The organism is Nocardia sp. CA-135398, assembly GCF_050955845.1.
GTDB lineage: Bacteria > Actinomycetota > Actinomycetes > Mycobacteriales > Mycobacteriaceae > Nocardia.
This window is the reverse complement of sequence record NZ_CP192084.1, coordinates 1-57,671: the sequence shown is the minus strand read 5'-3', so window position 1 is coordinate 57,671 and position 57,671 is coordinate 1. Positions and strand designations below refer to the sequence as shown.

Annotated in this window: 50 protein-coding genes and 3 tRNA genes (1 of these 53 running past the window's edge); 24 read left to right on the top strand and 29 right to left on the bottom strand. The window is 66.0% G+C overall.

Annotated features, from left to right (window positions below; genetic code table 11):
- Positions 1-50, bottom strand: the beginning of a protein-coding gene (gene aroQ / locus ACQP1T_RS00265) for a gamma subclass chorismate mutase AroQ (protein WP_433757925.1). It extends 505 nt beyond the left edge of the window; the window shows 50 of its 555 coding nt (coding positions 1-50); the start codon lies at positions 48-50; its stop codon lies off the left edge, out of view.
- A 248-nt stretch (positions 51-298) separates the two neighbouring features.
- Between aroQ and ACQP1T_RS00260 the strand changes: the two genes are divergently transcribed.
- Positions 299-2,074, top strand: a complete 1,776-nt coding sequence (locus tag ACQP1T_RS00260) for a DUF4407 domain-containing protein (RefSeq protein WP_433757924.1) — start codon at positions 299-301, stop codon at positions 2,072-2,074.
- A gap of 3 nt (positions 2,075-2,077) precedes the next feature.
- Here ACQP1T_RS00260 and ACQP1T_RS00255 read toward each other — a convergent pair whose 3' ends face one another.
- Together ACQP1T_RS00255 and ACQP1T_RS00250 are read right to left on the bottom strand one after the other, a co-directional pair.
- Positions 2,078-2,464 carry a hypothetical protein gene (locus ACQP1T_RS00255; protein WP_433757923.1) on the bottom strand — a complete coding sequence of 129 codons (387 nt, stop codon included), beginning with the start codon at positions 2,462-2,464 and terminating at the stop codon, positions 2,078-2,080.
- Between the two features lie 76 nt (positions 2,465-2,540).
- Positions 2,541-4,070, bottom strand: coding sequence for an MFS transporter (locus ACQP1T_RS00250; protein WP_433762548.1), 1,530 nt, complete (start codon positions 4,068-4,070; stop codon positions 2,541-2,543).
- A gap of 88 nt (positions 4,071-4,158) precedes the next feature.
- Here ACQP1T_RS00250 and ACQP1T_RS00245 point away from each other — a divergent pair, with 88 nt between their 5' ends.
- The 5 genes from ACQP1T_RS00245 to ACQP1T_RS00225 all read left to right on the top strand — a co-directional run bounded on the left by ACQP1T_RS00245 (position 4,159) and on the right by ACQP1T_RS00225 (position 8,953).
- Positions 4,159-4,704, top strand: a complete 546-nt coding sequence (locus ACQP1T_RS00245) for a TetR/AcrR family transcriptional regulator (protein ID WP_433757922.1) — start codon at positions 4,159-4,161, stop codon at positions 4,702-4,704.
- 105 nt (positions 4,705-4,809) lie between these two features.
- On the top strand, positions 4,810-5,631 hold the full coding sequence (locus ACQP1T_RS00240) for a hypothetical protein (RefSeq protein ID WP_433757921.1): 822 nt from the start codon (positions 4,810-4,812) through the stop codon (positions 5,629-5,631).
- A complete protein-coding gene (locus tag ACQP1T_RS00235; RefSeq protein ID WP_433757920.1) occupies positions 5,628-6,674 on the top strand; it encodes a DUF4129 domain-containing protein in 1,047 nt (348 codons plus the stop codon). The genes ACQP1T_RS00240 and ACQP1T_RS00235 overlap by 4 nt, the downstream gene beginning before the upstream one ends.
- Positions 6,671-7,654, top strand: a complete 984-nt coding sequence (locus tag ACQP1T_RS00230; RefSeq protein WP_433757919.1) for an AAA family ATPase — start codon at positions 6,671-6,673, stop codon at positions 7,652-7,654. The genes ACQP1T_RS00235 and ACQP1T_RS00230 overlap by 4 nt, the downstream gene beginning before the upstream one ends.
- A gap of 3 nt (positions 7,655-7,657) precedes the next feature.
- On the top strand, positions 7,658-8,953 hold the full coding sequence (locus ACQP1T_RS00225; protein WP_433757918.1) for a DUF58 domain-containing protein: 1,296 nt from the start codon (positions 7,658-7,660) through the stop codon (positions 8,951-8,953).
- 49 nt (positions 8,954-9,002) lie between these two features.
- Here the strand turns inward: ACQP1T_RS00225 and ACQP1T_RS00220 are convergent, their stop codons facing one another.
- Positions 9,003-9,809, bottom strand: coding sequence for an RDD family protein (locus ACQP1T_RS00220; protein WP_433757917.1), 807 nt, complete (start codon positions 9,807-9,809; stop codon positions 9,003-9,005).
- A 41-nt stretch (positions 9,810-9,850) separates the two neighbouring features.
- Here ACQP1T_RS00220 and ACQP1T_RS00215 point away from each other — a divergent pair, with 41 nt between their 5' ends.
- Positions 9,851-10,897 (top strand): stage II sporulation protein M, encoded by a 1,047-nt coding sequence (locus ACQP1T_RS00215; RefSeq protein ID WP_433757916.1) that lies wholly within the window; start codon positions 9,851-9,853, stop codon positions 10,895-10,897.
- A gap of 724 nt (positions 10,898-11,621) precedes the next feature.
- Here ACQP1T_RS00215 and ACQP1T_RS00210 read toward each other — a convergent pair.
- Positions 11,622-13,787, bottom strand: coding sequence for an MMPL family transporter (locus ACQP1T_RS00210; RefSeq protein ID WP_433757915.1), 2,166 nt, complete (start codon positions 13,785-13,787; stop codon positions 11,622-11,624).
- An 89-nt stretch (positions 13,788-13,876) separates the two neighbouring features.
- On the opposite strand from ACQP1T_RS00210, the gene ACQP1T_RS00205 reads away from it, so the two are divergent.
- On the top strand, positions 13,877-14,509 hold the full coding sequence (locus ACQP1T_RS00205) for a TetR/AcrR family transcriptional regulator (protein ID WP_433757914.1): 633 nt from the start codon (positions 13,877-13,879) through the stop codon (positions 14,507-14,509).
- On the opposite strand, the gene ACQP1T_RS00200 is transcribed toward ACQP1T_RS00205, so the two are convergent.
- Complete coding sequence (locus tag ACQP1T_RS00200) at positions 14,502-15,917, bottom strand: hypothetical protein (RefSeq protein ID WP_433757913.1); 1,416 nt, start codon at positions 15,915-15,917, stop codon at positions 14,502-14,504. The genes ACQP1T_RS00205 and ACQP1T_RS00200 overlap by 8 nt on opposite strands.
- 179 nt (positions 15,918-16,096) lie before the next feature.
- Here ACQP1T_RS00200 and ACQP1T_RS00195 point away from each other — a divergent pair, with 179 nt between their 5' ends.
- Positions 16,097-16,735, top strand: coding sequence for a class I SAM-dependent methyltransferase (locus tag ACQP1T_RS00195; protein ID WP_433757912.1), 639 nt, complete (start codon positions 16,097-16,099; stop codon positions 16,733-16,735).
- Here the strand turns inward: ACQP1T_RS00195 and ACQP1T_RS00190 are convergent, their stop codons facing one another.
- Both ACQP1T_RS00190 and ACQP1T_RS00185 read right to left on the bottom strand, forming a co-directional pair.
- Positions 16,736-17,503, bottom strand: a complete 768-nt coding sequence (locus ACQP1T_RS00190) for an SDR family NAD(P)-dependent oxidoreductase (protein ID WP_433757911.1) — start codon at positions 17,501-17,503, stop codon at positions 16,736-16,738.
- A gap of 56 nt (positions 17,504-17,559) precedes the next feature.
- Positions 17,560-17,928 carry a MerR family transcriptional regulator gene (locus ACQP1T_RS00185; RefSeq protein ID WP_433757910.1) on the bottom strand — a complete coding sequence of 123 codons (369 nt, stop codon included), beginning with the start codon at positions 17,926-17,928 and terminating at the stop codon, positions 17,560-17,562.
- 57 nt (positions 17,929-17,985) lie between these two features.
- Here ACQP1T_RS00185 and ACQP1T_RS00180 point away from each other — a divergent pair, with 57 nt between their 5' ends.
- The gene (locus tag ACQP1T_RS00180; protein ID WP_433757909.1) at positions 17,986-18,822 is read left to right on the top strand and encodes a polysaccharide deacetylase family protein; all 837 of its coding nucleotides are present in this window, start codon (positions 17,986-17,988) and stop codon (positions 18,820-18,822) included.
- 42 nt (positions 18,823-18,864) lie between these two features.
- Positions 18,865-19,335 carry a hypothetical protein gene (locus ACQP1T_RS00175; protein WP_433757908.1) on the top strand — a complete coding sequence of 157 codons (471 nt, stop codon included), beginning with the start codon at positions 18,865-18,867 and terminating at the stop codon, positions 19,333-19,335.
- Between the two features lie 290 nt (positions 19,336-19,625).
- Here ACQP1T_RS00175 and ACQP1T_RS00170 read toward each other — a convergent pair whose 3' ends face one another.
- The 3 genes from ACQP1T_RS00170 to ACQP1T_RS00160 all read right to left on the bottom strand — a co-directional run bounded on the left by ACQP1T_RS00170 (position 19,626) and on the right by ACQP1T_RS00160 (position 21,902).
- The gene (locus ACQP1T_RS00170) at positions 19,626-20,525 is read right to left on the bottom strand and encodes a DMT family transporter (protein ID WP_433757907.1); all 900 of its coding nucleotides are present in this window, start codon (positions 20,523-20,525) and stop codon (positions 19,626-19,628) included.
- A gap of 524 nt (positions 20,526-21,049) precedes the next feature.
- Positions 21,050-21,595, bottom strand: a complete 546-nt coding sequence (locus ACQP1T_RS00165) for a DUF2231 domain-containing protein (RefSeq protein ID WP_433757906.1) — start codon at positions 21,593-21,595, stop codon at positions 21,050-21,052.
- 224 nt (positions 21,596-21,819) lie between these two features.
- Positions 21,820-21,902, bottom strand: a tRNA-Leu gene (locus ACQP1T_RS00160).
- Between the two features lie 224 nt (positions 21,903-22,126).
- Between ACQP1T_RS00160 and ACQP1T_RS00155 the strand changes: the two genes are divergently transcribed.
- The 7 genes from ACQP1T_RS00155 (at position 22,127) to pknB (ending at position 32,066) form a co-directional block, all read left to right on the top strand.
- Positions 22,127-23,533 (top strand): DUF3662 and FHA domain-containing protein, encoded by a 1,407-nt coding sequence (locus tag ACQP1T_RS00155; protein ID WP_433757905.1) that lies wholly within the window; start codon positions 22,127-22,129, stop codon positions 23,531-23,533.
- A gap of 202 nt (positions 23,534-23,735) precedes the next feature.
- The gene (locus ACQP1T_RS00150; RefSeq protein ID WP_014980860.1) at positions 23,736-24,203 is read left to right on the top strand and encodes an FHA domain-containing protein FhaB/FipA; all 468 of its coding nucleotides are present in this window, start codon (positions 23,736-23,738) and stop codon (positions 24,201-24,203) included.
- Complete coding sequence (locus ACQP1T_RS00145; protein ID WP_433757904.1) at positions 24,200-25,684, top strand: protein phosphatase 2C domain-containing protein; 1,485 nt, start codon at positions 24,200-24,202, stop codon at positions 25,682-25,684. Before ACQP1T_RS00150 ends, ACQP1T_RS00145 begins: the two co-directional genes overlap by 4 nt.
- On the top strand, positions 25,684-27,159 hold the full coding sequence (locus ACQP1T_RS00140; protein WP_433757903.1) for an FtsW/RodA/SpoVE family cell cycle protein: 1,476 nt from the start codon (positions 25,684-25,686) through the stop codon (positions 27,157-27,159). Before ACQP1T_RS00145 ends, ACQP1T_RS00140 begins: the two co-directional genes overlap by 1 nt.
- Positions 27,156-28,622, top strand: a complete 1,467-nt coding sequence (locus ACQP1T_RS00135) for a peptidoglycan D,D-transpeptidase FtsI family protein (RefSeq protein ID WP_433757902.1) — start codon at positions 27,156-27,158, stop codon at positions 28,620-28,622. Before ACQP1T_RS00140 ends, ACQP1T_RS00135 begins: the two co-directional genes overlap by 4 nt.
- 37 nt (positions 28,623-28,659) lie before the next feature.
- Entirely contained in the window at positions 28,660-30,165 is a 1,506-nt protein-coding gene (locus ACQP1T_RS00130; RefSeq protein ID WP_433757901.1) for a protein kinase domain-containing protein, read from the top strand.
- A complete protein-coding gene (pknB, locus tag ACQP1T_RS00125) occupies positions 30,162-32,066 on the top strand; it encodes a Stk1 family PASTA domain-containing Ser/Thr kinase (protein ID WP_433757900.1) in 1,905 nt (634 codons plus the stop codon). The genes ACQP1T_RS00130 and pknB overlap by 4 nt, the downstream gene beginning before the upstream one ends.
- Before the next feature lie 102 nt (positions 32,067-32,168).
- Here pknB and ACQP1T_RS00120 read toward each other — a convergent pair whose 3' ends face one another.
- Genes ACQP1T_RS00120 through ACQP1T_RS00110 form a run of 3 tightly spaced genes read right to left on the bottom strand, consistent with a single transcriptional unit; the run spans position 32,169 to position 33,984 of the window.
- Entirely contained in the window at positions 32,169-32,627 is a 459-nt protein-coding gene (locus ACQP1T_RS00120; RefSeq protein ID WP_433757899.1) for a deaminase, read from the bottom strand.
- Between the two features lie 26 nt (positions 32,628-32,653).
- Positions 32,654-33,343, bottom strand: coding sequence for a RibD family protein (locus tag ACQP1T_RS00115; protein WP_433757898.1), 690 nt, complete (start codon positions 33,341-33,343; stop codon positions 32,654-32,656).
- On the bottom strand, positions 33,340-33,984 hold the full coding sequence (locus tag ACQP1T_RS00110; RefSeq protein ID WP_433757897.1) for an aminodeoxychorismate/anthranilate synthase component II: 645 nt from the start codon (positions 33,982-33,984) through the stop codon (positions 33,340-33,342). Before ACQP1T_RS00110 ends, ACQP1T_RS00115 begins: the two co-directional genes overlap by 4 nt.
- A 205-nt stretch (positions 33,985-34,189) precedes the next feature.
- On the opposite strand from ACQP1T_RS00110, the gene crgA reads away from it, so the two are divergent.
- Together crgA and ACQP1T_RS00100 are read left to right on the top strand one after the other, a co-directional pair.
- Positions 34,190-34,453 carry a cell division protein CrgA gene (gene crgA / locus ACQP1T_RS00105; RefSeq protein WP_040697865.1) on the top strand — a complete coding sequence of 88 codons (264 nt, stop codon included), beginning with the start codon at positions 34,190-34,192 and terminating at the stop codon, positions 34,451-34,453.
- 155 nt (positions 34,454-34,608) lie between these two features.
- A complete protein-coding gene (locus ACQP1T_RS00100; protein WP_433757896.1) occupies positions 34,609-35,010 on the top strand; it encodes a PH domain-containing protein in 402 nt (133 codons plus the stop codon).
- A 44-nt stretch (positions 35,011-35,054) separates the two neighbouring features.
- Here the strand turns inward: ACQP1T_RS00100 and ACQP1T_RS00095 are convergent, their stop codons facing one another.
- Positions 35,055-35,924 (bottom strand): rhomboid family intramembrane serine protease, encoded by an 870-nt coding sequence (locus ACQP1T_RS00095; protein ID WP_433757895.1) that lies wholly within the window; start codon positions 35,922-35,924, stop codon positions 35,055-35,057.
- 4 nt (positions 35,925-35,928) lie between these two features.
- Entirely contained in the window at positions 35,929-36,456 is a 528-nt protein-coding gene (locus ACQP1T_RS00090) for a peptidylprolyl isomerase (protein ID WP_433757894.1), read from the bottom strand.
- A 153-nt stretch (positions 36,457-36,609) separates the two neighbouring features.
- On the opposite strand from ACQP1T_RS00090, the gene ACQP1T_RS00085 reads away from it, so the two are divergent.
- Positions 36,610-36,822, top strand: a complete 213-nt coding sequence (locus ACQP1T_RS00085) for a hypothetical protein (protein WP_063044151.1) — start codon at positions 36,610-36,612, stop codon at positions 36,820-36,822.
- A 21-nt stretch (positions 36,823-36,843) separates the two neighbouring features.
- Here the strand turns inward: ACQP1T_RS00085 and ACQP1T_RS00080 are convergent, their stop codons facing one another.
- The 3 genes from ACQP1T_RS00080 to ACQP1T_RS00070 form a co-directional block, all read right to left on the bottom strand.
- Positions 36,844-37,662 carry an ABC transporter permease gene (locus tag ACQP1T_RS00080; RefSeq protein WP_433762546.1) on the bottom strand — a complete coding sequence of 273 codons (819 nt, stop codon included), beginning with the start codon at positions 37,660-37,662 and terminating at the stop codon, positions 36,844-36,846.
- A gap of 32 nt (positions 37,663-37,694) precedes the next feature.
- Complete coding sequence (locus ACQP1T_RS00075; protein WP_433757893.1) at positions 37,695-38,699, bottom strand: ATP-binding cassette domain-containing protein; 1,005 nt, start codon at positions 38,697-38,699, stop codon at positions 37,695-37,697.
- Between the two features lie 715 nt (positions 38,700-39,414).
- Positions 39,415-40,353: an acyl-CoA dehydrogenase family protein gene (locus tag ACQP1T_RS00070; protein ID WP_433757892.1), complete on the bottom strand. Its 939-nt coding sequence runs from the start codon at positions 40,351-40,353 to the stop codon at positions 39,415-39,417.
- 155 nt (positions 40,354-40,508) lie between these two features.
- On the opposite strand from ACQP1T_RS00070, the gene ACQP1T_RS00065 reads away from it, so the two are divergent.
- The 3 genes from ACQP1T_RS00065 (at position 40,509) to ACQP1T_RS00055 (ending at position 44,075) form a co-directional block, all read left to right on the top strand.
- Complete coding sequence (locus tag ACQP1T_RS00065) at positions 40,509-41,219, top strand: YoaK family protein (protein ID WP_433757891.1); 711 nt, start codon at positions 40,509-40,511, stop codon at positions 41,217-41,219.
- 39 nt (positions 41,220-41,258) lie between these two features.
- A complete protein-coding gene (locus ACQP1T_RS00060; protein ID WP_433757890.1) occupies positions 41,259-42,503 on the top strand; it encodes a hypothetical protein in 1,245 nt (414 codons plus the stop codon).
- A 282-nt stretch (positions 42,504-42,785) separates the two neighbouring features.
- A complete protein-coding gene (locus ACQP1T_RS00055; RefSeq protein WP_433757889.1) occupies positions 42,786-44,075 on the top strand; it encodes a cytochrome P450 family protein in 1,290 nt (429 codons plus the stop codon).
- Positions 44,076-44,960: 885 nt separating this feature from the next.
- On the opposite strand, the gene ACQP1T_RS00050 is transcribed toward ACQP1T_RS00055, so the two are convergent.
- The 10 genes from ACQP1T_RS00050 to dnaA form a co-directional block, all read right to left on the bottom strand.
- Positions 44,961-45,033: transfer RNA gene (locus ACQP1T_RS00050), tRNA-Ala, on the bottom strand.
- Between the two features lie 24 nt (positions 45,034-45,057).
- Complete coding sequence (locus tag ACQP1T_RS00045; RefSeq protein WP_218007666.1) at positions 45,058-45,165, bottom strand: DLW-39 family protein; 108 nt, start codon at positions 45,163-45,165, stop codon at positions 45,058-45,060.
- Positions 45,166-45,194: 29 nt separating this feature from the next.
- Positions 45,195-45,268 (bottom strand) — tRNA-Ile (locus ACQP1T_RS00040).
- 134 nt (positions 45,269-45,402) lie between these two features.
- Positions 45,403-46,341, bottom strand: a complete 939-nt coding sequence (locus ACQP1T_RS00035) for a DUF3566 domain-containing protein (RefSeq protein ID WP_433762545.1) — start codon at positions 46,339-46,341, stop codon at positions 45,403-45,405.
- Between the two features lie 198 nt (positions 46,342-46,539).
- On the bottom strand, positions 46,540-49,062 hold the full coding sequence (gene gyrA / locus ACQP1T_RS00030; RefSeq protein WP_433757888.1) for a DNA gyrase subunit A: 2,523 nt from the start codon (positions 49,060-49,062) through the stop codon (positions 46,540-46,542).
- A gap of 47 nt (positions 49,063-49,109) precedes the next feature.
- Positions 49,110-51,158 carry a DNA topoisomerase (ATP-hydrolyzing) subunit B gene (gene gyrB, locus ACQP1T_RS00025; protein ID WP_433757887.1) on the bottom strand — a complete coding sequence of 683 codons (2,049 nt, stop codon included), beginning with the start codon at positions 51,156-51,158 and terminating at the stop codon, positions 49,110-49,112.
- A gap of 410 nt (positions 51,159-51,568) precedes the next feature.
- The gene (locus ACQP1T_RS00020) at positions 51,569-52,129 is read right to left on the bottom strand and encodes a DUF721 family protein (RefSeq protein ID WP_433757886.1); all 561 of its coding nucleotides are present in this window, start codon (positions 52,127-52,129) and stop codon (positions 51,569-51,571) included.
- 232 nt (positions 52,130-52,361) lie between these two features.
- A complete protein-coding gene (gene recF, locus ACQP1T_RS00015; RefSeq protein ID WP_433757885.1) occupies positions 52,362-53,549 on the bottom strand; it encodes a DNA replication/repair protein RecF in 1,188 nt (395 codons plus the stop codon).
- A gap of 136 nt (positions 53,550-53,685) precedes the next feature.
- Positions 53,686-54,861, bottom strand: coding sequence for a DNA polymerase III subunit beta (dnaN, locus tag ACQP1T_RS00010; protein ID WP_433757884.1), 1,176 nt, complete (start codon positions 54,859-54,861; stop codon positions 53,686-53,688).
- An 839-nt stretch (positions 54,862-55,700) separates the two neighbouring features.
- The gene (gene dnaA / locus ACQP1T_RS00005; RefSeq protein WP_433757883.1) at positions 55,701-57,671 is read right to left on the bottom strand and encodes a chromosomal replication initiator protein DnaA; all 1,971 of its coding nucleotides are present in this window, start codon (positions 57,669-57,671) and stop codon (positions 55,701-55,703) included.

Below are 57,671 nucleotides of genomic sequence, written 5' to 3'. Positions count from 1 at the left end.
AGTGTTTGCGCATGGCTATCGGGGGCGGCCATCAACAGGGTCGCCGCCATACACACCAAAACCCGTGCCGAGCCTCGGAAAAACACTCGCAACACCCCGCTCCCGTCCGGTCATCCATGCCAGATTAAGGGTGAGCGGGGGCACAAGTCCGGCAGCGCTACCGAATTCTGTGAGGCTGACCACATCCCCGGCTCCGTGCTCGGTGTGTCGCGCTCGCGCCTGTCACGCTGTGACAACGAATCTGTGACAGTTTCGCGGCCAGCGACTTTGACTTGGGATGTAGAGGATGTGGGATCCCATGACAATCACCGGCTTGTTCACCTGGCTCGGCGGAGGTCTCGGGCGCGAGCAGGGTGGGACCGAACTCTACTACCCGCATGAGCGCGCGGATTATGCCGTCAGCGGCGCCGTTGTACTGCTTTTCGCGGCGGTGGCCGGGATCGTCGGCACGGTCGCACTTGCCACGGCCGATGCCATGCCGCTGTTGGCGATCGTGTTCGTCGCGGTGGTCGTCGCACTGCTGGCCGGTGCGGTGGCCAGGGGCTTGGTGGCCGCACGACCCGCCGGTGGTTCGGATCGCCGCGGCCTCGCCGGACGCATCGCGGTCGCGGTGGTGGCCGGAGTACTGGTCGCGGAACTCGCCTCGACGGTGCTCTTCGGCGGCACCATCGATCGGCTGCTCGATGAAAAGGCCCAGCGTGCGGTCGATTCCGCACCCGCGGTGGTCACCGCGCGCAGCGAGCTCGAGCGCGCGAAGGCCGATCGCGGCGCACTGGATCAGTCGATCACCAAGGCGCAGGCCGATATCGACCACGCGCTGGTGATCGCGCGCTGCGAATACAACCCGACACCGGAATGCCCGCAGACCAGAATCACCGGCGTACCCGGTCGCGGCCCCGAATCGCAGACCGCCAACGCGATGCTCGACGACGCGCGCAAGCAGTTGGCCGCGGCGCAGGATCGGGTGGCCGGAGCGGATCAGCGGATCACCGATGACCAGAAGGCCCTCGACACAGCCGGTTCCGCCGCCTTCGCCGCGGCCGATCGCGGCCTCGGCGCGCGCTGGCTCGCCATGAACGACTACACCACCACAGCGGCGGGCGCATTCCTGCTGCGAGTGCTGACCATCGGCACCTTCGTCCTGCTCGCGCTGCTGCCGCTGATCCTGCGGTGGTGGCGCGGCGAGACCTCGCTGGATCGGCGACTGGCCTTCCACACCGTGCAGGACCGCGCCGAACGCAGCGCCGATGCCGCCATCGCGGTCAAACGCGCCGAGGTGCGGGTCGAGGCCGAAAATCTGCGCGCCGAACAACAATTGACCGCCGCCCGACTGGCCGTCGAGGCCGATACCGCCATCGATCGGGAGCGTCAGCGCACCCGGATCATCGCCGCCATCGGCGGGTTGGAAATCGGCGTCACGGAACCGGGAGGACGTGGCGAACTTCCGGCCGGAACGGCTGGCGATCGAGAGGACAGCTCCGTGTCTCATGAGGTGACCCCCAATCTTCCGGCCACCGTGAGTGCGGGCGCGCTCGCATCGACCGGCGGTGCTGGCGCGCTGGTGCCGCATACCGCCTCGGCCGCACCCGTCGCACCGAAGAGCGGTGGCCTGGAACTTCCGCTGATCGGCACCGTGCCCTTCTCCGATACCGCGGCCCGCTTCATCCGCCCGCTGGTGCCCACGTTCGTCGCCAATGCGATCGACACCGCCACCCACCCCCTGCGCACCGCGCGTCAGGCCTTCGAAGAGGTCGAGGAGATCACCTTCACCCTTCGCCGCACCCGCAAGGTGACCGTCGACTCCCAGGACTCGCACGCCCAGGCCATCGGCCAGCACGCCCAGCCCGGCTACCAATTGCCCGGTACCCCGGATTCCTGGCACGCCCAGCGCGTCGCGGCCACCGTCGTCGACGCCGACTACACCCAGGACCCCCGCTACTCAGCCCTTCCCCCGGCCGCCACACCCCAGAGCTACGGTCTCCCCCGAGCCGAGCGGCACGACGAACTCTCCGCCCACCACCGCAACGAACTCCCCGGCCACCGCGGCCCACGCGAACTGCCACCCGCCAACTGACGATCACCGGCGCCGATCGTGGTCGACGAGGTCGAAGGGTGCGGCGGCCTGCTCAACTAGTTCGAGGGCGGCGCCGCGCTCGCCGTCTTCGGCACACCGGCCCCGCTCGGCGACGCGGCGGGCACCGCCCTGGCCTGTGCCCGCGCCATCCGAAACCGCTCGACCGCCAAGGCCTCCGATTTCACCGCAGCTATCGGCGTCGTCGCGGGCCGTGTCGTCGCGGGCAATGTCGGTGCGCACCGACGCTACGAATTCACCGTCATCGGCGATGCGGTCAACGAAACCGCCCGCCTCTGCGAACTGGCCGAAACCGATCCGAACCGTCTGCTCACCTCGGCATCCGCCGTCGCCGCCGCCGATCCATCCGCGCTGTGTCTTGCCTGACCCCATAGTCGCAGGCGCGTGCCGGCGACCACGCCGTTCGCCGCGACCTCGGTGAATCGGGAATACCGTCGGCTGCAATGAATTATGCGCGTGCCATCCGCAACCGGAAGGCCACTACAGCGGCAATCAGCAGCACAACCGCCGTGCCGATCGCGGCCATGTGAACCCCCGACACGAAGGCCTCGTGCACCGAGATCAGGAACCCATCCGCCACCGGTTCCGGCAGCTGACGAGCGAATTCGGTTGCACCACCGAGGGATTCCGACGCCGCCTCGCTCTGCGCACTCGGCACCTGGGACAGATCGAGCCCACCCCGGAATACCGCCATGGTCACGCTGCCGAGGACCGCGACGCCGAGTGCGATACCGGTCTCGTAGGCGGTCTCCGAAACCGCCGCTGCCGCGCCGGCCCGCTCCGCAGGAGCCGAACTCACCACCAGATCCGACGAAACCGTCAGCGCCACACCGACTCCCGCCCCGATGAAGAGGAATCCGAGAATGAACGGCACCGTACTGGTCGCCGCGTCCGGAGTCAGCCACAGGAACAGCGCCGCACCGACCGCGGCGAGCACCAGGGCACCACCGAGCACCAGTCCGGGACGCAGCACCCGAACCAACCACGCCGCCGCTAGCGAGGCGAATACGCTGGCCGCGAGACCGGGCAGCAGCAGCAACCCGGCCCGCATCGGCGAATGCCCCAGCACCAATTGCAGATACTGCGAACCGGAGAACAGCACGCCCGCCAGCGCGAAGACCGCGAGCAGATTGGTGAGCACCGCGGTGCGGAACCTGGGCAATGCGAACAGCTTCAGATCGAGCATCGGATCCGCGAGACCGCGCTGTCTGCGCACGAACAGCACACCCGCGATCACGCCGATCGCACCGATCACCAAGAGCCGCAAGCTGATACCGTGCGCCGCGGACTCCTTGACCGCATACACCACCGGCACCAGGGCCAGCATGGACAGCACCGCACTCGCCAGATCGAAGCGACCGGGCTCCGGATCACGGGATTCCGGAACGAGCACCGGCCCCGCCGCGAGCAGCACCAGCATCACCGGCAGATTCACCAGGAATACCGAACCCCACCAGTAATGCTCGAGCAGCCAGCCACCGAGCAGCGGACCGGCCGCCGCACCGCCACCGGCCATCGCGGCCCAGACCGAAATGGCAACGGTGCGCTGTCGCGGATCCAGGAACATCGACCGGATCAGACCCAGCGTCGCGGGCATCAGGGTCGCACCGGCGAGACCCTGCAGCACGCGCGCGGCGATCAGCATCTCCGGGTTGACCGACCAGGCGGCGAGCACCGAGGCGAGACCGAATCCGACAGAACCGATCAGCAGCAACCTGCGCCGTCCGATCCGGTCACCCAGATTGCCCATCACGACGAGGAGTCCGGCCAGTACGAACGAGTACACGTCGATGATCCAGAGCAGCTGCGGCGTGCTCGGCGCCAGCTCCGCGCTGATCGCGGGCACCGCCAGGTCGAGCACGGTCGCGTCGACGGCGAGCAGCAGTAGGGCCAATGCCAGCACCACCAGCCCGGCCCAATCACGTGCCGTGGCACGCGGCGGCACGAGTCCGGTGCCCTTCTCGATCTCTGCGGTCATCGCCTTCTCGACTTCCATCGTTCGGTCTTATTACCGTCCAGACGGTACAGTAAAGTGACCTTACCGTCCAGCCGGTATAGTCAACGAAGTGACGGCAAACACCCGCGACCGGATCCTGGACGCACTCGAGACCCTGCTGCTGGAAAAGGGCATGTCCCAGGTGACCCTGGAGAATGTGGCCGCGACCGCCGGGGTTTCCAAGGGTGGCCTGCTCTACCACTTCAAGAGCAAGGACGCTCTGCTCGCTGGCCTGGTGCGCCGACTGAGCGAACGCGCCGAACAACAACTCGGCGCCGCCGTCGCCAAGGGCACATCCGTGGCCGAGTGGTACCTGCAGACCCCGAATCCGAACGATGCCGCGGACGCGCTCGAATTGGCGCTCTACCGTTCGATGGTCGCGGCCATGCGCACCATCGATGCCAAGTCCGGCACCGAAACCGATGAGGTGCAGCAGGCGCTGTCGGACCTGATGGACAGCTGGTCCGAAGGCCTCGACACCGCCATCGACGATCCGGTGCGGGCGGACATCATCCGTCTGGTCGGCGACGGTGTCTACTTGCGCGCGCTGCTCGGCTTCCCGCCGGTCGACCCGACCCGGTACCGGAAAGTCGTGGACCGACTGCTCGAGCGCTGATCCCCAGTATGTTGTGCCCAGCCTGACGAGACACCGACGGCTAGACTCGGCCTGGTGTTACCAGCCGCCGAGCCGGCCGGTGCCGTCGGGGCGGGGAACGATCCGGTGCCAACCTCCCCTGGAACGACGGTGCCGATCCGCCCACTGAGCTTCCGCGAACTGCTCGACGAGCCGTTCGCGCTGATCCAGGCGAACGTCGTCGTGCTGGCCTGCACGACCGCGATCGCACTCGTTCTCGCCGAAGTGCTGGTCGTCGCGGTCACCGGCGCAATCTCCTCGCTGACCGACGGCTCCGACGCGGGCACCGCATGGGCGGCCATCCTCGCGACGGCGACCGCGGCCTGGTTGCTTCGATTCCTGCTGCGCGGCATGACGATCGCGCTCGGACTCGCGACGGTCGCCGGATCCCCGATCGGCTGGCGCACCGCGCTCGGCCGGGTGGGTGCGGTCGCCGGCCCGCTGCTGGCCTTCCACGTGCTGTTCACGCTGGTCGGCATCGGTGTGCTGATCGTCGGCAGCCTGCTGATCATCAGCTATCCATTCGCCTTGGTCTGGCTCGGCTATCTGCGGGCCGGACGGTTCGTCGCGGTACCGGTGATCTTCGTCGAACGGACCACCCATGCCGGTGCGGTCGCACGCTCGAAACTGCTCGTCCAGGGCGCACAATCGTCGATAACCGGATTGTGGTTCGCCGGCCGCGCACTGGTCGTCCTCGTCGCGGTGCCGCTGCTCGGCATTCCCTGGTACCTGTCGGATTTCACCGGCACCCATCGCTGGCAGATCATCGTCCTGCTGTCGACGTCGGCGCTGTTGATCATCGCCTTCGGCGAGGTAGTCGAATCGGCGACGCGGGTGGTCTCGTATGTGGATCGCCGGTGCCGTCGCGAGGGGCTCGATATCAGGGTCCCCGGGACGGATAAGCGATGACAGAACCCACGACGAACGAGCCAGCGGCCCCACTGCCACCCAGACTCGGACCCGCCGACGTCCACCGCGACGCCGCCGAAAACGCGGCGCTGCACCGGGATTTCGATACCGCGCTACGCGAGCGGTTCCGCGCGGTACTGCGTGGCCTCGAGCAGCGCGGCATGCTGGAGGTCCGCCGTTCCCGGACCGCGCGGGAAACCGCCGACGACGCGACCACCGCGCTGTCACTCGAGGATGCGAGCGAATTACATCCGGCCGCACACAGTTTCGACGAGGTCGTCTACGGCGGCCGTCGCGCCACCGAGGACGAATACCGGCGCCTGGAATATGCCGACCGCTACTCGCGCAGCGCCCCACCGCCCGCACCGGAGCCGGTCGAAGCGACGATCACCGAAAAAACCAAGACCCGCAGACAACTTCCGCCGCTGCCGGATCTGCTGCGCAACCCGAAATTCTGGGCCGCGCTGCTCGCCGCCATCGCGCTGGCCGTGCTGCTGTACGCGGTGCTGAATTCGTGTGCGGCGCCCGCGCCGCATAAGCCGACACCGCCGGATATTCCGCCGCCCAAACCGCCCGACCACCCGCCGGACGACAACCGCGACGACTCCGGCTTCGGCGCGGGCCAGGATTCCATTTTCGGCAGGCTGCCCGCGCCGGTCGCCTTCGGCGGCCTGCAATTCCTCATCGCGGCGGCGGTGCTGGTGTGGTGGCGGGCGCGTCGTCGTGGTGCGCTGGTCGGTGAACCGCGACCGGTCGAGGTGGCCGCGAACGAGCTGCTCGGCGGTCAGGCGGCACTCTATCGCCGATCGAAGGACTACGAACATGTCGCGGCCCGGCTGCGCGCCGCCACCTTGCGCCGCATCCGGCCGATGCTCGGCGTTGGCACCGATGTCACGCCGGACCGGCTTGTCGCGACCGTCGCCGCGCGGACCAGAGCCGATCCGACCATGCTCGGCGCGGCACTGTACGGACCGGTGCCCGACGCGAGCACCCTGCAACTCGTTGCCACACAACTCGAATGGATAGAGGCGGAGGTCGGATGACCAGCACGGACACCAACCACACCCCGACCGCCGAGGAGGCGGGCGCCGCATTCGCCGCGCTGCGCGCCGAGATCGGCAAGGCGGTGATCGGCAACGACAACGCGATCATGTACCTGGTGCTCGCCCTGCTCTGCCGCGGTCATGTGCTGCTGGAAGGCGTTCCCGGCGTGGCGAAGACGCTGCTGGTTCGTGCGCTGGCGACGGCGCTGGATCTCGACCACGCCAGGGTCCAGTTCACCCCCGACCTGATGCCGGGCGATGTGACCGGTTCGCAGATCTACGATCCACACACCACCGAATTCACCTTCCGGCACGGCCCGGTCTTCACCAATCTGCTGCTCGCCGACGAGATCAACCGCACTCCACCGAAAACCCAATCGGCGCTGCTGGAATCGATGGAGGAGCGTCAGGTCTCGGTGGACGGCAAGCCGCAGCCGCTGCCGGACCCGTTCGTCGTGGTCGCCACCCAGAATCCGATCGAACAGGAGGGCACCTACCCGCTGCCGGAGGCGCAGCTGGACCGGTTCCTGTTCAAGGTCGATATCCAATTGCCCGGCCGCGACGACGAATTCCGCATTCTGCAGCGGCATGCGGGCGGCTTCGATCCGCGTGATCTGACCGCCGCCGGGCTGCGTCCGGTCGCGGGTCCGGCGCATATCGCCGCGGCGCGGGCGGCGATCACCGGGGTCACCATCAGTCCGGAGGTGCTCGCGTACACGGTGGATATCTGCCGGGCCACCCGCAATTCCCCCGCGGTCCAGCACGGCGCGTCCACCCGCGGCGCGACCGCGCTGATGGCGGCCTCGCGCGCTTTCGCCTGGCTGAACGGGCGCGGGTTCGTGACGCCGGACGATGTGAAATCGGTTGCGGTCGCGGTACTTCGGCATCGGATGCATCTGCGGCCCGAGGCGGAGTTGGACGGTGTGACGACCGAGGGTGTCATGTCGTCGCTGCTGCTTTCGGTTCCGGTTCCGGTGTAGCTCGTGGTCGTTACCGGTCGGCTCGCCCTGACGGCGGCGCTGCTCGCGCTGTTCGTCGGCTTCGTCATGCCGTCGTGGCTCGGTGTCGTCCTCATGACGAGTGTGCTTGCCGCCCTTGCACTTTTCGACCTCGGCACGGTGGCGCGGGCCCGCGACCTGGCCCTGACCAGGGAATCGTTGACCGTGATCCGACTCGGCCGCAGCGCCGAGGTGGAACTCGGCGTGGTGAACAACGGAACCAGGACTGTGCGCGGACGACTGTGGGACGACTGGCCCGGCAGTGCCCGTGCCGAAGCCCGCACGCACCGATTGGATCTGCCACCGAACACCCGCATGCGAGTGCGAACCACACTGACCCCGACCTATCGCGGCGATCGGGTCGCCGGTCCGGTGACGGTGCGATTGTTCGGCGTGCTCGGCATGGCCGGATGGCAGAGCCGCCACACCGTGCCCGCGCGGGTCCGCGCACTGCCCGAATTCCGCAGCGAACGGCTGCTGCGTTCGAAAGTCAAACGGCTGCAACATCTCGAGGGCCGCAATGTCGCGAATATGCGCGGTCAGGGCACCGAATTCGATTCCTTCCGCGAATATGTCGCCGGTGACGATGTGCGGGCCATCGACTGGCGCGCCACCGCCCGCGCCACCGATGTGCTGGTGCGCACCTGGCGTCCGGAACGCAACCGGCACATGCTGATGGTGCTCGATACCGGCCGCATCAGTGCGGGCCGCGTCGGCACGGGTACCCGTTTGGACGCGAGCATCGAGGCCGCCCTGCTGCTCGGCGGATTGGCCGCGGCCGCAGGCGATTCGGTGGATCTGCTCGCCTACGACCGGCAGGTCCGCACCGAGGTCCGCGGGGTCGGCGGGCGCCGTCTGCAACTGAAGCTCATGCACGCCATGGCGGGCGTCACCCCCGCGCTGGTCGATACCGATAGCGCGGGACTGGTGCGCGCCGCCATCCAACGCGCCCGCCGCCGCAGCCTGGTGGTCTGGTTCACCAGTCTGGACGGGGCGGCCGTCGAAGAGAACCTGCTACCGGTCCTGCCGACCCTCGCCCAACGCCATCGCGTGCTGATCGTCTCGGTCACCGATCCCGACGTCGCCGCGGCCGCCACCAAACGCGATGCCCTCGCCGACCTCTACCCCGCTGCCGCCGCCGAATCTTTGCTCGCCGAACGCGCCCTGGTCCAGGAATCCCTGCGCCGCATGGGCATTGATGTGGTCGCGGCCTCCCCGGAGCGCCTCCCCGAAGCCCTTGCCGACGAGTACCTGGAGCTCAAACAGTCCGGCACTATGTGAGCCGGCCCAACTCGAGTCACCGCCGAATGACCGTGTTGCAGAGGGAGACTCAGCTCGCGCGGGCGATCGGCATCGGGCGCGGACCCGCCATCACCATCGGCGTGATGATCGGGGCGAGGGTGCGGCGCTGGCGCTCGGCGATGACCGCACCGAGGATCTGGACGGGTGGGTAGCCCGCGGGAACCGGGATCTGCAGGCGGTCACAGACGGCGATGAGCAGGGTGTGACCGAGGCTCGCCTGGGCGGCGGGGCTGAGGGTATTGATGCGAGACAGGTACTGGCGCACCGCGAGCGCGAGATCCTCGGTGATGCCGGACAGATCCAACTGTCCGGACCAGGACACCAGCCAGGGCGGTGCGACGGCAAGCAGCGGGAAGGGCACCTGGCGCTGGCCGTGCACGACAACGGTGCCCGCGAGCACATCGCCGACCCGGCGCGCATTCGGCGAGCACATCGAGGTGATCACCCCGACCGCACCGAATGCGCCCAGCATCCAGAAGTCGACGATCACACCCGCGAGACCACGGGTCAGGGCATGGCGGAAGTCGATCGGTCCGCCGTCGCCGCGCACCACCCGCAGCCCGAGCGCGAACTTGCCGACGGTTCGCCCGCGCATGAGGGTCTCGCAGACCACCGGATAGCCGACCAGCGTCCCGACGATCGTGGTGACAGCCGCCGCGCTGTACCACGCGGAGTCGGCACCGAAGTAGAGCAGCGCCGCGCCGAGGCCGAGCATCAGCATGCTGCCCAGCATGAATTGCACCAGCACGTCCAAGAGGAACGCGGTGGCCCTGGTCGGGATCCGCGCGATCGGCAGCTCGAGTGCGACCGCTTCGCCGGTGGTGAATTCAGCCATGTCGATAGCATTCTTCCGACCGGCGGTATGGGAGGCAACCAATGGACGTAGATGCGTACAGCTACGCACAGCGGGGGGCGTGGGATCGACTGGCCTATCTGGCCGGGCGACGCAAGCTCAGCGGCGCGGAGGCCGACGAACTGGTGGCGCTGTACCGGCGCACCTCACAGCAGTTGGCGCGCTTGCAATCGCACAGTCCGGATCCGGAACTCATCGCCGGACTCAGCGCACTGCTCACCAAGGCGCGCGGCCGGGTGCTGGGCACCAAGGGCGATGCGTGGAGCCAGGTCGGCCGTTTCTTCACCCACCGCTTCCCCGCCACGCTGTACCGGGCCTGGCCGTGGTGGGTCGGGGTGGCGGCGGTCTTCATCATCGTCTCCACCGGTCTGGCCGTCTGGATCGCCGGTTCCGGTTCGGCGCGCGATCTGTTCGGCATCTCCGATCACAACGACTGGCTCACCGCACCCGGCGGCGAATTCGAGACCTACTACTCCGAACATCCGCACGACGCGTTCGCCGCGCAGGTGTGGACCAATAACGCCTGGGTGACCGCGATGGTGCTGTTCACCGGCGTGCTGATCCTGCCCGCGGTGTACCTGCTGTTCGGTAACGCGCTCAATACCGCGGTGACCGGCGGGTTGATGGCCGATGCCGGTCGGCTCGACTCGTTCTTCGGATTCATCCTGCCGCACGGCACGCTCGAGCTGACCGCGGTCTTCGTGGCGGGCGGGGTGGGCCTGAAGCTGGGCTGGACGCTGATCGATCCGGGACGGTCGAGTCGATTGGAGGCGGTGGCGCGCCAGGGCCGGGCCACCGCGACGGTCGCGCTCGGTCTGGTCGCGGTGCTGCTGGTCTGCGGGCTGCTGGAGGGGTTCGTGACACCGAGTTCGCTGCCCGTACCGGTGAAGGTGGGCATCGGATTCATCGCGGAGGCACTGTTTCTCGGCTACGTGTTCGTGCTGGGTCGCCGGGCCGCACGCGAGCAGGATGCCCGAGCGGCAGTGGAGCTGGGATTCGGTGGCCTGGGATTCGGTGGGGCGGACGAGGATTCCGCGAAGCGCTGGCAGACAACGCCGAGCACACGGTGAGTGAAACGGGTCTGGATAATCGGTAGCAACGCTACGTAACGAACGAGTTTCGAAGTCCCCCAATTGAGTTCCGCTGGCCGCAGCGAGTCCAGCTCAGCTGCGGCCAGCGTTACCGTCAACTCTACACAATCGTTATCCCGACGCAACCCTCCCCGCCGAGGTCAAGCGTATAAAGCAGCGTCCCAGCAAACCCGGGTGAGCACCTCATTTCGCGGTTGCCCAGCAAACTTTTGGCGGCCATTCGGGCCAGCAATACGGACCTCAGAACCGGCCTTTGTCGGCCGATCCCAGATCACGATCCAGAAACCACGAGTCATCGACAAACATTCTTCGACCTATTAGCTGCTTTGTTAACATAGAGCCCTCAATGGTCGCCTAATGCGGCTCCGACCTGTGCATTCACTGCCCGATAATTGATGTTGCTGGCAGTTGGATGCGGTAAAAGATACTTCAGGTTGGTTTACTACGTTATAAACGTGATGTACACCTAGCCGTAACGCCTGGGGGTGGACGCGCATCCGGTCAAGATCATGATTAACCAGTTGCGGAAATGCGGTCACTGGCGTACCGGACCGGACCGCGGTCAGCACCACGACCGCAACCATAACCAGCTCTGTGATCTCCGCCACCTTCCGCGCCGCACCTGGCTGAATCGGGCGAAAACGACAGTGCGACAGGCGAACGCGGCCCCGCATTACGCATGCGGGGCCGCGTGACTTACGTCTCAGGCTTCGGCCAGACCAAGCCGTCCGTGCGCCAGCCGCAACGGCTTCGGCGCGTACCAGGCGGCCCGACCGAGCAGTCGCATCGCCACCGGAACCAGCACCCCACGCACCAGCGTCGCGTCGATCAGAATCGCCAGGCCCGCGCCGAGTCCGAAGAACTGGATGAACCGGACATCACTGCTGGTGAAGGCCAGGAAGCTGATCGAAATCAGCGCCGCCGCGGTGGTCACCAGGCGTCCGGTGCGGGCCAGCCCCTCGATAACCGCTTCTTTCGTGGACGCACCGCGATCGTGCAGTTCCTTGATCCGGCTGATCACGAAGACCTCGTAGTCCATCGACAGTCCGAAGGTGATGCAGAACAGCAGCAGCAACATCGAAACATCCAGCGGCGCAGGGGTGAATCCGATCAATCCGGACAGATGCCCCTGCTGGAAGATGAACACCATCAGCCCGAGCGTGGCGGCCAGACTCAACACATTCGACAGCAGTGCGCGCAGCGGCTGCACCACACTGCCGGTGAACAGGAACAGCAGGACGAAGGTCGTCAATACGATCCACCCGATGGCGATCGGAAGTTTCGCACCGATCGATGCGAGGCTGTCGCGCAGTTCGGCCACCTGTCCACCGACCAGCGCATTTGCCCCGCTCGGACCGGGTACGTCACGCACTCGATCGACCAGATCGCGGGCGGCGGCGGAATTGCGGTCCAGATCGGTCAGGACGGTCAGGCGCTGCGCATCCGGTCGGGCGAACCGGGCATCGGCGGGTGTGCTCGCGGTCAACTCGCCGTGCACGAAGGTGCCCGCACTCGAATCCACCTGGGTGACGTGCTCGACCCGGGACAGCGTGCGCGCATAATCCGCGAGCGGCGACGCGGCGACGCCGGTTTCGGTGATCACCGACAGCGCGTTGACATCGCCGCCGCCGAAATCGTCCCGCATCACGTCACCGACCTGACGCACCTCGGTGCTGGTCGGCAGCACCCGATCGTCGGGCGTGCCGAACTGCACATTCAGTAGCGGCGCCGCGGCGAGCAGTAGCACCGCCACCACCGGCACACCCGCCAGCAACGGCCGCCGCATCGCGAATCCGGCCACCCCGGCCCAGAACGGCGTCGCGTCACCGCGGATCCCGCGGACACCGGGCACCCGCCACGCATCGGTCCGCGCGCCGAGCACCGCGAGCAGCGCGGGCAAAACGACCACCGCGGCAATGGCGGAGATGGCGACCACACCGATGCCGCCGTAGGCGAAGGAGCGCAGGAAGTACTGCGGGAAGATCACCAGCGCGGAAAGGGCCGCTACGACCGTGGCCGCACTGAAGGCGATGGTGCGTCCGGCCGTCGATACGGCCGCGATCACCGCATCATCTGGTTCGGCACCGACCGCGCGGCGTTCGCGGAAGCGGCTCACCATCAGCAGCCCGTAGTCCACCGCGAGCCCGAGTCCGAGTCCGGTGGTCAGATTCACCGCGTAGATGGACACGTCGGTCACGGACCCCAGGATCGAAAGTTCGGTGAAGGTGCCGAGGATGGCGATCCCACCGACCACCTGGGTGAGTAGCGCGGCGACCACATTGCCGAAGGCCAGCACCAGCAGCGCCAGAATCAGCGGCACCGCAACGGCTTCGGCGAGACCGAGATCTTTGCCGATCTGCTTGGTGATCGAGTGGAAGATCGGGGTGCCGCCGCCGACCTTGATCTGTGCGACCGGGCCGTCGGCGCGATAGGCCTCGACGATCGAGGCGGCGGACTTCTCCTTATCGGTGGCGTCCTTGTCGACATTGCCCGCCAAGACGACGGCCGCGGTCCCGTCCCCGGAGCGCATGGCCGCGGATCCGGTATCCCAATACGAGACGACATTCATCAGGCGCTGGTCGGCCGCGAGCCGCCGGGCCAGATCGCGGCCGATGGCGGCGACCGCATCGCCGTCGACCGTGCCCTGCTTCGCCTCGACCAGGAATACATAGTCGGTGTCGGTGCCGAACTTATCGGCCAATTGGGTTATCGCGGCACTGGATTGGGCATTGGGATCCTCCTGGCCACCGGGCTGCATCTTGCTGAAGGCCGTCGCGGCGACCACACCGCCGGCGATGAGGGCGAGTACGCCGACGACCAGGATCCAGCGGGCGCGGTGGACAACGAACCTGCCGAGTCTTTCGAACATATCGGGTCTCCGATCGGGCATGTTGTCATACGTAAACTTTATGGGTGTTAACTTGCCACGCCATGTGTGCTGGTGTCAACATCGATGCGATGACAGATTCGGATGCAGCAACGAAGCGCTCCACCCGCGACGGCCCGTATCACCACGGCGACCTGCGCAATGCCCTGGTGCGCGCCGCCGCCGAACTCGCCGAATCCGGCGGTCCGGAGGCGGTGACCGTGCGCGCGGCGGCCCGGCATGTCGGCGTCACGCCGACCGCGGCCTATCGGCACTTCACCAATCACGAGGAGTTGCTCAACGCGGCACAGGAACAGGCCCAGCAGACCCTGTTCGGCGCGATGGCCGAGACCATGGCGAGCCTGGCACCAGATGCGGATGCGATCACTCGGCTCGGGGCGGTAGGCCGCGGCTACATCAGCTTCGCGCTGCGTGAACCCGGCCTGTTCCGGACCGCCTTCTGCGGCGACCAGATGCCATCGCCCGCCTTCGATCTGCTGGCTGGACTCCTGGACGAACTCGTCGACGTCGGTTTCCTCGACCCCGCGGACCGACCGGACGCCGAATACGCCGCCTGGTCAACGGTGCACGGCATGGCCTCGCTGATCATCGATGGCGTACTCGACGACCTCGATGACGCGGCCAGGGATAAGGCGATTCACCGAGCGCTGACGAACGTCGAGCGGGGGCTGGCCACCGGACCGAATGCTCGCGATTTCAGCTGATGCGCAGAATTCCGGTGATCGTGCCCTGCAGGATCTTGCGGTCGTGCGTGATCAGCGGTGAGGTCTGCAGCGGGTCGTCGACGATGGTTCCGGCCAGCGGCCTATTCGAAATCACCGCGCCGGTATCGGGATTCACGACCGTGAAGGCATAACCGTCGAGCGGGGTGGTGATGTCGAGTCCGACGCGGGTCACGGTGTAGATGGAGCCGTCCGCGGTGGACAGATGTGGAACGGCCGCACTGCGGATGGTGTTCTCCCACACCGTATGACAGCCGTTGTCATCGACATCGACTCTCGTCATACCGCCGACGAACGGTGCGGAGGCCGGAGCGGCCGGACCCGCACCCTCCGGGACGGTGGGGTACGGGTAGCCGTATGTGCTCGCGACGAACAGGGATCGGCCGATGCCGATCGGCGAGTTCTCGCTGCCCGCGCCGCCGCGGGTGAGCACCGGCTGCGAGCACACCAATTGGCCGGTGCCGGAGCTGAAGACCAGTGCGTGGACCTGTCCGTCCGCATTGTCGACGATGGTCAGATAGTCTGCGCCGGAATTCGGTCCGAAGTAGGTCGGGGTGGATCCGGTACCCCAGCTGAGTTGGCCTGGCTTGCGGGCCGATCCGCGATCGTAGGCCGCGCGCCACAGCACCTCCGGCCGCCCGGCGGCATCGGCGCGCAACTCGTACAGCGCGTGCGTCGTGGCCACCGCGACCCGACCGCTCGGCGCCGACGAGATGCTGTTGGCTACCGACTCACCCGCTGGCAGCGCGACGGTGGCGGCCGCGCCAGCGGGCGTCACCAGCCCGACCACACTCTTGCCGGTGGCGAACCAGACATTCCCGGACCAGTCCGGCACCAGCCCGGTCACGTTGTCGCCCACCGGAATTACCGAGCCGAGATCGGTGGACGAATCGATCGACAGCCGCCATTTGCCCGCCGCGTCGCGCGAGTGGCCAACGCGGAGCAACGTGCGGTTACCATCCACGATGACCAGCCGGTCGACATTGTCGAGATAGGCGTAGACACCGCCGAGCAGACTGCCCTTGGCGATCTCCAGCGAGGCCAGCGGCGTGCCGACCGGACCGGCGAAGGACGGATCGAGCAGATGGACGGTCGGGGTCTGGCCGATGACCGGTGTGCACAGCGCGACGACCAGATTGTCCGACCCTTGCAGCAGCGTCGGACATGCCGATGCCAACGGATACCCGGCCACCGAAATCCCGCCGGTGCCAGGCCCGGCCAGCGGCGTCGCATCCGACGAGCCGGCATCGCCGTGCATGGTCGCGGTGCCGAGCGGCCCGAGGTAGGGATTCGGCGGCGCCAGCGGACCCCACGAGCCCGCCGCCTCGGCGGTACCGATCGGCACGAGTGCCACTACCGCGGCGGCGAGAAGTACCAGCGGTGAACGCATCAGGTCCGCCTCCCCGCGCCTCTGTCCGATCTTCGAGAGCCATGTCCGTGCCGTCGCGGACCGGCGTTCGCGTGTGAGTCGAGCTCTGGACGAGTTACCCATGTTCATACGAAATCAGTGGTCCATTTTCTCTGTCTTGCCATGTCGAATTTCGAATGTCGGTCGATACGATTACCGCCATGAGCGGAATCCGGGACCGTCTGCTGTCCACCATCGCCGGTCAGCTCGGCAACCCGCACGGGACGCTCGGCAAGGGCGTCGCGTTCATGCTCAATCGCGGCAATAAACGCGCCATCGCGGGCGCGGTCGACGCGGCCGGGGTCGGCGCCGGCGCGACGGCCGCCGATATCGGATTCGGCGGCGGCGCGGGGCTTTCGATGCTGCTCGAGCGCGTCGGCGCGAACGGCACGGTGCACGGTTTCGAGATCTCCCCGGACATGCTCACCCGGGCGCGGGCAAAGTTCGCCGACGAAATCGCCACGGGCCGACTGCGACTCGCCGATGGACCGATAACCGGACTGCCACTGGCCGACGACGCACTCGATGCGGCCATCACCGTCAACACCCTCTACTTCGTGCCGGATCTGGCTGCCGCCTGCCAGGAGCTCGCGCGCGTCGTCCGTCCCGGCGGCAGCCTCGTCGTCGGTATCGGCGATCCGGACGCGATGGCGAAACTGCCGTTCACCGCATACGGTTTCACGCTGCGGCCGGTGGCCGAGGTGATCGCCGCGCTGGAAGGCGCGGGCTGCGCCGTCGACCATAAGCAACTGCCCAACCCGCCGATTCCGCATCACCTGCTGGTGGCCCGTCCCGCCTGACTACATCAGGGCGCCGCCGTCGATGCGGATCTCCGTGCCGGTCATATAGCGACCGTCATCGGAGGCCACCATGGCGACCACACCGGCGATATCCTCCGGAGTGCCCAGCGCACCGCCGTTGAGCCAGCCGGTCATGCGCGAGAACAGCTTCGGATCGAAGCCCTCCGGCTGATCGAGGATGGACTTGGTGGTGATCCCGCTGGTGATGCCCGCGGGCACGATATTCACCGCACGCAACCCCTGTTTGGCGTATTCCAGCGCGATCGCGTGTGTGAAGGCGTTGACGCCGCCCTTCGAGGCGGCATACGACGCCAGATACGGCGCCGCACTGAAGGCCGCGGTCGAGGAGAGGTTCACCACGACGCCGTGGCCGGACTCCAACAGCGCGGGCAACGCGCTCTGGGTCATCAGGAAGGTACCGGTGAGATTGACTCCGATCACCTGGTTCCACACCTCGAGCGGCATCTCCTCGGTGCGCGCGGGCCGCAGAATGCCCGCCGCGTTCACCAGTACATCCAGGCCGCCGAGGAATTCGACCGCCTCGCCCGTCGCGGCGCGCACCGATTCGATATCGGCGATATTCACCTGCACGGTGCGCAGCCGCTCGGCCGCGTCACCCGCCTTCGCCGCGGTGCTCTCCAAACCCGGCGCATCGATATCGGCGGCAACCAGCGTCGCCCCCTCATCGAGCAGTCGCAGGGCGATCCCCTGCCCGATGCCCGATCCTGCTCCGGTGACCAATACGCGGCGGCCGTCAAATCTACGCATGCCAAAAATTAGAACAGGTTCTCATTAGGAGTCAACAGGTTCGCGCGGAACCGAGGTCAGGAGGCGGCGTTCGCACGGACCGCCTCGAGGTATTCGGCGATGGCGTCGCGGTTGCGGGAAAGACAGGTGATGCGGTCGGACATGCGGTCGCGTTCGCGTTCCAGGGTGGCCAGCATTTCCGGGGTCGCGTCCGGGAAGTAGATGGTGCGCGGCTTGTCCAGGCAGGGCAGGATCTGTTTGATGATGCGGGTCGGCAGGCCCGCGTCGAGTAGGCCGCGGATCTGCAGGACCCGGTCGACGAAGCGGTCGTCGTAGGTGCGATAACCGTTGGCGCAGCGGTCGGCGACGATGAGGCCCTGCTCCTCGTAGTAGCGCAGCAGCCGCCGCGAGGTGCCGGTGCGCTCCGACAGTTCTCCGATCCGCATTGCATTCCACCTCACATTTGACCTTCACACGTATGTGATGGTTCGAGCATAGGCCGCATGGACAACGCACTCTTCGACTACAGCCCGATCGTCGACCGCGCGCCGATTCGCTGGCCCGACGATGCCCGCGTCGCGTTCTACGTCGGGCTCAATATCGAGCACTACCAGGTCGACCGGCCCTCGACCAGCATCTTCCCCGGCACCGCCGCCCTCACCCCGGATCCGCTGAACTACGGCTGGCGTGATTATGGCCCGAGGGTCGGCATCTGGCGGGTGATGGAGGTGTTGGACAAGTACAGCATCCGCGCCAGCGCGCTGCTCAATTCCGATGTCGCACACCATAATCCGCAGATCATCGCGGCCGGGCGGGAACGGAACTGGACGTGGCTGGCGCACGGCAAGAACAACTCGATCTTCCAAGCCGACATGTCCATCGACGACGAGCGCGCCTACCTCACCGATATTGTCGAAACCATCGAACGCGCGACCGGTCGCCGCCCGCGCGGCTGGATGGGCCCCGCGCTCACCGAGACCTTCCATACCCCGGAACTGCTCGCCGAGCTCGGCCTCGATTACGTCCTGGACTGGACCAATGACGATCAGCCGTATCGACTCAATGTGCCTGGGCTGCTGAGCGTTCCGTACTCGGTCGAGCTCAACGACAACAGCCTATTCCTCGGAACCGGTTTGCGCGGTGCGGATTTCGTGCAGATCGTCAAGGACCAGCTGGACCGGCTCTACGAGGAGTCCGGCCGCGTCATGGCCCTCGCCCTGCACCCGTTCGTCATCGGCCAGGCATTCCGCATCAAATATCTGGAGCAGGCCCTGGATTATGTGGCGAACCATCCTGGCGTGTGGTTCACCACAAGTGACGAGATCGCCGACGCGGTCTGAACAGCTATTGCGAGCAGCGCCGCCGAGGACCATCATGCACATATGAGTAAGGTAACCCTAACTACCGAGCTGCCGATCGGCGCGGACGTGGCGTGCGCACTGGCGCGGACACCGGAGTTGGTCGCCTACGTTGTGGCACCGATCCTTTCGGTGCCACAACTGCGTATCCCGGACCACATCGACCCTGGCGTCGAGGGATCGGCCCGGCTCCGGTGGTTCGGCATCATCCCCTCCTGGCGCCATCACCTGCGTCTGGTGCGACTGGACGCCCGCGAGATCTACACCAACGAATGGGGCGGCCCAGTGCGCACCTGGAACCACCGCCTCACCTTCGAACCGATCACCGAATCCCGCTGCCGCTACACCGACGAAATCGAAATCGAGAACGGCCCGCGCGGCGCAGCCACCCGCATCTTCGTCCACCTGATATTCCGCCACCGCCATCGCCGCTGGCGTCAACTCGCCACCGTCCTGGGCAACAGCGCCGTCGAGCTCCGAGCCCCCGAACACTGACTACGACGGTGCAATCTGCTGCACCGGCATATTCTTCGCCGCCGCGAGAAGGCGCGCGGTCACCCGCCCACCGACTGAAGGCTCGTGTGGACCAGTGCGGCGGTCAGCAGGGCAGCGCCCGGCACGCCGGTAGGTGTCACCCGTTCGCCGGCTGAAGGCCGGTGTGAACCAGTGCGGCGGTCAGCAGGGCAGCGCCCGGCAGGCCCGTAGGTGTCACCCGTTCGCCGGCTGAAGGCCGGTGTGAACCAGTGCGGCGGTCAGCAGGGCAGCGCCCGGCAGGCCCGTAGGTGTCACCCGTTCGCCGGCTGAAGGCTGGTGTGGACCAGTGCGCCGGTCAGTAGGGCCGCACCGAGCAGGCCCGTCGGGGTCAGCCGTTCGCCGAGGATCGCGGCCGCCAATATCGCGCCGGTCAGTGGCTCGAGAAGGGCGAGCACCGCGGCTGTGCCAGGACCGACTTCGGCGAGACCGCGGAAGTACAGCGTGTATGCCATTGCGGTGGATACCAGGCCGAACACGATGATCAGGGCGACGCTGTGTGGAGTCGGGTCGAAGGTGATTCCGGATATCGCGGCTAGCGGCGTCAGCAGCACGGCACCGCCGGTGACGGCGAAACCTGTTGTGGTGATCGCGTCGAGGCCGGGCACCGGGTGGGCACTTATCAGGGTGACCGTCGCGAAAGCGAAGGCGGAGACCAATGCCATTGCGGCACCGGCGAATATCGCGCCGGACGCCGCGTAATCGGTGGGTACGCCGACCAATAGGACCACCCCGAACACCGCGATTCCGATCGTCGCCGCGTGCCGACGATCCAGGACCCGGCTGCCGGTCAGATGCTCCAGGAGCGAGACGACCATCGGTGACATTCCCAGGGTGATCAGCGTCGCCGAACTCACCGACGAGGCCGCGACCGCACCGAAGTAGCTCGCCTGAATGATCGCGACGAGGACGGCGACCGCACCGATCCTGCGCCAGGCCGAGCTGTGCCGCGGCAACGGCCGTCGTGTCATGGTCAGCAGAGCGATGAGCAACAGCCCGCCGACGGCGAGCCGACAGGCGGCGACGGATATCGGGGAAAGACCGGTCGCACGGTGTAGCAGGGTGCCGACCAAACCGCCGGTCCCCGCCGACAGTCCGGCGCCGACAAGACAGACCAACCCGAATCGGCTGACCATGGATATCGATCTGGACATTCGCGCTCCTGCGACGGAAATGGATTGAGGTCGCGGAAGCGAGGTGCACAACCAGCCAGAGGGGACGCGCGGGTCCTACACCTCGCTCAGAAGCGCGGCGGCGGGGTGATTACGAACCATCGGTGCACCAGCCCGATACTAAAGACCGCCGGAACAAGGTGTCATTCGATTTTCTGCGGCGCTCACGGCGGGCGGCGACCGCAGTCAAGTGGTGGGTGAGAACGCCGAAAAGCACAGCAGCTCACCGTCATACGTCTCGGTCCGATAGCCACGGTTGCCCGCCGCGCATACCGAGCCAGCAAATCATGGTCGACGGGGCCGACCGAATCGAAATACATCGCGAACGTAACCGGCACGCCCGGATGAAACTCCTGTGCCAGCCACTAGCCCCAACGCGCCTTCGGCAGTAGATACCTCGGCAGTGCCATGGCGTCCGCGCACACCGTCGACACCCCTCCCTGGTTCGTAATTGCACAGCTGAAACGATCTCGGCAAACTTTCGGCATTCGCCTACCTGGGATCAGCTATTCGAGCGAGTCGACGCCGGTGGACGGGACCGAGTGTCGGAAACCGGCGACCTGAGTCGTTTCGTCGGCCACCCGGACGCCGTAGTGGTAGGCGAGCTTGCCACCGAGAAAACCCGAGACGCCGAGCACGGCGAGGGCAATGATCGACAACACCAACTGACCGATCGGCACGGCGCCATCCGGTCCGCGACCGGACTGCCGCCACCAGAAGTCGATGGCGAAGGCGATCGTCACCAGCAAATTCAGACTCATGTGGACAAGGCCGGTGCGAAACGCCGTGGTGCCGGTCGGTATCGCGAACAGATCCAGCAGACCGATCACGGCCGCGACCAGCGCGCCGAGCACACCGACGGCGAGCAGCCAGGCCGAGCCACGGGCGAGCGACTGCGGATCGCCCGCCACATGCGAGGCGATATCGAATACCAGGCTCGCCACCCATGCCCCGATCGGCACGGTGACCAGGATCGGATGGAACGGATGTCCGTACGGACCGGCCAGCATCGCGCTGACCGGATGCTTGGCATGTTGCATGTCACTGGTCACGACAACCTCCTAGCGCGGCTCGGTCGAGTGGGACCACTCGGCCATACCGGGCGCGTACCCACCCGGTCCCGACCGACACGCCGACACGCAGCTCCGGATCTACCTCTTGGACCTGGACAGGCAAAAACCACTGACGCACAAAGGAAATGCGCATAGCACCCCATCGACGACAAAAAGCCGCAGACCAGAGAAAATCCTCTGATCTGCGGCTTTCCGCATATCTGTGGGCGAAGGGGGACTTGAACCCCCACGTCCCGAAGGACACTGGCACCTGAAGCCAGCGCGTCTGCCATTCCGCCACTCGCCCGAGCGACTGAGAGACAGTATCACGCGGCTCGGCGAGACACGAAATCGCCTGTTTACGGCACTCGAGGCCGGTCCAGACCGGCACGGGAACCCAGGCTGGCTTCCGGGAGTTACAGGTGTGGACGATCGTGGATATCATGCAATGAACGTGGTCGGCACGCGACACGCCATGTCCGCGTGTCGTTGTTATGAATCAAGACAGACGCTCACCGAAGGGAGGCCGAGATGGGCATTGTTTCTCGCTTCGAGCGTCGCCTGCAAGGCGCCGTCGGTGACGTGTTCGCCAGAGCCTTCGGGGGCAGTGTCGTTCCCCAGGAGGTGGAAGCGGCGCTCAAGCAGGAGGCCGCCGACAATATCCAGGATCTGGGTGGCGGACATCTGTTGGCGCCCAATAGTTATGTGATCACCATCAACACCTCTGATCACCAACAACTCGACGCCGACCACGACCTCACCACCCGCGCGTTCGCCAAACACCTTCAGGACTACATCCGCGAGCAAGGCTGGCAGACCTACGGCGAAGTACACGTGGCATTCGAGGCATCACCTACGCTGCACACCGGACAGTTCAGGGCGAGCGGTCGGGTCGATCCCGACATCGGCCGCAGAGCCACGCCGGCTCGCAGCCCCGAACCCACGCCACAACGACCTGCACACCCGCAACCAGGAGCTGGCCCCATGACGCAGAACTCAGGCTACGACCCAAGCCGTGAGCCCGCGGAGTCCGATCCACGCAGCCGCGGGTACGCACCGCCGCCAGCGGGGCGGCCCGGGCCGCCGAACGGTGCGTACCGCGACGACTACGGCCGGGGCGGAGCGCCCTACGGCGGTGGCTCCGACTACCAGGCGCCGGACTCGCAACAGGGTTACAGCGACTACCAGAACGGCTACGACTACCAGCAGGGTGGCCAAGGCTACGGCCAGCAGGCCTACCAGGAGCCCGGCTACGGCCAGGGCTACGGCGAGCGCGGCGGGTACGGCCAGCAGCAGGGTGGCTACGGCGAGCAGGACTACGGCCAGCAGGGTTATCAGGAGCCCGGTTACGGCCAGGGTTACGGCGAACAGGGCTATGGTCAGCCCGGCTACGGTCAGCCCGGCTACGGCGAGCCGGGCTACGCCGACCAGGGCGGTTACGGTCAGCAGCCGGGTTACGGTCAGCAGGGCTACGCGCAGTCCGGGTACGGCGAACAGGGTTACGCGGAACCGGGTTACGGCGAGCCGGGCTACGCCGCTCCCGAGGAGCCGGGCGGCTACGGCCAGGCCTACTCGCAACAGCCCGGCTACGGCGCCCAGGGCGGCGCGTACCAGGCTCCCGCGTATGGCGGTGGCGCACAGGCCGGTTCGGGCTACTCCGCGACGCTGCAGCTCGACGACGGCAGCGGCCGCACCTACCAGCTCCGTGAGGGCAGCAACATCATCGGCCGCGGTCAGGACGCGCACTTCCGGCTGCCGGACACCGGAGTTTCGCGCAGGCACATCGAGGTTCGCTGGGACGGCCAGACCGCGATGCTCTCGGATCTGGGTTCGACCAACGGCACGCTCGTCAACGGCTCCCCGGTTCAGGACTGGCAGCTGGCCGACGGTGACGTTATCCGCGCCGGGCACTCCGAGATCCTGATCCGTATCGTCTGATCCCGTAAGCTCGCGGTGCAGGTCACGACATGGCGTACAGGGATTCTGCGGCCGTATCGTGATCGAAGTCGACCCACGGCCCTATGATGCTGCCAACACACGCGCGTCGCCAGGACCGGGGCTCGCGAAACCAGCAAGCCGGTGGGGGCGAACTCGCACCTACGGGCACCGACGTACACGGTCGAACAGGAGGTGGAGCGCCGTGCAGGGACTGATCCTGCAATTGACCCGTGCGGGGTTCCTGCTGCTGTTGTGGTTATTCGTGTGGGCGGTATTGCGCACCCTGCGCAGCGACATCTACGCGGCATCCGGCATCCGGATCCAGCCCAGGGCCGCACGCGGTTCCGCGGTGCTGCCGTCTTTCAGCCGAGGCCAGAAGGGCGCCAAATTTCTTGTGGTGACTCAAGGTTCACTCGCCGGCACTCGCATCTCGCTCGGCACCCAACCGGTGCTGATCGGACGTGCGGACGACTCAACGCTGGTACTCACCGATGATTACGCCTCGACCAGACATGCGCGGCTCTCACCGCGCGGTGACGACTGGTACGTCGAAGACCTCGGCTCGACGAACGGCACCTACCTCGACCGCGCGAAAGTCACCACCGCAGTCCGAGTTCCGCTCGGCACCCCCGTCCGTGTCGGCAAAACAGTGATCGAGCTGCGATCGTGACACTTGTTCTCCGCTACGCAGCGCGCAGCGACCGCGGTCTTGTCCGAGGCAACAACGAGGACTCCGTCTATGCGGGCGCACGGCTGCTCGCACTAGCCGACGGTATGGGCGGCCACGCCGCCGGCGAGGTGGCATCGCAGCTGATGATCGCCGCGCTCGCCCACCTCGACGACGACGAACCCGGCGACGATCTGCTCGGCAAGCTCAATACCGCCGTCCACGAGGGCAATGCCGCCATTGCCGATCACGTCGAGGAAGAGCCCGAACTAGACGGCATGGGCACCACGCTCACCGCAATCCTGTTCGCGGGCAAGAAACTCGGCCTGGTGCACATCGGCGACTCGCGCGCGTATCTGCTGCGCGGCGGCGAGCTGGCCCAGATCACCCGCGACGACACCTTCGTCCAGTCGCTGGTCGACGAGGGCCGGATCACTCCCGAGCAGGCGCATACCCATCCGCAGCGTTCGCTGATCATGCGTGCCCTGACCGGCAACGAGATCGAGCCGACGCTGATCATGCGCGAGGCCCGTGCCGGCGATCGCTATCTGCTGTGCTCCGACGGTCTGTCCGACGTGGTCAGCGATGAGACCATCGCCAACACCATGCGCGAGGGCAGCACCGACGAATGTGCCGACCGGCTCATCGAACTCGCCTTGCGCAGCGGCGGTCCGGACAACGTCACCGTGGTCGTCGCCGATGTCATCGATCTGGACTACGGGCAGAGCCATCCGATCGTCGCGGGCGCGGCATCGGGTCAGGACGAGGACACCCCGCCGCCGAATACCGCCGCTGGTCGAGCCGCCGCGATGCGTCCGCCGCGGGCCGAACCGCGCCGGGCCGCCGCCGCACCGGAGACGCCGCCGCAGAGCAAATCGCACAAGCTGCGCTGGATTCTGCTCGCGGTCGCCCTGGCGCTGGCCGCGGTGATCGGATTGTTGGTCGGCTACAACATGATTCGCAGCAACTACTACGTCGGCGCGGATAACGACCAGGTGGTCATCATGCGCGGACTGCCGGGTTCGGTGCTGGGTTATTCCATCCACGAGGTCGAAACGATCGCCTGTGTCGACCCGACCGGCGCCCTCACCCTGCTGCAGCCGGGCGAGAGTCTGCCGTCGAAATGCAAGACGCTGAAGGTATCCGATCTCAAGCAGACCGGACACGACCAGGTCGACAAGGGACTGCCACCGGGTTCGCTGGACGAGGCGCGCAAGCAGATGCAGATGCTGGCACGCAATGAACTGCTGCGTCCCTGCCCGGCCAAGGAGTCGGTGCCGCAGCCCGGCGTCGTGCCGCCGAGCGAGCCGCCGACGCAGCCTGGTGTACCCGCGCCGACGACGGTCGCGCCGACCACCGAGAACCGGGCGCCCGCACCCGAACCGCAGCCGGGTGAGACCAAGAGCTCCGACGCCAAGACCCCGACGGCGACGGCGTCGCCGAACCCCCAGACGGCGGGGGAGCCTTGCCGGGTGACGGACTGATGTCCGCTCCGGCACCACCGTCCGCTGGGGCCTTTCCCAGCCCCCCCGGCGGATTCGCGCCAGCGCCGCCGCCGTCGACGAAGCGCAATGCCGAACTCATCTTGCTCGCCGGTGCGACGGGCATAGTCACCGTTTCGCTGTTCCTGGTGGAGGCGAGTCAGGAACAATCGGTCACCTGGGATATCGCCAAGTACGGTCTGGCCTATCTGGCGCTGTTCGCGGTGGCGCATCTCGCGGTGCGGCGTTTCGCGCCGTTCGCCGATCCACTGCTCTTACCGATCGCCGCGCTGCTCAACGGACTCGGCCTGGTGCTGATCCATCGGCTCGATCTCGCCGATGCGCAGACCGCCGCCTACAACTCGTGGCCGATCCCCTCCCCCGACGCCAACCAGCAGATCCTGTGGACGGGTCTGGGGATGATCATCTTCATCACGATCCTGGTCGTGCTGAGCGATTACCGGACACTGGCCAAATACAGCTACACCCTAGGCCTGACAGGCCTTGTCGCGCTGGCGATTCCGGCATTGCTGCCGGGGGCGTATTCGGAGACCAACGGCTCCAAGATCTGGATCAGGCTGCCCGGATTGAGCGTGCAGCCGGGTGAATTCGCGAAGATCCTGCTGATCATCTTCTTCGCCTCGGTGCTGGTCGCCAAGCGTGATCTGTTCACCGCGGCCGGTCGGCATTTCCTCGGCATGGAATTCCCGCGCGCCCGCGACCTCGGACCGATTCTGGTGGTCTGGATCGTCTGCATCGGCGTGCTGGTCTTCGAAAAGGACCTCGGCACGTCGCTGTTGATCTTCAGCACGGTGCTGGTGATGCTCTACATCGCGACCGAGCGGGTCGGCTGGCTCATCATCGGCGGCGCACTGCTGAGCGTCGGATTCTTCTTCGCCTACCAGGCCTTCAGCCATGTGCGGGTGCGCACCCAGACCTGGCTGCACCCGTTCGCGGACTACAACAACACCGGCTACCAGATCTCGCAGTCGCTGTTCGGCCTGGCCACCGGTGGGTTGGCGGGCACCGGCCTCGGCAGCGGACGGCCGTCGCAGGTGCCCTTCGCCAAGACCGACTTCATCATCACCACCATCGGCGAGGAACTCGGCCTGTTCGGGCTCGCCGCGGTGCTGCTGCTGTTCCTGGTGTTCGTGGTGCGTGGTCTGCGGACCGCCCTCGCCGTGCGGGACAGCTTCGGCAAGCTGCTGGCCGCCGGGTTGTCGTTCACCATCGCGATCCAACTGTTCGTGGTGGTCGGCGGTGTCACCAAACTGATTCCGCTGACCGGTCTCACCACGCCGTTCATGTCCTACGGCGGTTCGTCACTGCTGGCCAACTACGCGTTGCTGGCGTTGCTGATCAAGGTCTCCGACGCGGCACGCGCTCCGGCGCCGGTGCGCAAGAAGGATCCGGTTGCCCCGATCGCGGATGCGACCACCGAACTTCTGCGCAAACCGGAAGCGAGGCCGCAGGAATGAACACGCCGCTACGACGGGTCGCGGTCGCGGTGATGCTCATGATCGTCGCCCTGCTGCTCAATGCCACCTATGTGCAGGTGATCAAGGCCGACGACTACCGCACCGATCCACGCAACTCACGCGTGCTGCTCGATGAATACGCCCGCCAACGCGGGCAGATCTCCGCGGGCGGCACCGTGCTGGCCAGCTCGGTCGCCACCGACGACCGCTACAAGTACCTGCGCACCTACCCCACCGACCCGCAGGCGTACGCACCGGCCACCGGCTTCTACTCGATGCAGTACGGCAGCACGGGACTGGAGCGCGCCGAGGATACGGTGCTCAACGGTTCGGACAATTCGCTGTTCGGACGCCGCCTGATCGATATGATCTCCGGTCGTGATCCGCGCGGCGGCAATGTGCTCACCACGCTGGACCCGGTGATGCAGCAGACCGCCTACGAACAGTTGACCGCCAAGGGCTACACCGGTTCCGTGGTGGCGATCGAGCCGAGTACCGGCAAGATTCTCACCATGGTGTCCACCCCCAGCTACGACCCGAACCTGTTGTCCGGGCACGATGGCGCCCAAGGCACCAAGTCTTGGGAAGAGCTGAGTGCGGACCAGCGCCAACCCATGTTGAATCGTGCTGTGTCGCAGACCTATCCGCCGGGCTCCACCTTCAAGGTGGTCGTCACCGCCGCCGCGTTGGCCAACGGCACCGCAACCCCGGACGACCAGTTCACCGCCGCGCCGAACATCACGTTGCCGGGGACGACCACGACGCTGGAGAACTACAACGGCAGCACCTGCGGCAGCGGTCCCACCGCGACGCTCACCGAGGCGTTCCGCAGATCCTGCAATACCGCGTTCGTCGAACTCGGACTCAAGGTCGGCTCCTCGAACCTCAAGGACGAGGCCGCCGCATTCGGCATCGGCGCACATCGCGGCATCCCGATTCCGGTGGCGGAGAGCACCGTCGGCACGATTCCGGACAATGCCGCACTTGCCCAGAGCAGCATCGGCCAGCGCGATGTCGCGCTCACCCCACTGGACAATGCGGTCATCGCCGCCACCATCGCCAACGGCGGCGTCCGCATGGAGCCGTACCTGGTCGATCAACTGCAGGGACCTGATCTGAGCGAGCTCTCGAAAAATAAACCGGTCTCGGTCGGCCAAGCTGTCAGCGCCCAGGTAGCGTCAACGCTGACCAACCTGATGATCGCGTCGGAGGACAACACCGTCGGACACGGCCAGACCCGGTATCAAATCGCCTCTAAGACCGGAACCGCCGAACACGGAAGCAATCCGCGCAATACGCCACCACACGCTTGGTACATCGCCTTCGCGCCCGCGCAGAACCCCAAGATCGCCATCGCGGTGATCGTGGAGAACGGCGGCGACCGGGCGTTGGCCGCCACTGGTGGCTCGGTGGCCGCGCCGATTGCCCGCGCGGTGTTGGACGCCGGTTTGCGAGGGCGCTGAGAGATATGAACGTGCGAGTGGATGTACGGGGGCCGGGATGCTGAACAACGGCGCGATGATCGCCGACCGATATCGGCTGCAACGCCTGATCGCCACGGGCGGTATGGGTCAGGTATGGGAGGCGCTCGACACCCGGCTGGACCGCCGGGTCGCGGTGAAGGTGCTCAAATCCGAGTTCTCCGCCGACCCGACCTTCCGGCACCGGTTCCGCAGTGAAGCCAAGACGACGGCCCAGCTGAATCACCCGGGTATCGCCGGAATCTACGACTACGGCGAGACCATGGATCCCAGTGGCGGGGAAACCGCCTATCTGGTCATGGAATTGGTGCAGGGCGAACCGCTCAATACGGTGTTGAACCGGCTCGGGCGCCTTTCGGTGGTCCAGGGTCTGGACATGCTGGAGCAGACCGGTCGGGCACTCGAGGTCGCGCACGCCGCTGGCGTCGTGCACCGTGACGTGAAGCCCGGCAATATCCTCGTCACGCCGACCGGTCAGGTGAAGATCACCGATTTCGGCATCGCCAAGGCGGTCGACGCCTCCCCGGTGACCAAGACCGGCATGGTGATGGGCACCGCCCAGTACATCGCGCCCGAGCAGGCGGTCGGCGAGGACGCGACCGCGGCCAGCGATGTGTACGCACTCGGTGTGGTCGGCTACGAGGCACTGGCCGGGCAGCGGCCGTTCAGCGGCGACGGCGCGATCACCGTCGCGATGAAACATGTGCGCGAGGCTCCGCCGCCGATGCCGTCCGATCTGCCGCCCAATGTGCGCGAGTTGATCGAGATCACCATGGGCAAGGATCCGGCGCTGCGCTATGCCAGCGGCGGCGAATTCGCCGACGCGGTCGCCGCGGTGCGGGCCGGACGCCGCCCACCGCCGCCGGTCGCCACCGGCGTACCGACACCTACCGGGGCGACCCGGGTGCTCCCGCCCGGTCCCACGGTGATTCTGCCGTCGCAGGACCATGACGGCCCGACGGTGCGCTACAACAACCAGGCGGGTCTGGCGGGCGCCGGTGCGACCAGACAAACGCCCGCGCCAAGGACCGTGATGAGTTCCGGCGCCACCCGAACCAACCCCGGGCCAGGTCCGGAGACCTCGAGGTTCACCACCGGCCACAAGGTCGGCGCGGCCGTCGCGGTCGGCGCGGTGCTGCTCGTGGGTCTGGTGCTGTGGCTGCTCTTCGGCGGCGACACCAATCCGGATACCGTCCGCCCGGTCACCACCACCTCGAAGGTCGCGCCGCCGCCGGTCACCACACCGCCGACGACGACAACCGAGCCGGAGACGACCGTCGTCACCACCACCAGACCGGCCCCGCCCCCGCCGCCGACCGCGGAACCGACGACAACAACGCAGCCGCCGACCACAACGCCGAGTACCACAGCGCCGAGTACGACGAAGTCGTCGAAGACGACGAGTCCGTCCACCACCACAAGAAGCTCGTGGTTCCCTACGCTCGATTTACCATTTCCGGATAGTCCCGGTGCCCGAGGACCCTCGGCCACTCCAGGCGCTGCTACTCCGCAAGGACAACCATGACGACCCCGAAGAATCTCTCCTCCCGCTACGAGCTGGGTGAGATCATCGGGTTCGGCGGCATGTCCGAAGTCCACAAGGCGCGCGATCTACGGCTCAGCCGGGACGTCGCGATCAAGGTGTTGCGTGCCGACCTGGCCCGCGACCCTACGTTTTACCTGCGCTTCAAGCGCGAAGCACAGAACGCCGCCGCACTGAACCATCCGGCCATCGTCGCGGTCTACGACACCGGTGAGGCGGAGGTGGACGGCGGCCCGCTGCCGTACATCGTGATGGAGTACGTCGACGGTGAGACGCTGCGTGACATCGTGCGCGGCAAGGGACCGATCCCGCCGCGGCGGGCCATGGAGGTCGTCGCCGACGTCTGCGCCGCACTGGATTTCAGCCATAAGGCCGGGATCGTGCACCGCGATATGAAGCCCGCCAACATCATGATCAACCGGGCCGGTGCGGTGAAGGTGATGGACTTCGGCATCGCGCGGGCGATCGCCGACAGCTCCAACCCGATGACCCAGACCGCGGCCGTTATCGGTACCGCGCAATATCTTTCGCCCGAGCAGGCGCGCGGTGAGACCGTCGACGCCCGCTCGGATGTCTATTCCGTCGGCTGTGTGCTGTTCGAAATCCTCACCGGCGAGCCGCCTTTCACCGGTGACTCGCCGATCGCCGTCGCCTACCAGCACGTCCGGGAGGATCCCCGGCTGCCATCGCATGTGCACAGCGGGGTGCCGCGCGAGCTGGATTCGGTGGTGCTCAAGGCGATGAGCAAGAATCCGGCCAACCGGTACCAGTCGGCCGCCGAGATGCGTGCCGATCTGATCCGGGTGCTCGGCGGCCAGAAGCCCAGCGCGCCGATGGTGATGACCGACGAGGACCGCACCACCATCCTCGGCTCGAACGAACCGGCGCCGCGCAGCTTCCGCACCGTCGAACGCAATGACGACACCGCCGAACAGGAACCCGCCGAACCGGCGAGTCCGCGCCGCAATCTCTATATCGCGCTCGGCGCCGCCGCGGCGGTCATCGTCGCGTTCGCCCTGTTCTGGGTGCTGATCGGACCGGGCGCGCGCCCGGATCAGGTTGCCATACCCGATCTTTCGAACAAATCCGCGCAACAGGCCCAGGATTCGCTGCAGAAGCTCGGCTTCACCGTGGCCATCCAGCAGAAGCCGGATAACAAGGTCGCCACCGGCAATGTCATCTCCACCCAGCCGCTCGGCGGCTCCCGGGTCGACAAGGGCAGCACGATCACCGTGCAGGTGTCCACCGGACCGGCGCAGGTGCAAATTCCTCGGCTCGACGGCATGACCCAGGAACAGGCCGAACAGCAGCTGAACGCCAGCGGATTGCGGATGGATCCGAATGTGCAGCGCAAGCCGTCGAGTGCGCAGGAGACGGACAAGGTCATCGGCACCGACCCGTCGGCGGGCTCGCGCGTCGATGTCGATCGGGCCATCGTGGTGATCCTCGGCTCCGGGCCGGAGCAGATCCGGGTGCCGAATGTGGTCGGTCAGGACATCAGCGTCGCCCAGCCGAATCTGGTGGACAGCTCAGGATTCAAGATCAACGTCCAGGAGGTGCCGTCCTCGAAGCCCAAGGGCGAGGTCATCGCGACGACGCCGCCGGGCGGCACCACCGCAGACAAGGGATCGACGGTCACCGTCCAGGTCTCCAGCGGCGACATCGTCATGCCGAGTCTGGTCGGCCTGACCACGGCACAGGCGGTGGACAAGTTGCGGCAGGCAGGCTGGACCGGCACGTCGGCACAGATCAGCCAAACCACCCAGGGCACCTTCGATACCAACAGCGTCGGCCGGGTCGTCAGCCAGCAGCCGGCGGCCGGATCGGCGATCGCGAAGAACGGGACGGTTTCGATCACCACCTACGTCCTCGGTCCGCCGTGATAGCCGGTGCCTAGGGCTTGAATACGATGACCTGGCCTGCCGCCTCGACGACAACCAGCGCGGCGCAGCAGTCACCCGGTCTACGGCAGGCCCTGACTCCGATCAGGAAAGGTCGAGGTGGCGATTCATCGACATCGCCTCATCGGCCAGCTCGGTCAATTCGACCACTTCGACGCCGTGCTGGCGCAGCTGCTCCACCCCGACGCAATTGGTCACGAAGGTCGTCGGTTCCCGCCAGGCGATGACGACGCGCGCAATCCCGGCCCGCAGAATCCGCTCGGTGCATGGGAGCCTGGTCGCGGTGGCGCGCTGCGAACACGGTTCCAGCGTGCTGTAGATCGTCGCCCGCACCAGCCGAGGATCGGCTACATCCAGCTTGTCGAGCGCGGACTCCTCGGCATGGACCTTCTCGTCGGTCTCGCGCGAAAAGCCGGTCGAGATCTCGGCACCATCGACCACGATGACCGCGCCGACGGAGAACGCGGTCGGACTTGGCGGGCACAGCCGCGCCAGTTCTATTGCCCGACGCATGAATTGGATATCGTTCCGGTCAGCCGACATCGACAGACCTCCGCGGTCGGCGACACTCAGCAGTCATGCGCGGCATCGCCGGACTGTCGCGGCAGGTAGCGCAGCAGCGCGACATCACCGATCTGACTGACCTCGGCCAAACCCATCCTGCGTTCCGGGTACGCGGCGGGGCCGAGAAAGCGCGGTGCCGCGGCATGTCCGACGATGATCGGCGCGACCGCCAGCTGCAATTCGTCGGCCAGATCCGCCGCGAGAAACTGCGTGTGGATGCGGGTGCCGCCCTCGACCATCAGCCGGGCGACGCCGCGGCGGCCGAGATCGTCGAGCAACGCGCCGAGGTCGATATCGACACCGAGCGGGACCACCTGCGCCAGCCCCGCCAGCCGATCGCCGAGCTTCGCTGCACCGGCATGGGTGGTGTAGACGAGTTTGTCACCGCCGTGCTGCCAGAACCGCAGCTCCGGATCCAGATCACCGCGTGCGCTCACGGCGATCTTCAACGGATACTCCGGCTTTCCGGCCGCGACGCGCGCGGACCGCCGGTCCGCACTGTTGACCAGCAACCGCGGATTATCGCGCCGCAGCGTCTCGGCACCGATCAGGATGGCGTCGGACTCCGCCCGCAACTGGTCCACCCGATCGAAATCCGCGGCATTGGACAGCTTCAGCCGCTGCGGACTCGCATCGTCGATATATCCGTCGACACTGACCGCGACGGACAGCAGCACATGGGGCCGTGGCGTCACTGGGTCACCAGTGCCGCGACCTCCGCCTCCAACATCTCCACCAGCCCCTCGGACGGACGCTCGCCGCACACCTCCAGCCAGTTCGCCAACATCCGGTGCCCGCCCTGGGTCAGCACCGATTCGGGATGGAACTGCACGCCGTGAATCGGCAGCGTCCGATGCCGCATGGCCATCACGATCCCGGATTCGGTGTGCCCGATGACCTCGATATCCGCGGGCAGCGTGTGCTCGAGAACGGTGAGCGAGTGGTAGCGAGTCGCGGTGAACGGGTCGGGCAGACCGGCCAGCACACCCGTGCCGAGATGGAAGACCGAGCTGGTCTTGCCGTGCAGCAGCTCCGGCGCGCGCGTCACGGTGCCGCCGAAGGCCTCTCCGATGGCCTGATGGCCGAGGCAGACCCCGAGCAGCGGAATGCTGTGCCGCGCGCAGGCATGCACCAGATCGATGCTCGCGCCCGCCCGGTCCGGAGTGCCCGGACCGGGGCTGATCAGAATGCCGTCGTATTCGGTGACGACGGCGTCCGGATCGGCCAACTTCGGGTCGTCGTTGCGCCATACCACGGCCTCGGCACCCAACTGGCCGAGGTACTGCACCAGGTTGAACACGAAGCTGTCGTAGTTGTCGACGACCAGTACACGCATGCTGACGAGATTACGTGGCGACCCGGTGGACCGTCGCGCGCATTACCAGTTGGGATAGCCTAGAGGCAGACCGGAGGGGACCTGAGCCCGCACCCGGACCGTCTCGGCCCCCGCCGGATCGGGTTCCGTGATGCGCGAGCTCGGCCATAATTCAACCGAATTCCGCCCGCCGGTACCCGACCTGAACGCCGAACACGAGGACGACATGCCCAAGTCGAAGGTCCGTAAGAAGACCGACTACACGATCAATCCCGCCAGCCGCACACCGGTCAAGGTGAAGGCGGGGCCGTCTCCGGTCTGGTACGTCGTGATCATGCTCGGCTTCATGCTGGCCGGGCTGGTCTGGCTGCTCGTCTACTACCTGGCCAACGATCGCATCACCTGGATGGCCGACCTCGGGGCGTGGAACTTCCTGATCGGCTTCGGTCTGATGGTCGTCGGCCTGATCATGACGATGCGCTGGCGTTGACCCGCATCACGCCGGGATTACAGACGTGTCATTCATGCACACCTGTGGATAACCATGTGGACAACTCGAGGAACGATTGGGGAAAGTGACACGTGGATCCCGAATCCGACTCGCCTGATCCGCCTCCGGAACCACGTACCACCTGGACCACCCCGATGTCCGCACTCATCGCGGTCACCGTCGGCGGCGTGGTGTTGGCCGGTGCAGCGGTCCTCGCCAAGGACGGACCGAGTCGGCTGCTGATCGGATTGGCGGCGGTCGGCCTACTGGCCTTGGCCGGACTCGGATTCCGACAGCGCCCACGCCTGAGCATCATCGCCGACCCGCAGCCGCGGCTGGTGGTTCGCACGCTCACCGGACCCACCGAATACACCCGCGATCAGATAATGCGGGCCCGCGTCGTCGGCTATCGCCGCCTCGGCCGCAAGAACCCCATGCTGGAAATCGATGTCGAGCAGCACGGCGACGAACGTCTGCTGATCTTCGGCCGCTGGGACCTCGGCACCAGTCCGGACGAGGTCTTCGAATCCCTTGTCGCGCACGGACTGGCGCAGTAGCCGCGCGCCGAATGCGCGCGGCGACAACGTTTCACGTGAAGCATCTACCGCAGTGATATCGCTGCGGCCACGATGACGGCGAGGGCCGCCACGGCAACCACCGCGACCGCGACCCAGCCGATCAGCCGCGCGTTCTCCTGGGTTTTCGCGCGCAGCCACTCCGGCAGGAACAGAATGCCGAGCGCGGCGATGGTGCCCGCGGCGAGTCCGCCGAGGTGTCCGGCCAATGAGATGCCGGGCAACGAGAAGCTGATGAAGACATTGATGCCGATCAGGATCAACATCTGATTCGGATTCTGCCGCACCCGGATCAGGATCACGGTGATCGCGCCGAACAGTCCGTAGACCGCGCACGATGCGCCCGCGGTGAGGCTGTCCTCCGCGAAAACCATGACGGCGGCCGAACCGCCGAGCAGCGACACCAGGTAGACCATCAGATAGCGCACCCGCCCGAGCACCGGCTCGATACTGCGGCCGACCACGTACAGCGCGAACATATTGAGCAGCAGGTGGATCGGCCCGTAGTGCAGGAAGCCGGATCCGATCAGCCGCACATATTGCCCATGCGCCACCGCGGGCGGATACAGCACCCAGTCGATGTACAGCGCGGAATGCCCGGTGTTCTCCACCAGACTCTTCGACTGGCCCGCGGTGACCGCGAAGACGATCGTGTTCAGCGCGATCAGCACATAGGTGACATACGGGATCGGGGTCCGCGCGGTCTGCGCACCGGCGACGGTTCGCACCGGCCGAACCTCACGCTGCCCCTGACGGACGCAGTCGACACAGTGCTGTCCGACCGCCGCGGGTCGCAGACATTCCGGACAGGCCGGCCGGCCGCACCGAGTGCAGGCCAGGCCCGTAGGACGATTGGGATGGCGGACGCACGTCGGTGCGGGCGGTTGAGCATTCATCGGATTATTCGATAGTGATCTTGGAGATGGTGACGGCTTCCTTGGGACGGTCGTTGCGATCGGTCGGCGTGGTCGCGATGGCATCGACGACCTTGCGCGAATCGGGGTCGACGACCTCCCCGAAGATGGTGTGCTTGCGGTTCAGATGCGGCTGCGCGCCGACGGTGATGAAGAATTGCGAACCATTGGTGCCCGGTCCCGCATTCGCCATCGCCAGCAGGTAGCCGCGATCGAAGCGCAGCTCCGGGTGGAATTCGTCGCCGAATTCGTAGCCGGGTCCACCGCGCCCGGTGCCGGTCGGGTCACCACCTTGAATCATGAACCCGTCGATCACCCGGTGGAAGCTCACGCCGTCGTAGAAGGGGCCGGAGGTGCCGCCGCTGGCATTCTCGGTCTTGTACGGTGCCGATCCATCGGCAAGGCCGACGAAGTTGCGCACCGTCTTCGGGGCGTGGTTACCGAAGAGCGAGATCTTGATATCGCCGTGGTTGGTGTGCAACGTCGCCACGGCGGTCTGATTCGGTGAGGTCACCCCGTCATGCTAGCCATGGCTCACGACAGTCTTGCCGTGCCGGTGGCTCGGCGCGCGGTGCGTCCGCACGGATCAGCAAATTTGCACGACTGCCGGGTGCTGCGGTGATCTGCGATTACTGCGCGATGCGCCGGTATGTGCCACAGTTGTCGAATGACCTTGGGGCGCCTACTTACCTCCGCACGTTCTCGTAACCGACTGATCGCCGCGGTCGTCGTCGCGTTGGCCGGTGGCGTGGCCTGGTTGGTCCGCAGCAAACGCCCCCAACCGCCGGAACCGGCACCGGCGCCGCCGCGAATCGGCTACTCCCGCAACGGTTCCGCACCGAATCCATTGGCGGGTGCTGGCGCGGACAACGGTCGCTGACGGCCGAGAGCGCGCCCCCGGTCAGCGGCTGACGGTGCGCTTGTACTGCCGCAGCGCGAGCGGGATGAACACCAGCAGGATGATCACCACCCACGCCAGCGTGGTCGCCACCGGATGCTGCATGGACCAGGCGTCCGATTTCGGCGCCATCGGACTGGTATTGCCGAACAGATCTCGGGTCGCCTGGGTGACGGCCGAGACCGGATTCCATTCGGCGAATACCCGCAGTGCCGTCGGCAGATTCTCGAGCGGAACAAAGGTATTGGCCAGGAATGTCAGCGGAAAGATCACCATGAAGCTGGCGTTGTTGAACACCTCGGGCGCGCGGACCAGCAGGCCGACCACGGCCATGATCCAGGAGATCGCGTACGCGAACAGCAGCAAGAGCACATAGGCCAGCACCGCGTCGAGCAATGATCCGCGAATCCGCCAGCCGACGACATAGCCGGTCAGCGACATCACCACCAGGCTGACCACATTGATCACCACATCGCTGATGGTGCGTCCGACCAGCACCGCCGACGGCGCCATCGGCAGCGAGCGGAACCGGTCGATGATGCCCTTCTGCATATCCTCGGCCAGACCCAATCCGGTGAACGTCGCGCCGAACACCACCGACTGCGCGAAAATGCCCGCGATAAGGAACTCCCGGTAGCCGCCCGACATCCCGGGCACCTCGATCGCCGAACCGAAGATATAAGCGAACAGCAGCACGAACATGATCGGCGACAGCGTCGAGAAGATCAGCACGTCGGGTACCCGCTTGATCTTGATGACATTGCGCTTGGCAATGGTCACACTGTCGGTGCAGACAATGACCAGGCGTTCGCCGAGCGGCATACGGGTTCCGGCGTCCACGGTCGCGGCGGTCATCACTTGCGTCCTTCCGTTACTTCGAGCCGATCCGCGGACTTGTCGGCATCGCCGTTGATCAACTCCTCGGCCTCGTGACCGGTGAGCGTGAGGAAGACATCGTCCAGCGACGGACGGCGCAGACCGACATCGTGGATCTGCACATTGTGCGTGCTCAGCCTGCCGATGGCATCGACGAGCGCCTGCGATCCGTCGCTGACCGGAACGGTGATCCGGCGCAGTCCGGGTTCCAGATGTATCTCCCCGTCCGCCAAACCCTTCAGCGCCTCCCGGGCGGTCGCGAGATTGTCGGCGTGGTCCACGGTGAGTTCGATGCGGTCGCCGCCGACCAGGGTTTTGAGTTCATCCGCGGTGCCGCGGGCGATCACCTTGCCGTGGTCGATCACCGCGATGGAATCGGCCAGCCGGTCGGCCTCCTCCATGTACTGCGTGGTGAGCAACAGGGTGGTGCCACCGGCCACCAGCTCCTCGATGACATCCCAGAGGTCGAGGCGTGCGCGCGGATCGAGTCCGGTGGTCGGCTCGTCCAGGAAGAGCACAGGTGGATTGGCCACCAGCGCTCCGGCCAGGTCGAGCCGTCGGCGCATACCGCCCGAATAGCCCTTGACCGGCCGGTCGGCGGCATCGCTCAGCCGGAAGCGCTCCAGCAATTCCCGCGCGCGCTCCTTACTGCGCTGCACGCCCATGTGATAGAGCCGACCGACCATCTCCAGGTTCTCGAATCCGGTGAGATATTCGTCGACGGCGGCATATTGCCCGGACGCGCCGATGCGTGAGCGCAGCGCCTGCGGATTGCGGAGTACGTCGATGCCCGCGACGGTCGCGCGACCGGCATCCGGAATGAGCAGGGTGGTGAGTACCCGGACCGTGGTGGTCTTGCCGGCACCGTTGGGTCCGAGCAACGCGGTGACGGTGCCCTCGGGCACTGCCAAGTCGAGTCCATCGAGGGCGACCAGCTGGCCGTATCGCTTGACCAGACCCGCGGCGACGATTGCGTCGGGCATGATTCTCCTGAGGTTCGCTCGCTCGGGCGAGGTGACCATTACTCGAGTCAGTATTGCCCTGGGCACCGACAATTTCCGCTGATTTTTGGTCCACCTGGGCTTTTCTCAGCGATCGACGGGCCGAGCTGCGATCGAACACAAACGGTCGCATCCCGTTCCGGACGGTGCTCGGGGGTGCCGGTTCGGGATGCGACCGGTTCGATCTTCCCGCCCGCTACCCATCCGCTCGCGCGTAGCGCACTACCCGATTCCGGCCCGGCCGCTACTCGGGCGCCGCGTGGCCGACATGCCCGCGCCCGAACGACACGCGACAAATCCGACCGAATCCGCCGTCCGGACGAGCACCCGCGCACCGATTCCGCACGGACAGCAACCGGTCGGCATGGTTTTCACATGTGCCTCGACCGGGTAGTGAGTTCACACTCCGTCTGTAAATCCCTGCGCGACAACATTTTTGACAACAGTCACGGAATCGTCGAGCGGGCCGACAATCGACCGGTCCGGCTACCTGGGCGGCGTCCACCCCTGTCGCAGGTGAACCGTCCCGAAAAATCTTGGAAAGTGGTGCTCCCCACGCACACACAATCTCGGATCATCGCGTAGGATCGTTCACGTCGGCCCCTCCCCCCCGGGCCGACCTTACGCGGGCCTCGGCTAACTCCCCCCCTTCGCCGAGGCCCGCTCCCCATTTCTGGGGCGGCTCAGCCCCGCTCAGCTATCTGTCGGCACCGCCGGCTCCGGCCACCATGCCCACCGATTGCCAGGCCGCCGTCAATCGTTGCGCCCGTACCTTTCCGGCGGTCGCCAGCAACCGACGATCCCGCTTCCACCGCTCGCGAACGACGGGATCGGCTTGTGCCCACTGCGGCTCCAGTTCCGTCAGCACCTGCTCGAAATACGCGTACGCCCCACCCAATGCGATATGTCCGCCGGGCGCGGTCGGCTGATCCATATCGAGGCCGCGCACGAAGGCCACCGCCGCGAGTAACCGCTGCAATGTCGCCCGCGGCCAGCCGGACTCGCGCCCGACCCGCATCAGCCAGCCGAGGGTGGCCGCCAGCACATGGACGTCCTCGATGGTGCGGAACGGTTTGAGGTAATCGGAGTACCCGTCGCCGGGCAGCGGCTCGGCCGCGACATCGGTGAATGTGACCGAGGCGTGCGGGATTTCGGGTGCGAACGGTACGACGGGCAGATTCGTCACATCGACGCCGGGCTGTGCCGCATCGACGAGCACCGCACGCAGCCGGTTGCGGCCGTCGGCCGACGTCCCCGCACTGGCGATCACCAACAGCCGTCGCGCGAGTATCCCCAAGGTGGTGAAGGTCTTGGTGCCGTTGACCCGCCAGCGGCCGTCGGTCTCGGTCACCGGGGTCGCGATCGCGGACGGATGCGCGCCACCCGCCTCGGTCGCGGAGACCGCGACCAGCTCATCGGCCGAGAGGTCGGGCAGCAACGCCCGCAGCGCCTGCTGATATCCGGACAGGAATGCGAAACCCAGTCGGTCCGCACCGAAACCACCGGCGATCGCGATATCGACGGTGGTGTCGAACCGATCGGCGGTCGCCCGATGCCGTGTCCACGCGTCGGTGATCGACTCGAGCGGTGTCGGATCGGGCGTCTCGGTCAGCAGGTAGTCGAACACAGAGTCCACGCGTGCACGCTAACCGACGACGATCGCCTTGGACGCCCCGAGGAACCCTGCGACTATCGCGCAATCCTTATCCGGCACCTCGGCGATGCGACAGCAGAATCTCAGGATCACCGGGTATCACTGACTCGTCATCCCCCTCGTGAGGAGCCTGACCAGTGACGAAACCAGATCTCGCGCGGCGAAAGGCGCTGTACGACGCCGAGGCACGGCTGTCCTGGGTACTCGCCGCACTGGCCGGTCTCATCGGAGCCGCGGCGTTCATGCATACCGAGGGCTACTTCGTCACGTTCATGACCGGCAATACCGAGCGCGCCATTTTGGGCTACTTCCACGACGAACCCGATATCGCCGTCGCGGCGGCCCTGCTGATGCTCTCGTTCCTCGCCGGTGTCGTGGTGGCTTCCTGGTGTCGCAGGCATTACTGGTCCGGTCATCCGCACGGCCCGACCCTGCTCACCACGCTCAGCCTCGCCGTGGCATCACTGCTGGACTGGATCATCTACTGGGCGACCAGCGCCACCAATATCGACCTCATCCCGATCCTGTTCGTCGCCTTCGGCGTCGGCGCGCTCAACACCTCGTTCGTCAAGAACGGCGAGGTCTCCATACCCCTGAGCTACGTCACCGGCACCCTCGTCAAGATGGGCCAGGGCATCGAACGCCATATCGGCGGCGGCGATTACGCCGACTGGCTCGGCTACTTCCTGCTCTATGCCGCCTTCTGCACGGGCGCGCTGCTCGGTGGATTGCTGAGCCTGCTCGTCGCGGGCTGGGCCATGCTCATCACCGCCACCGTCGTGTGCCTGATCACTACCGGCTACACCTACCTGCACCTGGACCGCCACGGCCCGCCCACGACGAGCTGACCCTGTGCGCGCCGCAGCGGCGACGGATACGGTTGTCCGGTGGGGAGTTTCGATGAGCTGACGCCGGAACACTTTGCGACACTTGTGCTGCGGCATCTGAACGACGTCGGCAAAGAGGTCGCGGGGTACGACCCGGAGGCGTTCCGTATCGAGCTCGTCGACGGATGCGAGATCGGACTCGGCAATGTGTATCACGACGCTATTCGTCTTTCGGGGTTGCGACGCGCGGCTCGGATCGAGCGGTTTCTGAGTTCAATCGACAGTGACGAATACAAATACGTGCCCACCTGGGAGGAAGCTCGTCCGCTGCTGCGCCCGATTCTGCGTTCTGCCACCTACAAACAAGCGGCGCTCGACGATCTGCTGCACCGCAAGCCATTGGTCACCCATGAAAACGCGCGATTCGTCAGCCGCCCGGCCTTTCCGTTCGTCGACGAGCTGGTCGCCATCGACCTGCCGAACTCCCGAACCGTCATCAACCATTCGATCCTCGCGAATTGGCCGGTCTCGGCAGACGAGGTCTTCGCCGCGGCCCGGGAAAATCTGGAAGCCATTGCGCAGCCGCATAATCCGCGCGGCAATGCCATCCTCACCCGCACCGATCGCGACGGCGACGCATACCTCACCTCCTGGCCGCTCGCGCCGGGTTGGTTGGCGAGCTTCAGCCAGCGCTATGCCGGACGCCGCCCGGTCGTCTTCATGCCCGATCGAGACACCCTGATCGTGGTCCCAGATATCCCACATTTGCTCGCCCGCATCTATCGCCAGGTCGAGCAACAGTACGTCGATGCACGCCACCGCCTTTCGCCCCAGGGCTACACCCTCGACGAGGACGACACCGTGGTCCCCTTCGACCGCGCTGGCCCACACGAACAACACCGAACCGCCGTCCGCGCCGGATACCGCTTGGCCATCTGGGAATACGCCGCCCAGGCCCACTGGCTCAACGAAGCACTCGAACGCGACCTCGAATTCACCCACTACGGCTTGAAGATGGCCATCGTCGGCGAGATAAAGCTGGCAGGCACCGAAACCCGTCCCTACACCTACACCGTCTGGGGCGAAGGCGTCGACTACCTACTCCCCGCCGCCGACTACATCATGTTCGCCAGCACCGATGCCGACAACAACGCCGTACCCGTCTGCACCGTGCCGCTCACCGCGGCCCTCGAAATAACCGGCCTCACACCGATTCCCGGCATGTCGCCCATCCGCTTCGAGGCCCGCTTCTGGCCCGATGCAACCATGCTGACCCAGTTGAAGCAGGCCTCGGTCGTCCTTTGACTCAGGCCGGGACTCGGTCCGGATATCCGGCCGCCCACGGTGAACCTGTGCAAAGATGGCACATCGCTCGAACCGCACGACCTTGCACGATGCAGGCCTAGTCGATTACGCGCAGAGCTTCACGCGTTGGCCGTCCGCCCACTCGGCGCTACACCCGGCCCCATGGACGCAGCGGCCGCCACCGCATATCGCGTCACTCAAAGCTGTTGATGAGCACGAGATTTCGTTATGTCCAAGGGACCGGAGGCCGAAACCGTCAACCCGGAAAGGATGTATGAACAAGTGAAACCCGCGGATGAGATCCTCGAGCTGACCGATGAGTTCTACCAACATCCGCACGAGGTCTACGAGGCACTGCGCAAGCGCGGCCCGATCCATCGCGTCCGCTTGGACGGGGTGCTCGGCTGGATGATCGTCGATCACGATATGGCGAAGCAGGCCTTCGTCGAGCCGACCATCAGCAAGAAGATCGGATCGCCGCGGGGGCAGGCCGTCATGGCCGAACACGGCGCCGACGGCCAGTACAACGGCGCCATCAACGACAACATGCTTTTCGCCGACCCGCCGCAGCACACCCGCCTGCGCAGCCTCGTCGCGAAGGCCTTCGCGAGCCGTGCCATCCGCGATCTCGGACCTCGAATCGAGCAGATCGCCGACACCCTGCTGGACGACCTGACCACCCGCGAATCCGCCGACCTGATCGACAGCTATGCCTTCCCGGTGCCGATCTCGGTGATCTGCGAATTGCTCGGCGTGCCTGACGCGGACAAGGACGAATTCCGAGCCTGGACGGCCATCCTCGTCGACGACTCGGCCGACATCGAGAAGCGCACCAGCGCCGGTTTGAGCTTCTTCACCTACCTGACCGACCTGATCGCCGAGCGCAGCGAACACCCGCTCGACGACCTGCTATCGGAACTCATCGTCGCGAAGGACGACGATGACCGACTCGACCAGCAAGAACTCATCTCCATGCTGTTCCTGCTGTTGACCGCCGGTCACGAAACCTCCGTCAACCTGATCGGCAACGCCCTGCTCGAGCTCCTGATCGACCCGCACCTGGCCGACCGCCTGCGTGCCGACCCGAGCAGAATTCCGGACTTCATCGAGGAAACCCTGCGCTACCAGGGTCCGGTCCATTTCGGCACGGCCCGCTACACCACCGCCCCGATCACCTTGGGAAATCAAGACATCGACGCGGACGAATTCATCATCATCTCGATCGCCGCGGCCAACCGCGACCCGAAGCGATTCACCGAACCGGACCGTTTCGACGCCACCCGCACCGACAACCGAAACATCGCGTTCGGCCACGGCATCCACTACTGCATCGGCGCCGCCCTGGCCCGCATGGAAGCATCCATCGCCCTCACCCGCCTACTGGCCCGAATCCCAGAAATGTCACTTGACGTACCAGCCACCGAGCTGACGTGGCGCAAGAGCCTCCTGATCCGCGGCCTGACCACCGTCCCCGTCCGCCTCGGCGCCACCAAGGGCGATACCGAAGCCGCGACAGCCGACCGCTGGACAGAACCCGACAACCTGGGCGAACCACAGTTCTCGACGGTCTAGCCCGCCGCGACCGATCGCCCCCCCGAGGTGCCGAACCAACAACGCCACGCAACCTCACCGAGGGGCTGTGGCCGGTCGCGGCATCCGGATCTACCTAGGTGGGGCAACATTCCACCACCTAGGGGCTACCGATGCGAAGCTGGGCGCTTCACAACACGATGAGGGCTGCCAGTGAGAACATCGTGCAGTCGAATTTCATATGAGTGGAGGATCTCTTGAACCGTGCCATGCTGAGTGTTCTTGCCGCCGGGGCGATTTCAATGGCAGTCGTTCTGCAGTCACCCACAGCGGCAGCATCCCCGGACGGGGTCGTGCCGCAATCCACACCGACCACCCGAACCGAGGCGACAGCTCCTTTCGATCCCATCTGCCCCCTCTGTTTCCTGCGTGAACTGCTCGAAAGCGGCTCCAGCCACCCGTAAGCAGCCATGAAGCCACGCGCCTCCAGACAGACCAAAACAGATATGGGTCCCGCAGCTGAGTACGACATCCATACAGGCGAACAAGGTATGAGGGGCCCCTGAGTCCAATCCGCCATCTAGGCGAACGAGCTGGATGTGAGGCCCCCGGGCTGGTGCGCCGTCTAGGCAGCCGAGCCAGGCGTGACGGCCCGGGACCGAGCGCGACATCTGCGTTAGTCCCATGGCAGGCCCCGGGCCCAGGTCCGGCATCTGAACAGCCGAGGGCTGGGGCTGGGGCTGGGGCTGGGGCTGGGGCTGGGGCTGGGGCTGGGGACCGAGCGCATCACCTATACAAGCGAGCCAGGCACGTGGGGGGCCCCGGGGGGCGAAGCCCCTCCGGGGTGGGGCTTGGGGGCTTCGCCCCCAAAAGACACGCGAAACGAGACAAGGCTCACGCTCTCCGTGAGCATGAGCCTGCATCGAGTGGAGCCTAGGGGAATCGAACCCCTAACCCCTGCCTTGCAAAGGCAGTGCTCTGCCAATTGAGCTAAGGCCCCGAATCCCTACTGCCCGAAGGCAGTTCAGCGGGTGGTGACTTCGTGCCACAGGTCCGCATCGTCACGCTTGCGCAGCTTGGTGATTCCGATGAGAACCGCGACAACGACACCGACCGTGAGGAGAATTTTCATGATTCCCACCCTACTGTGATGTTCGGGAGTGGGCCTAGGAGGACTTGAACCTCCGACCTCTTCGTTATCAGCGAAGCGCTCTAACCGCCTGAGCTATAGGCCCTTATTTCTTGTTCGGATACCCGCCGGAGCTGCTAACCGAACCGAGGCACGAGATTACCTTACCTGCCTGCCGATGACCAAAACGGCCGGTCACCGCCCTGCGAGAGGACAGCGACCGGCCGAGTGGACACCGTTCTAGTCGGGGTCGGCCAGGGTCACCTGGATACCGCCGACGAGGTCACAGCACTGGTTGTAGATGAAGACACCGACGGTCGCCAATGCGGTGAAAAGCACCACATTGATCAACCCGATGACACCGGCATAGCCGAATACCGAACCGGCATCGACCAACCCGACCGAGCCGCTGTCGGAGGAGACCATATCGGTGAAGGTGCTGTTGAGCCGTTCCCACACACCCATGCCCTCGAGCACGATGTAGAGCAGACCGACCGCGAGCATCCACACGAAGAACATGGCCACGCTGATCACCAGCGAGATCTTCAGGGTCGACCACGGGTCGATCCGGCGGATCTGCACCGTGGCCCGCAGTGGCTCACCGGAGGCGACGGCCGCCGCGACGGCGACCGGAACCGCGGGCGAGACCGGGGTGGCCTGCGGGCCCGCCGGGGCCTCGAACGGTAGCGGGTGCCGGATATCGGACAGGTCCGGCATGTCCTTGATCAGTTCAGGGCGCGCGATGCTGCGGGTCGGTCCGTCGATGCCGACGGACTTCACCATCGCCGCCTCCTTGCGCGCGGCCTTGGCCGCGAGATCCGCGGTGGTACGGGCATTGCCGCCGCCGAGACCGCCGCCACCGAGGCCACCACCGCCACCGCCACCGCTGAGCCCACCACCGCCGAGCCCGCCGCCGGTGGAATTCGGGCGACCGGGTACCGGAGGCTGCCCGGGGCGGTACAGGTTCGACTGCGGCTCTCGCTGCGGCAGCTGCGACCAGCCCTCCTGGAAGGGCGACTGGCCGCCGCCGTTCGATGCCGAGCGCTCGCCTGCATCCGGCGCGGCCGACTCGCCGGAGTTACCCGGCCGAGCCGCCCGCTGATCGAATGCCTCCGGCTTGTCCGCACCCGAGTTCGGCTCCGGCGCCTTGAACGCGACTTCGCCTTGCTGGCTGTGCATTTCGTGCGGCTGGGCCCCTCCCTGCGGGCCACTCGGCTGGCCGTTCTCGGCCGATGCGACCGGCCGTGGGATCGGCCGCGGCGGAATCGGTGACGGTGCGATCCGTTCGGTTACACCGTTCGTCTGGTGCCGCTCGTCGTTCGGCTGATTCGTGGTCAATGGGAATCCTTAGATCCGTTCGTTGCCGCCGCTGTGGGGTTATTGCTCAGAGGAACCGGTGTCGCCGTCTCCGCCGACGATCGAATCAGGATCGGGTTCGTCGGCATTGCGCGCGATAGCAAGCAACGTATCGCCATCGGCGAGGTTCATCAATCGCACGCCCTTGGTCTGTCGTCCAGCCTTACGAACCTGCTTCGCCGCCGTCCGGATAACACCACCGCCGGACGTGATCGCATACAACTCATCCTCGTCGTCGACGATGAGCGCACCGACCAGAGTGCCACGCTTGGTGTCGTATTGGATAGTCAATACGCCTTTACCGCCACGACCCTGCGGGGTGTATTCCTCGATCGCGGTCCGCTTGGCGTAACCGCCGGAGGTCGCGACGAGCAGATAGGTGTCGGCGCGAACCACATTGAGCGACAACAGTTCATCGTCGGCGTTGAATCGCATGCCCTGCACACCGGAGGTAGCGCGGCCCATCGGACGCAGTGCCTCATCGGTGGCGGAGAAGCGGATCGACTGACCGCGCGCGGACACCAGCAGCAGATCGTCATCGGCCGAGCACAGCACTGCGCCGACCAATTCGTCGTCATCGCGCAGGTTCACCGCGACGATGCCGCCGCTGCGGTTGGAATCGAAGTCGGACAGCTTCGACTTCTTGACCAGGCCGTTCTTGGTGGCGAGCACCAGATAGGGCGCATCTTCGTAGCCCTTGATCTGGATGATCTGGGCGATCTTCTCATCCGGCTGGAAGGCCAGCAGATTCGCGACGTGCTGACCGCGCGCGGTCCGGCTTGCCTCGGGCAGTTCGTAGGCCTTGGCCCGGTACACCCGGCCCTTGTTGGTGAAGAACAGCAGCCAGTCGTGCGTGGAGCTGATGAAGAAGTGCTTGACGATGTCGTCCTGCTTGAGACCCGCGCCCTGCACGCCCTTACCGCCGCGCTTCTGGCTGCGGTAGAGGTCGGTCTTGGTGCGCTTGGCGTAACCGGTCTCGGTGACGGTGACGACCACATCCTCGCGGGCGATGAGATCCTCGTCGGCCATATCGCCGTCATTGGCCACGATCTTGGTGCGCCGCTCGTCGCCGTACTTCTCGACGATCTCGGCCAGCTCATCGCGCACGATCGCGCGCTGGCGCTCCGGCTTTTCGAGAATGTCCTTGAGGTCGGCGATTTCGGCCTCGATCTTGGCCAACTCGTCGACGATCTTCTGCCGCTCCAGGGCGGACAGCCTGCGCAGCTGCATATCGAGGATGGCGGTGGCCTGGATCTCGTCGATATCCAGCAACTGCATCAGGCCGGTGCGCGCGGTGTCGGTATTGGCCGAACGCCGGATCAGCGCGATGACCTCGTCCAGCGCGTCCAACGCCTTGACCAGACCGCGCAGGATGTGCGCCCGCTCCTCGGCCTTGCGCAGCAAGTACCTGGTACGCCGGATGATGACTTCCAACTCGTGCTCGACGTAGAGCCGGATCATCTGATCCAGACGCAGTGTGCGCGGCACGCCGTCGACGATCGAGAGCATGTTCGCACCGAAGCTGGTCTGCAGCTGGGTGTGCTTGTAGAGGTTGTTCAGCACCACCTTGGCAACCGCGTCGCGCTTGATGGTGACCACGATCCGCATACCCGCGCGGTCCGAGGACTCGTCGTGGATATCGGAGATGCCCGCGATCTTGCCGTCCTTCACCTGCTCCGCGATGGAGTTGATGAAGTTGTCGGTGTTGACCTGGTACGGCAGTTCGGTGATGACGATCGTGGTGCGGCCACGGTTGTCCTCTTCGATCTCGACCACGCCGCGCATCCGGATCGAGCCGCGACCGGTGGTGTAGGCGTCCTGGATGCCCTGACTACCGACGATGAGGCCGTAGGTCGGGAAATCCGGGCCCTTGACCCGCTCCATACAGGCGGCGAGGGTCGCCTCTTCGTCGGCGTCGTAGTTCTCCAGCGCCCAGTAGATCGCCTCGGCCAACTCGTTGAGGTTGTGCGGCGGGATATTGGTCGCCATACCGACCGCGATGCCGTTGCTGCCGTTCATCAACAGGTTGGGCACCCGGCTGGGGAGAACCGTCGGCTCCTGTGAGCGACCGTCGTAGTTCGGCGTGAAATCGACCGTCTCGTGGTCGATTTCGCGCAGCAGCTCCATGGCCAGCGGGGTCAGGCGGCATTCGGTGTAGCGCATGGCGGCCGCGCCGTCGTTGCCGCGGGAGCCGAAGTTGCCCTGACCGTCGACCAGCGGGTAGCGCAGCGACCACGGCTGGGCCATGCGGACCAGGGTGTCGTAGATCGACGCGTCACCGTGCGGGTGGTAGTTACCCATGGTCTCGGCGACCGGACGGGCGGACTTCACATAGCCGCGGTCGGGCCGGTAGCCGTTGTCGTACATCGCGTACAGCACGCGGCGATGCACCGGCTTGAGGCCGTCGCGGACGTCGGGCAGCGCGCGGCCCACGATCACGCTCATCGCGTAATCGATGTAGCTGCTCTGCATTTCGTTCTGGATATCGACCGGCTCGATCCGGTCACCCGCTCCGCCGTTGGGTGGCAGGGTGGTTTCAGTCATCTAAAAGTCTCCTTTGGCACCGGACGTGGAATTTCGCGTCACGCCGGTTACACGTCGAGGAAGCGAACGTCCTTGGCATTGCGGGTGATAAAGCTGCGACGCGCCTCGACGTCCTCACCCATCAGGATGGAGAACAGCTCGTCGGCCGCGGCGGCATCGTCGAGGGTGACCTGACGCAGCACCCGCACCGAGGGATCCATGGTGGTCTCCCACAGTTCCTTGGCGTTCATTTCGCCGAGACCCTTGTAGCGCTGGACACCGTCGTCCTTATTGATCTTCTTGCCCGCGGCGAGACCCGCCTCGAGCAGCCCGTCGCGCTCGCGATCGGAGTAGGCGAACTCCGGTTCGGACCGCTGCCACTTGAGCTTGTACAGCGGCGGCTGCGCGAGATACACGTGCCCGTGCTCGACCAGCGGCCGCATGAAGCGGAACAGCAGCGTCAGCAGCAGGGTGGAAATGTGCTGGCCGTCCACATCGGCATCGGCCATCAGCACGATCTTGTGATACCGCAGCTTGGCGATATCGAATTCGTCGTGGATGCCGGTGCCGAAGGCGGTGATGATCGACTGCACCTCGTTGTTCTTGAGGACGCGGTCGATACGGGCCTTCTCGACATTGATGATCTTGCCGCGCAGCGGCAGGATCGCCTGGTACATCGAATCGCGGCCGGATTTGGCCGAGCCACCGGCGGAGTCGCCCTCCACGATGTAGATCTCGGACTTGCTCGGATCCTTGGATCGGCAGTCGGCCAGCTTGCCGGGCAGGCCGCCGAGGTCGGTGGCGCTCTTGCGACGCACCAATTCGCGCGCCTTGCGCGCGGCGACGCGGGCCTGTGCGGAGGAAACCGCCTTGTTCACAATGGTCTTCGCATCGGCCGGATTGGCCTCGAACCAGTGCGAGAGGTGTTCGTTGCAGGTGCGCTGCACGAACGACTTCACCTCGGTGTTGCCGAGCTTGGTCTTGGTCTGGCCCTCGAACTGCGGTTCGCCGACCTTCACGCTGACGATCGCGGCCAAGCCCTCGCGGATGTCGTCACCGGTGAGGTTGCCGTCCTTGTCCTTGAGCAGTTTCTTGTCTTTGGCGTACTTGTTGACCACCGTGGTGAGCGCCGCGCGGAAACCCTCTTCGTGGGTACCGCCCTCGTGGGTGTTGATGGTGTTCGCGAAGGTGTGCACCGACTCGGAGTAACCCGAGTTCCACTGCATGGCGACCTCGAGCTCGTGGCCGGTGCCCTTGCCGGTGAAGCTCACCACCGAGTTGTGGATGGGCTGCTTGGTCCGGTTGATGTGCTTGACGAAGTCCTCGAGCCCACCGGGGTAGTGGTAGGTGCGGGTCTTCACCTTGTGCGCGGGCGCGGGCGCTTCCTCGTCGGCATGCTTCGGCGCCTCGGCGGTCTCGCTGACCACTTCGTCGGTGACGTCGGTATCGCTCACCCGCTCATCGGTGAGGACGATGGTGAGGCCCTTGTTCAGGAACGCCATCTCCTGCAGCCGGCGGGCCACCGTCTCGAAGTTGTAGGTCGTGGTCTCGAAGATTTCCGGATCCGCCCAGAAGCGGATGGTCGTGCCGGTCCGCTTGGTCGGCTCACCCTGCACGAGCTTGCCGGGCTTGGCGTCCTTGTAGGTCTGGCTCCAGTGGTAACCGTCGTGGTCGATCTCGGCTTCGAGCCGGTGCGACAGCGCGTTGACCACGGAAATGCCGACACCGTGCAGACCACCGGACACCGCGTAGGAGTCGGAGTCGAACTTGCCACCCGCGTGCAGCTGGGTCATGACCACCTCGACGGTGGGGATGCCCTGGGCGTGCATGCCGGTCGGGATACCACGGCCGTCGTCGACGACCTCGACGCCCCCGTCGGCGAGCAGCGTGACCTCGACCTTCGTGGCGTAGCCCGCCATCGCCTCGTCGACGGAGTTGTCGACGACTTCCCAGATCAGGTGATGCAGACCGCGCTCGCCGGTGGAGCCGATGTACATGCCCGGGCGTTTACGAACCGCTTCCAGGCCTTCCAGAACCGTGATGGAGGAGGCACCGTAGTCCTGCTTGCCCGATGTCGCGTTGGTCGAGCCCGTTGCGTTGGAGTCCTTGGCAGCCACTGGTCGGTAGCTCTCCTTACTTGCTGATCCCTGGCGCAGCGGTCGGACAGCACGCGTGGGACCCCGGTCTGATTTCTGGTCGTGAAATACGGGTCCACGCGCGGGCTGTACGGAACGCGCCGAAGGTTCGCCGCTAGTTACCCCACCATCCTACTGGTAGACCCAAGCCACAATGCACCTACGACACCCCTGACGGCTCCGTGGATGCGAGAAATCGGTCGAGCATGGGTCGGTTCCGCCTTCATAGGGTTTGAGTCCATCAGATTCGGCCTGAGAGTTGCCTGTGTGGCAGAGCCGTAATCGTGGCCTCGTGCGCGGGTGGCCGCAGCATAGTTCAGCCTACGGGGCGGCCTCCGTTCGATGACGGCCGCGGCGTTCCACGTGAAACCGATCTGTGTCGGGACGGCCGCCTATCCGTAGGTGTCCCGTGGCCCTCGGCCTTTGATGTGCCGCTCGCCCTTGCGCCAGCTCGGCGCCGCCGGACCGGTGATCTTCACGGACGTGACGACGCCCTGTCCCACCGCCGCATTGATCTTCGCCAGGATCTGCCCCTGCAGCATGCGCAGTTGGGTGGCCCATGCCGTGGATTCGGCGGCAATGCTCAGCACGCCGTCCTTCAATGTCATCGGGGTCGCATGCGAGGCGATGTCCTCGCCGACCACACCGGCCCAGCGGCCGAAGACCATGCCCTCGGCGACCTTGGCCGACCAACCGCGGTTCTTCGCGATAGAGCCGGCGAGACTCGAAAGCAGTTGCGGGTCACGGTCATCGGGCCGTGCGCCCGACCAGCCGGTGCGGCGGCGGGCTCCGGTACGCAGCCGACGCGGCGACGCCCGGCCCTGCCCGACCGATTTACCGCTCGCCTTGGCAGCCGCCCGCGCCTCCTCGAGCGCACGCCGCGCCAGATCGATACCGCGCAGCTCCGGTTCCGGCTCGGATGCGGAAGGGCTCGACGCTGCTTGATCGGTCACCGGTCCGCCTCTCTCCCCGAATCTTTTGCCGGTCGTAGGTGCGTCGAATCTTCATCACCGGGCCGACCGTTGGATGCGCGACGAGTTCTGGACGTACCAGGTGAGTCACCCACATCCATACGAAACCAGTTCGTGCGCTGGTAGCCACGGCGTTGCACTGCATCCGCGGGTGATCTTACAGAGCAGCCGCACGAAAAACCCGCCGACCTCAGGCCCGAATACGCCGCGCGGATCAGGCGGTGGTGGTGGGAGTTTCGGCGTCGGCGATTCGGGAGATGCGGCCGTCCGCACCGCCGTTCGTCTCCACCCGCAGCGGAACCGCGGCAAGTTCGGCTGGCACGTCCTCGGGGACCGCGGCGGTGATCAGCACCTGTTCGGCACCGGCCGCGACTTCGGCGAGCGCCGAGCGTCGGCGGCGATCGAGCTCGGCGAATACGTCATCGAGCAGCAGTACCGGCTCGGCACCGGTGGCGCGCAGCAGTTCGAAGGCCGCCAGCCGCAGCGCCAGCGCGAATGACCACGACTCACCATGGCTGGCAAAACCTTTCGCGGGGGCGGTGCCGAGCATCAGGTCCAGCTCGTCGCGATGCGGACCGACCAGACAGACCCCGCGTTCCAACTCCTTCGGCCGCGCCGCCACCAGTTCGCGCAGCATATTCGTCTCCAGTGCCTCGACGTCGTCGGGCTGCGGTGCGCGCGCCGGATCCAGGAACTCCGGCGGCAGGCTCGCGCTGCGGTAGCCGATTGCGGCGGGGCGTGATTCGGGCGCGATCGACGAATACGCCTGCGCGAGATAGGGATACAGATCGTGCACAAGGCGAAGCCGCTGGGCGAGCAGCACCGAGGCGTGGGTCGCCAAATGTCCGTCCCATACGTCCAGGGTGCTCAGTTCCGCCTTCGAGCGGGCTTGGCGCCCAGCGGATTTCAACAGGGCCGAACGCTGTCGCAGCACCCGGTCGTAGTCGGCCCGCACGGCGGCCAGCCGAGGCAATCTTGCGGTGCACAACTCGTCGAGGAAGCGCCGTCGCTCGCCGGGATCGCCGCGCACCAGGGCGAGATCCTCCGGTGCGAAGAGCACCGTCTGCAGAATGCCGAGGATTTCTCGTGGCCTGCGCACCGGCGATCGGTTGATCTGCGCGCGATTCGCGGCCCCCTGGTTCAATTCGAGATCGATGCGCAGTTCGCGGCCCGCGTTCACGACGGTCGCGCCGATCCTCGCGCGATCGGTGCCGATTCGGATCAGCGGTGCATCGGCGGCTACCCGATGCGAGCCCAGAGTGGCGAGGTAGCCGACCGCTTCGAGCAGGTTCGTTTTGCCGTTGCCATTGGACCCGAGGAAAACCGTTCGGCCTGGGGATAATTCGAGCTCGGCGTGCTCCCAGGAGCGGAAGTCGCGCAGTGACAGCGTCCGGATGAACACCCGTCTACTCCGCTCCGGCCGTCGTCATCGCCGTTTTTCGCCGCTGATAGCGCCGAATCGGACCCAGACCACAACATCTTGTGGTCCATCCACTGTCTGTGGACGAACTGTGGATAAATCGCATCGCCGCCGATGCTCAGCCCGGCAACCGAACCGGCATCAACAGGTAGATGTACGGGCTCTCCAGTGCGGCGAACGCACCCGACTCCGTCATCTTGGGTTCCTCATCACTTGCGGGCAGCAGCACTGCGGGGCGGCTCGGTGTGGTGAAACCGAAGGTAACCCGATCGGCGTGCAGCGCGGAGAGTCCGTCGATGAGGTAGCCCGGATTGAACGCGATTGTCAGTGCCTCACCGCGGAAGTCGGCCTCCAGCCACTCCTCGGCTCGGCCCGCGTCATCGCCACCCGCCGAGAGCAGCAGTCCTTCGTCGGTGAATTCCAGCCGCACCTGGGCGCCGCGCTCGGCGACCAGCGCGACGCGCTTGATCGCGTCGGTCAGCGTGGCGACCGGAAGGGTGGCGATCGAGGTGTGCTCCTTGGGGAGCAATTGGCGGAACTTGGGGAATTCCGCATCGAGCAGTCGGGTGGTGGTCCGGCGGCCCGCGTTCACGATGCCGAGCAGACCGTCCGCGCCACCGCCGGTGCCGAGCGAAAGCTGCACGGGAGCGTCCGATGGGCCGAGCGTTTTCGCGGCCTCCGACAGAGTCCGCGCCGGAATGAGCACCGAGGTCTCGATATCGGTGCGGGCGGGCTGCCATTCGATATGCCGGACCGCCAGGCGGAATCGGTCGGTGGCCGCGAGTACGACCTGCGGCCCCTCGATCTCGACCCGGATGCCGGTGAGCATCGGCAGCGTGTCGTCGCGCCCGGCGGCGACGGCGACCTGTGCGACCGCTTCGGCGAAGACGTCGACGCTCAGCTCACCGGTCTGCTGGGGCACCTCGGGCAGCTGGGGATAGTCCTCGACCGGCATAGTCGGCAGCGAGAATTTCGCACTGCCACAGGTGATCAGCACACGGGTGCCGTCGATGGCGACATCGACGGGCTTATTGGACAGCGCCTTGGTGATATCGGCGAGCAGGCGGCCGGAGACGAGCACCTCACCGGGTCCGGCGACCTCGGCCGCTACCCGCATCTGCGCGGAGACCTCGTAGTCGAAGCCGGAGACGGTGAGTCCGTCCTCGCCCGCGACGAGCAGTACGCCGCCGAGCACAGGCACCGGAGGCCGTGACGGGAGGCTGCGTGCCACCCATGCAACGGACTCGGCGAAATCCTCTCGGGCGACCCGAAATTTCATACTCGCCAGCTCCATCGCCCGTTCTGTCCTCTCCCGGTTCCGTGATCTCTGTCGGCTTCGTCAGCGTTGATTCTCGAAAAGGGGGTGCTGTGCCTGCCGCCTTGCAGTCTGGCATAGGCGACCGACATTGAACCGTACTCGTCCGGACCAGCTGAACCTAGCCCGACCCTCCGGTTCTTCTGTGTAGCGAAGACGATCCGCACTCCGAAATATCGAGCAAGGAGAACAGTGCGGGTGAATCGCGGGATGTGTCGCGCCTCCTCTCCTTGCTTGTCTGCGCGAGTGGCTCGGATGCCGATGCGCACTGATCGACTTTCCACACACCCTGTTTTGAAGAGAGATCTTCAAGGAGAAGAACTGAAGTAGTAGTAGGCACTGTGGAATCTGTGGACTGCGGCCGAATCCGCAGGTCCGAGGGCGTGGTGCGATGGGGATGACCGCTGGGTGACTCGAGGATGAACAGAGGGGGGTTGTGGACGTTGCGGAGTTGTTCCGCATTCATCCTCGAGTGCTCCTCGAGTTGTTCCACCTGATTCACCAGGTTGTTCACACATGTGCACCGAATCGTGGATAGCTCGAGGAATCCTCGAGGACTCCACATGGACTCCTCGAGGATTCCCCAAGCCGCTGACCGAGCCCATTGCTGGTCAGCGCCTGTGTGTGGAGCTGGCTGTGGACTCTGTTGATTCCACCCCTGTTAGCAACGGATCCTCCATCATGCGCACAGCCTGTGGACGAACCGGTGCACAACTCGGAGTTTCCTCGAGGACTCCACAAGAATTCCTCGAGGACTCCACAGGGCACAAAAAAGCACCGCCCCAGGTCAGGGGCGGTGCCGAGGGTGTTAGTGCCGGTCAGCGCGAACGCTGTTTAATTCGGGCTGTTAGTTCTTGTACTTGGTCGTATACGCGACGCCGCTCGGTCATCTCCTTGCGCACCTTCTTCTCCGCGTACATCACCGTGGTGTGGTCGCGCCCGAAGGCCTGACCGATCTTGGGCAGCGATAGATCTGTTAGTTCCCGGCATAGATACATGGCGATCTGCCGGGCTTGGGCCAGCGGCCTGGCCTTGCCCGGCCCGGTCAGCTCTTCGAGTGTGGTGTTGAAGTATTCGGCGGTGACGGCCATGATCGTCGCCGCATTGATCTCCAGCGTCGCGGTATCCGGCATGAGATCGCGCAGTACAACCTCGGCCAACGGCAGATCCAGTGGCTGGCCGTTCAGCGAGGCGAAGGCCGTCACCCGGATCAGCGCACCCTCCAGCTCGCGGATATTGCGCTCGACCCGACTGGCGATCAGCTCCAGCACGTCGTGCGGTACATCGAGCCGGTCCATCCGGGCCTTCTTGCGCAGAATCGCGATGCGCGTCTCCAACTCCGGCGGCTGCACATCGGTGATCAGTCCCCATTCGAACCGGGTGCGCAGCCGCTCTTCCAGCGTGGCGAGCTGCTTGGGCGGCCGGTCGGAGGACACCACGATCTGTTTATTGGCGTTGTGCAGGGTGTTGAAGGTGTGGAAGAACTCTTCCTGGATACCTTCCTTGCCCTCGATGAACTGGATGTCGTCGACGAGCAGAATGTCGGTCTCGCGGTAGCGGCGCTTGAATGCCACCTTGCGGTCGTCACGCAGACTGTTGATGAAGTCGTTGGTGAATTCCTCGGTCGATACATACTTCACCCGCATGCCGGGGAACAGCCGCTGGGCATAGTGTCCGGCCGCGTGCAGCAGATGAGTCTTGCCCAGACCCGAGGCGCCCCAGACGAACAGCGGGTTGTAGGCGCGTGCGGGCGCCTCCGCGATGGCGACCGCCGCGGCATGCGCGAAACGATTGGACGCACCGATGACGAACGTCTCGAAGGTGTACTTCGCGTTCAGGCTCGCCGAGGAATTCGACGGCGCCGGATTCTCCTGCGATTTGGTGAAGTAGGTGGGCCACGAATTGCGGACATTGACGATGGGTTCGTCGTCGTGCGAGTCGTCCGAGAGCGGCTCGCGGACCGATTCGTGCGCGGCCGCGATGGCCGGATCGGCGCTCGGACGGGATTCCCGCGCGGATTCCCGCATCGGTGCCCGGCCCTGCGCCCGCACCGGCTCCGGCGTCGGCTCCGGATTGAACAGCGACTCCTGTCCGGGGGGCACCGAATCACGTCGCGGCGGGAGTCCGGATTCGCGGCGGGGCGCGGGCTCCTGCCGTTCGCCATTGGTCTGGCCCGGGTAGTCGCCGCGGCTCGGGTATTCGTCGGTCGGGTATTCCCCCGCCACTTCGTATCCGGGCACCGGCAGGTAGTCCGGCGCACCCGGGTATTCGGGCGCGGCCTGGTAGTCGGTTGCCGCCGCGTAATCCGATCCGGTCGAGTAGTCGGGCGCCGCCGAGTAGTCGTTGGGCTGTGCATAACGCGGCGGGGCGTAGTCGTTGCGTCCGGGATAGTCGGGGGAGGGATAGCCCGCCGGGCCGCGACCGCTGTCGCGGCCACGTTCGGGCCGACTCGTCATGCGCGCGTGGCGCGGATTATTGCCGGGACGTTCGGTCGGCTGCGTCGCCGGCGCCGCGATGCGGACGCCGAGGCCCTCGACCTGTGGACCGAGACGACGGCCGAGGGAGCGCAGAATGGGTTCGCGCAGATCGCGTTCGATGGCTTCCTGAGCCAACGACGATGGCACCGAGAGCAAGGCGAAGCCCTGCGCCACGGTCAGCGGCTTGACCAGTTTGAGCCAGGCCTGCTGCGCCCGGGACACCGGCGGGATGGCACCATCGGCCGAACCGGTGGTGAGCTCGGCTACCACCTCCGGCCATACTTTGGCCAACACGTTCTGCTCGTCGTCCAT

Excerpts from the sequence above, each read along its gene's own strand:
- ACQP1T_RS00260 (WP_433757924.1), top strand. The coding sequence starts at position 299 with ATGACAATCACCGGCTTGTTCACCTGGCTCGGCGGAGGTCTCGGGCGC.
- ACQP1T_RS00255 (WP_433757923.1), bottom strand. The coding sequence starts at position 2,464 with ATGGGGTCAGGCAAGACACAGCGCGGATGGATCGGCGGCGGCGACGGC.
- ACQP1T_RS00250 (WP_433762548.1), bottom strand. The coding sequence starts at position 4,070 with ATGACCGCAGAGATCGAGAAGGGCACCGGACTCGTGCCGCCGCGTGCC.
- ACQP1T_RS00235 (WP_433757920.1), top strand. The coding sequence starts at position 5,628 with ATGACAGAACCCACGACGAACGAGCCAGCGGCCCCACTGCCACCCAGA.
- ACQP1T_RS00230 (WP_433757919.1), top strand. The coding sequence starts at position 6,671 with ATGACCAGCACGGACACCAACCACACCCCGACCGCCGAGGAGGCGGGC.
- ACQP1T_RS00220 (WP_433757917.1), bottom strand. The coding sequence starts at position 9,809 with ATGGCTGAATTCACCACCGGCGAAGCGGTCGCACTCGAGCTGCCGATC.
- ACQP1T_RS00215 (WP_433757916.1), top strand. The coding sequence starts at position 9,851 with ATGGACGTAGATGCGTACAGCTACGCACAGCGGGGGGCGTGGGATCGA.
- ACQP1T_RS00210 (WP_433757915.1), bottom strand. The coding sequence starts at position 13,787 with ATGTTCGAAAGACTCGGCAGGTTCGTTGTCCACCGCGCCCGCTGGATC.
- ACQP1T_RS00205 (WP_433757914.1), top strand. The coding sequence starts at position 13,877 with ATGACAGATTCGGATGCAGCAACGAAGCGCTCCACCCGCGACGGCCCG.
- ACQP1T_RS00200 (WP_433757913.1), bottom strand. The coding sequence starts at position 15,917 with ATGCGTTCACCGCTGGTACTTCTCGCCGCCGCGGTAGTGGCACTCGTG.
- ACQP1T_RS00195 (WP_433757912.1), top strand. The coding sequence starts at position 16,097 with ATGAGCGGAATCCGGGACCGTCTGCTGTCCACCATCGCCGGTCAGCTC.
- ACQP1T_RS00190 (WP_433757911.1), bottom strand. The coding sequence starts at position 17,503 with ATGCGTAGATTTGACGGCCGCCGCGTATTGGTCACCGGAGCAGGATCG.
- ACQP1T_RS00185 (WP_433757910.1), bottom strand. The coding sequence starts at position 17,928 with ATGCGGATCGGAGAACTGTCGGAGCGCACCGGCACCTCGCGGCGGCTG.
- ACQP1T_RS00180 (WP_433757909.1), top strand. The coding sequence starts at position 17,986 with ATGGACAACGCACTCTTCGACTACAGCCCGATCGTCGACCGCGCGCCG.
- ACQP1T_RS00175 (WP_433757908.1), top strand. The coding sequence starts at position 18,865 with ATGAGTAAGGTAACCCTAACTACCGAGCTGCCGATCGGCGCGGACGTG.
- ACQP1T_RS00170 (WP_433757907.1), bottom strand. The coding sequence starts at position 20,525 with ATGTCCAGATCGATATCCATGGTCAGCCGATTCGGGTTGGTCTGTCTT.
- ACQP1T_RS00155 (WP_433757905.1), top strand. The coding sequence starts at position 22,127 with ATGGGCATTGTTTCTCGCTTCGAGCGTCGCCTGCAAGGCGCCGTCGGT.
- ACQP1T_RS00140 (WP_433757903.1), top strand. The coding sequence starts at position 25,684 with ATGTCCGCTCCGGCACCACCGTCCGCTGGGGCCTTTCCCAGCCCCCCC.
- ACQP1T_RS00135 (WP_433757902.1), top strand. The coding sequence starts at position 27,156 with ATGAACACGCCGCTACGACGGGTCGCGGTCGCGGTGATGCTCATGATC.
- ACQP1T_RS00130 (WP_433757901.1), top strand. The coding sequence starts at position 28,660 with ATGCTGAACAACGGCGCGATGATCGCCGACCGATATCGGCTGCAACGC.
- pknB (WP_433757900.1), top strand. The coding sequence starts at position 30,162 with ATGACGACCCCGAAGAATCTCTCCTCCCGCTACGAGCTGGGTGAGATC.
- ACQP1T_RS00120 (WP_433757899.1), bottom strand. The coding sequence starts at position 32,627 with ATGTCGGCTGACCGGAACGATATCCAATTCATGCGTCGGGCAATAGAA.
- ACQP1T_RS00110 (WP_433757897.1), bottom strand. The coding sequence starts at position 33,984 with ATGCGTGTACTGGTCGTCGACAACTACGACAGCTTCGTGTTCAACCTG.
- crgA (WP_040697865.1), top strand. The coding sequence starts at position 34,190 with ATGCCCAAGTCGAAGGTCCGTAAGAAGACCGACTACACGATCAATCCC.
- ACQP1T_RS00100 (WP_433757896.1), top strand. The coding sequence starts at position 34,609 with ATGTCCGCACTCATCGCGGTCACCGTCGGCGGCGTGGTGTTGGCCGGT.
- ACQP1T_RS00095 (WP_433757895.1), bottom strand. The coding sequence starts at position 35,924 with ATGAATGCTCAACCGCCCGCACCGACGTGCGTCCGCCATCCCAATCGT.
- ACQP1T_RS00085 (WP_063044151.1), top strand. The coding sequence starts at position 36,610 with ATGACCTTGGGGCGCCTACTTACCTCCGCACGTTCTCGTAACCGACTG.
- ACQP1T_RS00080 (WP_433762546.1), bottom strand. The coding sequence starts at position 37,662 with ATGCCGCTCGGCGAACGCCTGGTCATTGTCTGCACCGACAGTGTGACC.
- ACQP1T_RS00075 (WP_433757893.1), bottom strand. The coding sequence starts at position 38,699 with ATGCCCGACGCAATCGTCGCCGCGGGTCTGGTCAAGCGATACGGCCAG.
- ACQP1T_RS00045 (WP_218007666.1), bottom strand. The coding sequence starts at position 45,165 with ATGAAAATTCTCCTCACGGTCGGTGTCGTTGTCGCGGTTCTCATCGGA.
- ACQP1T_RS00035 (WP_433762545.1), bottom strand. The coding sequence starts at position 46,341 with ATGCACAGCCAGCAAGGCGAAGTCGCGTTCAAGGCGCCGGAGCCGAAC.
- gyrA (WP_433757888.1), bottom strand. The coding sequence starts at position 49,062 with ATGACTGAAACCACCCTGCCACCCAACGGCGGAGCGGGTGACCGGATC.
- dnaN (WP_433757884.1), bottom strand. The coding sequence starts at position 54,861 with ATGGAGCTGGCGAGTATGAAATTTCGGGTCGCCCGAGAGGATTTCGCC.
- dnaA (WP_433757883.1), bottom strand. The coding sequence starts at position 57,671 with ATGGACGACGAGCAGAACGTGTTGGCCAAAGTATGGCCGGAGGTGGTA.